Raw genomic sequence first — 55988 nt, forward strand, 5'->3', positions numbered from 1 at the left:
GGTGGCGCGTCGTCTTCATCCAGTTTGTCGGGAATCAACGTCCAGGCGGCAACCGCCAGAAACGACACAGCAAGAATGGCGTGCTGCCAGGTGTCGTTCAGGTAGTCGGCAACCAGTTGGCCGATGGCACCGGCCATCGCGTGATTGGCCACAGTCGCCACCAGAATACCCCAGATGATTGGCCACGGCCGGCGAAAACGCGCCGCCAGCAGCAGTGCCAGCAGTTGGGTCTTGTCGCCGATCTCAGCCAGCGTGACGATCCCGCTCGATACGAAAAAAGCTTCCACGGAGGTTCCAGAAGAGGGCGGGATTACGGTTCCATTGACACACGACTACCCCCGCCCTCGGCTGGTGGTCGCGTGTCAAAGGTCTCGTCAAACCCGATACCGCATTGAGCGGTGGAGGGTCGCAAACGCCATGATCTGCGGATCAACTATGTTGACGTTTGCCGGTGCAAGCAGGCGCTTGCGCAGAGGCTACTCCCCTAAGACGGGCGCAACTATAACGGCAAAGGCCGGCTGAATCAACCCGGCGCGACCGCCGAGTAGACCTTGAACCGGTTGTTCTCACGCAACACCTGACAGGGCCCAATGTGCTCCTCGATCAGCGGCGGGTAACGCAAAAAGCCGTTGGCAACGATGCGCAACTCTCCTCCCGGCTGCAGGTTACGGGTCACCTGCTCGAAGAAGCGTTCGGCGATGCTGGTGTCCTGACGGATACCGGTATGAAACGGCGGGTTGCTGATAACCGCGGCAAAGCGGCCGTGTACGTCACTCAGCCCGTCGGAGGCATGCACCTCGGCCGCAACGCCGTTGAGCGCCAGCGACTGCCGCGCGCAGTAAATGGCTAGCGCATCGATATCGACCAGTTCAAACCGGCAACCCGGGTTACGCCGCGCCATGACCAGCGACAGCACGCCAGAGCCACAGCCAAAATCCAGCACCCGGCCGGCCGGCAGCGCCTGTTGCTCGGCCAGCAACAGCTCGCTGCCCTCGTCCAGTCGGCCATGACTGAACACGCCCGGCAGACTGACCAGTTGCAGCGGCTGATCGTCAAACCTCAACTCGTACTGCTGCCGCCAGTCCTCAAGCCGGAATGGCGCAACCGGCTGATCGACGATCACCCGCCAGAGCTGACAATGCCGCGCCGAATCAAGTTTCTCCGGGTGCGCTCCATAGCGGCCCAGCAGTTTCTCCGCCCGGGTAATGCCGCCCTTCTTTTCGCCAACCAGATAGACCGGCTTGCCCTGCGCCAGCAACGGCAGCATCTGCGCCAGCGCATACTCGGCGCGCTCAATTGCCTTGGGCATGACCAGAATCGCCGCATCAAGCTCATCGACCTGCGGACACAGATGGGAGAACACCAGCCGCTCTTCCGGCAGCGCACCAGCCAGCCCGCGGCTGCTGGCGTAGTCCCAGCACCAGAGCGTCCAGTCGGCCTCAAGGCTGCGGGTCAGCCCATCTGCCGCAGGATTGACCAGCAGCAGGCGCTGACCGCGAAACAGCTCGGCGCTGCGCTCAAGTATCTGGCTGGTGTTGTCCATCGGGCTCTCCGCTGATTGGTGCAAAGGGGCGCATTGTAAGGGATGTACTGATTTAGTGCGCGGCTCAAGTACCACGCGGCTTGGCCCGGCGTGTGGGCTCCGCCTGCAGCGGATCATCCGGCCAATGGTGCTTTGGGTAACGGCCCTTCATGTCTTTTTTAACCTCGGCGTAACTGCCCTTCCAGAAGCCGGCCAGATCCTGAGTGACCTGCACCGGACGCTGGGCCGGTGACAGCAGATGCAGTTTCAGTACCTGCCGGCCGCCAGCAATACGCGGGGTGTCGGCGCTGCCGAACATCTCCTGCAGACGCACCGCCAGCACCGGCGGCGTCTCGCTGTAATCGATGCGAATCCGCGAGCCGGTCGGCACCGTCCAGTGGTTCGGCGCCTGCTCGTCCAGCTCCTTGGGCAGTGGCCAGGGCAGTAATCCGGCGAGAATATTGCCCAGCTCCAGGTTGGCGAAATGCGCCAGCCGGTTGACCTTGTCCAGATAGGGTGCCAACCAGTCTTCCAGAGTGGCGAGCAGGGCCTCGTCCGACAGGTCGGGCCAGCGGCTATCATTGCCCTGCGCCAGATCCAGCTCGCGCAGCAACTGCACCCGCGCCTGCCACTGCCGCTGCTCCGGTGTCCACGGCAGCAAGTTAATGCCTTGCCTGCGCACCACATCGCAGAGCGCGCGCTGGCGTTGTTCGGGCGCCACTTGCGGCAGCGCCTTGCGCTGCCAGATCAGCTCGCCGATGCGCTGCTGCCGTTCGGCCAGCAGGGTTTCACTGCGGCTGTCCCACTCCAGCGTATCGCGTTCGCTCAGCAGCACCGGTTCAACCGCCAGCAGACGCGCCACATTCAGCTCGGCAGCCATAAAAATCCGCGCCTGACGCTGGCCGCCCTGCCCGCCCAGCGCCGCCACCGCCAGCCATTCGGATTGCTGAAGGCGGTCAACCTCGGCAAACCCGGCTGAACGACCATTGGCCAGACGGTAGTCGGCGCCGGCTGCACCGCGGCGCTGCGCGATACGGTCCGGATAGGCCAGCGCCAGCAGCACGCCGTGCCAGTCGTCGTGCTGCGGGTCACTGACCGGATCGGTGGCCGGCAACCGGGCGAGCAGACGCGACCATTGCTCAACCAGACGCTTGGCGCGCTGCAATGCGCCGCGGTCTACATCCGCGCCGCGCGGGTCGTCAAACAGCGCCAGACGTACACTCAGATCGGCATTGTCGGCGCGGCGCAGCAGATCGCGCTCATCGACTATCGCCGCGATGCGGGCGGCCAACTTGGCCAGCCCAAGGCGCTGCCCCTCCACCAGCATATGCGCCAGCCGCGGGTGCATCGGTAAACCGGCCAGCACGCGCCCGTGCTCGGTGAGCTGCCAGTTAGCGCCATCGCGCTGCAAGGCACCGAGCCGTTCCAGCAGCTCACGCCCCTGATCCAGCGCGGCGGTTGGCGGCGGGTCCAGCCATACCAGCTCATCGGGCTGCTGCACGCCCCACTGCGCCAGCTGCAGTGCCAGCGGTGCGAGATCGGCCTGCAGTATTTCAGCATCGCGCTGCGCCGCCAGCTGCTCGTGCTGCTGGGCCGACCACAGCCGGTAACAGACGCCGGGCTCCAGGCGCCCGGCCCGGCCAGCGCGCTGCTCGGCGGCGGCGCGCGACACCCGTCGGGTCTGCAATGCGCTCATGCCCGACAGCGGATCAAACGCCGCCTCACGCGACAGGCCGGCATCCACCACCACGCGAATGCCCTCGATGGTCAGACTGGTCTCGGCAATGGCGGTCGCCAGCACGATTTTGCGCTGACCCGCCGGTGCCGGTTCGATGGCACGGCGCTGAGCAGCGAGATCCAGGTCGCCATACAGCGGCGTGAGCAGCACGTTCTGCTGCTCGCCCAGCGCCTCTTCCAGCCGCGCCAATACCCGGCGGATCTCGGCCATGCCCGGCAGAAACACCAGCACGCTGCCGCTTTCCTCGTCCAGTGCGCGCAGCACGGTGTGCACCACCTCGGCATCATTCGGGCGCCCCAGGGTTGCCGGTGCGCCATAGCGAATATCCACCGGATACTGACGCCCCTGGCTGGTAATAATCGGAGCGTCATCCAGCAGACGGCTGACGCCCTCTGCATCAAGCGTCGCCGACATGACCAGCAGCCGCAGCGGCGGATCATCCCGCAGGTACTGCTGGGTCTGTACGCAGAGCGCCAGACCCAGATCGGCATCCAGGCTGCGCTCCGTGATTTTGCCACTTGCACAATTTTATCATTTTTGCACTAATTCACTAAATAAAGCCATTTCGAGCGTGAAAAGCCATGAAAAGTGATCTGACAATTATCAAAAGCGGCTTTTCTTTGGTGAACTACCCTTTTCTGGTGCTGCCCCCGGATGTCGTAGCCCTCATGGCTCGTTGTGGCACGAAGGTTCCAAAGGGGCTTGCACCCTGCATGCCCCCGGTTACAAAGCTGCTCGAGGCTTACTGTCACCTAACAGGAAGCGAGGTCACATACCTATCCCTCTCGTCCCCTTCTTTTTCAGTCATCGCAAAGGGATTTTTGGGCTCCCTCTTAGATGAATCACTAATTTCGGTGGGCTATCAAACTAGGGCGAAATATCGCAGGACTTTCCTTTTACTCCTTGCAGAAATGCGTCATGAGATACCACTTCTGCCGGAGTTAGTGAGCTCGGAGCAGTCGGATAAAAGCAATCACTCTCAGTGGGAGAAACAGAAAGAAAGCCTGAACCCCAAACTGATTCGCTACTGGAATGGATGGAGTGTAAGGAGCCAAAAAGCGACGGCTTATTTACCGATATGCCTGGTTTGGAACGCGTACGGTGAGGAATTTGCGGAGGTAATCTACACGCGATATTGCCAAGACGCAGCTAAGAGAATAGCACCAGCACATACCGAGTTCAGTTTGTTCCTTGTATTTATTGCTGACAATGCAGACTTGTACTCTGCTTTGAGCTTCCAGAATCCATTAGAGCTGAATGAGATTTTTACCAGATTCATGATATTCAATTTCATGCGAGCACTAGAGAACGGAACAGACATCTCCAGCAAAGCAAGGCATTACTCGAAGTTTATTACCCTGATAACTGAAACATATATTACCCCAGGAGTATGGGCAAGACCTTTTAGTAACGAACTACCGCGCCCAATTGCCCAGTGCCGCCCAGGCACTCATACAAATATCAGAAAGGGCATAGATGGAACGCCAATCAAAAACAAATTAATCACAGAGATCCCAATACACATTACAGATTCAGACGCAATCGAAATCCTATTCAAAAATATAGACCGTGACATAAAGCTATCCACCACCTGGGCCAAGACTAAACTTTCAGAGCTGCGCAAAGACACACTAAAAAAGGAACGACTAGCTTCTACAGGGGAACCTATTCACGGCGGAAATACGCAAAAAAAATCGATCTCCGAATGCGGAGAAGACAATCTTTGTGCGACTTTAAAGTGCTATGACCTAGCGCACATCCGTAAAAACCGAGAAAAAATAATTGGCTCTTCGTCGAGAATAGAACTAGCGAAACTTTTTTCCATCCCCACCATCGAGCATCATTTTGCATTACAAGTATTACTTACGCACGCCTATCCGAAACTGACAGACAGCCTCTTTGAGAATTTTGAACTCTATGATAAAAGAGGTAATTTATTTGGTTTTTTAAAGCTTGATTCTGGATACCAGCTAACTGGATACAAGGATCGCAGAGGCCCCAATCTAAGCGAGATCAAAATTCTTCTGACACCGCGCCAAGCAGCATTGGTTCGGCGCCTGATAGTAGCGACCCAGCCCCTACGCGATGAGCTCCGAAAAGCCGGGGACGATGCATGGCGGTTCCTATTTCTTCACGCAGCCAGGTCAATTAGATACCCATCTCGACCAAAGACATTGACGCTAAATAACGCAACGCTTAAGCAGAAGCAAGAGTTAGTGGCAGAGTTCGCAGAGGCGAATAACATAAATCACGAAGAGAGCCATAGCCTTCTGCTGAGACTGTCATTGACCACTCTCCGGGCCTCCAGCGCCGTCCAGATTTTCTTAAAAACCGGTAGTGCGGAGGATATGTCCCAAGCTTTAGGTCACGCTGCCTACAACTCATCTCTACTAAGCAGATACCTGCCTGAGCCCATCCTTGCATTCATTCAGACTCGCTGGATCAGAGCCTTCCAGAGAGGAATCATTTGCAAGGCTATGGCAGGTAGCCCTCGACTGCTTGAAGCGACTCGCTTCGAGAGCATGGATAAGCTTCATGAGTTTCTTTCGAACCATGCACTACGTGACATTCCACAGCACCTGCAAAATCCCGATTATCCTTACAAGAATCCATCAACAAGCCCAAAAGAACAGGTCGCCAACGAATCCAAAGTACTGATATCAATTGATGTCGGTCTGCTCACCATACTGACCTCTCTAAGCGACGCCGTATTTGCAGCCAAAGACAGATCAACGCTTTGTCCCAAAGCTATTTATTGGTCGCGACTTACGAATTTGATCATTCGCGAAATTGAAGAAGGTTATAACAGCGACCTCCAAGAACAGCTAGATATAGCCCGGCGCAATGCTGATCCTTCACAGATGGAAATTCTAATTCATGCAACTACCACCTGAACTATCGTTCATAGCACCACTCCTAGTTGAGCCAAGCCAACTATATCGCAAGGCGAACTGGCTCCTAAGTGATTTCGATGATACGAACTGGACGTACAGCTTTGATTTTGACGAACCTAAACATCTCGACTGGAACATCCAACTCGACGACGGGAGCACCTTGACGGATCGAAAGAACGAAAAGTTACTACTTGGTTTCAAATACTATCTAACGTCTAGCACTCGCACCACCTCAGGCTATCACAATGAAACCAACTCGCGAGATCAGCAACTTAGAGAATTTCGAGGCGTCTGCCATGTAATTGACTATTTATTGATCCACAGCAAACGCTACCAACTCGGAAAGTATGGGCTGGAAGGTCTCACCGCCGGAAATCTCATCGAAATCCTAGAAGCTATTTCTTCAAACCCATTGATTTCAGAATCCATTTACGAATGGAATAAGCGACTTACAAGGTACTGCCTTGACCTACTATCTAAAACTGAATCACACCGGGTTTCGTGGAGGCCTCAACTCTTGAGAGAATGAGGCATGAAGAAATCCAATAGCTACTCCCCTGAAGTCCGTGAACGTGCTGTGCGCATGGTTCTGGAGAACTTGAAGGACTACCCATCCGAGTGGGCAGCCATCGAATCCATTGCACCCAAGATTGGTTGTGTTCCGCAGACACTGCATGGCTGGGTGCGCAAACACCAGACCGACAACGGCCAGCGACCCGGTCAGACGACTGAGGAACGGGATCGTATCAAGGCCTTGGAGCGCGAGAACCGTGAGCTGCGTAAAGCGAACGAGATCCTCCGCCTGGCCAGTGCTTATTTTGCCCAGGCGGAGCTCGACCGCCGCAACAAACCCTGAACGCCTTCGTTGACGAGTACCGTGACCGTTACGGGGTCGAGTCGATCTGCCGCGTGGTGCAGATCGCTCCGTCCGGTTACTACCTGCATGCAGCACGTGCTCGACAGCCTGAGCGGCGAAGCACTCGCGCCCAACAGGATGATCTGCTGTGTGAGGACATCAAGCGTGTATGGGAGGACAACATGCAGTGCTACGGCGTCGTGAAAGTCTGGAAGCAACTCAGGCGCGACAAGGTGCACGTTGCCCGTTGTACCGTTGCGCGGCTGATGCGCCGCTTGGGATTGCAGGGCGTCCGGCGCGGCCAGGTAGTTCGTACCACGGTGCCTGATGGCAAAGCCGTCTGTCCGCTCGACAAGGTTCAGCGCCAGTTCAATGCTGACCGTCCCAATCAGCTTTGGGTTTCAGACTTTACATACGTATCAACGTGGCAGGGCTGGCTCTATGTAGCTTTTGTTATCGATGTTTTCGCACGACGCATCGTCGGCTGGCGTGTGAGCAACAGCATGAAAACGGAATTCGTGCTCGATGCCCTGGAGCAAGCACTCTACGCCCGGCAGCCAAGCCACACGGACAGTCTGATCCACCATAGCGATAGGGGTAGTCAGTACGTCTCTATTCGTTATACGGAGCGTCTCGCTGAGGCTGGAATAGAGCCCTCTGTTGGTAGCAAAGGAGACAGCTACGACAACGCCTTGGCGGAAACCATCAATGGCTTGTACAAAGCGGAATTGATTTACCGGCAGTCCTGGCGGAGCCGCGAAGCCGTCGAAATCGCCACCTTGAAGTGGGTTCACTGGTACAACCACCAACGGCTACTGAGCTCGATTGGATATATACCGCCGGCAGAAGCTGAGGCAAACTTCTACCAGCAACACACCGGTCAGGCCATGGCCGCCTGACTTAAACGAAATGGTCTCCATGAAACCCGGTGTGATTCAAGATACCGATCTCTACCATCCGAACTTGTGTTCAATTCAATTCGCAACGCAATTGAGTTTCATCTAGATTATGGCACCCCACTAATAGAATCTTTTTGCCGGATTGCCATTGAGTGCAAGAACCGGGGTTTGAGCCCATCATCTCTAACTCAGGATGAAATTAAAGACCTTCTGAACCCTGAGATATCGGCCCTCGGCGTCAATCGCCTTTCACTATCAATTCGCCCAAAAGGAACAGGCCACAACAGGCTGGGAGTTAAAGGAATTAAAGAAGAGTACTTTGCCAACCTAAGAAACAACGTGGGCCTTTATGAACTTCTATCCGTGTACATAGGCTGCGCTCAACTAGTTACCGGCGTTTTATCCGCTAGGCGGGTAAGTGAGATGTACAGTCTTCCAGCTGACGACTGCCTAGATAGTACTGAAGAGTGGTTAATATTCAGCCTTGCCAAGAGCACTCGCCATTTATTTGGCATGCGCCGCAAGGAATCTCGCCCAATCGAGCCAATTGCGGTCGATATGATAAAAAATCTAATTAAGATGCAGAAGATACTTAAACGTGCCGGATATTTACACAGGCGGCGGCAAAAACTGAGTGCAACACCTGACCTTTCCGGTACGGTGCAGCCCTATGTCTTATTCCGAACTCAGCGTTGAAGAGCGTGCCACCATTCAAGTTAGTCATGCCCAAGGCCTCAGCTTGCGCAGGATTGCCTGCTTGATCAACCGATCCCCTTCGACGGTCAGCCGAGAGATGCGCCGCAATCGAGATGCAGCTGGCAGCTACTCGGCCCGCGTGGCTCAGCAGCGGATGAAGGTCCGCCGCCAGGCTTGTCGACCCATGCGAAAGCTGCTGCCAGGTAGTGAGCGCTTTGAACTGGTGATCCATATGCTGCGCCAGCGTTTGTCTCCCGAGCAGATTGCCGGCAAGCTGCGCAGTATGAACATACCCAGTCTTAGAGATGCCTACGTCTGTCGCGAGACGATCTACAACGCGATTTATGCCCTGCCCGTCGGTGAGCTGCGCAAGGAGTTGATCCTTCGTTTGCGCCAAGGCAAGACGACACGTAGACCACGCCTTGGCGGTGTGGATCGGCGCGGGCAGATTCCAGAGATGGTCAGCATTCACTTGCGCCCGCCGGAAGTTGAAGACCGACTGATGCCGGGGCATTGGGAAGGCGACCTTATTAAGGGTAAGGCTAACGCCTCGTCTGTAGGTACGCTGGTGGAGCGCACTAGTGGCTACCTGATGCTGGTGAAGATGAACGACGCGACGGCGACCTCGGCAATGGAGGGCTTCAGCGCCGCCCTCAATAACATGCCGCTGGCGATGCGCAAGAGCATGACCTACGACCAGGGCAGGGAAATGGCACAGCACGCCGAGATCACCCAGAGAACCGGTGTGGCGATCTACTTCTGTGACCCGCACAGCCCTTGGCAGCGCGGCAGCAACGAAAACATTAATGGCCTGATCCGCCAGTACCTGCCCAAGGGCACTGACTTGTCGGTACATAGCCAAGAAGAACTGGATGCCATTGCGTTTCAACTGAACATGCGTCCACGTAAGCGCTTCGATTTCAAATGTCCTATCGAAGTCATGAGCGAAGTGATGCAGAAAGCCTTGGCTATGCAATATGATGCTCCTGCGTCAATTCAATAACCGTGTTGCACTCAGCTCCTGCAACCGCCACAGAATTCATCGTCTTTTCTCAGTACCACACCTCAAGGGCGCAGCCACTTTAACTGATTGCAGTGTGCATGTTTACAATAGAAACCTTGATCTCTTCTGCGATTACTTTGAGATCCCATTGGATTCAGCAGGCAGGCGGCCATATTTCCGACAGCACCAATTGCGCCGTTTTTTCGCCATGCTCTTCTTTTATTGTGGTAGCTTCGCCAAAATTGACACGCTACGCTGGATGCTTGGCCAGACCGATCCACAGCATGTGTACCGATATATCAAGGAGTCTATAGATGGCTCAGTCTTGGCAGGCTCTAAAGCCCATTATGTAGCTGAGCAACTACACCAAGGCTGTATCGAGAATTTTATCGAGCTTGCTGGTCTTCTTAAAGATAAATATGGCACAGATGACTTCAGCCTTATTGACACAAATGAGCTGGAAGATCAAATTTTTGATCTAATTAAAGAAGGCTGGATCGAGATTGAACCTGAGTTCTTCACCGACAATATTGGCAAACAGTTTAAAGTGATTGCTCGACTCATCCGCACAAAGGAAGCAGAATGAGAAAATCAAACTCGAAGAGCGCTCTAATACTGGAGGGCCTAAAGGCCCTTCAAGCGTTATTGGTGCAAATTAATCAGATGCCTGAAAAATTTAGCTCAGATACGGAGCTGCGCGCTGCGCTGAAAACACAGGGAGGCCTCGCCAACCTTGCGCGATCAGTTGATATGGGGCAAGGCGAATTCAAATCCACATCCCCTGTCAGCCTGAATACCTTGAAGACACATGCTAATGAAAACCTAGTCGGCGGATTCCGATCTCTCGACAATCTCCGCACCAAAGCTATCGACGCTCTACATCGTTCAGATAAACAAGAGCAGCGCGCTAACAAAAGAAGCAAATCTGGTCTCACACTAAAAGTCCACCAGCTAGAGCAAGAGCTCGAAATGCAGCGGCAGACTAATGTGATTCTTCTACAAGCGCTTAGCGAAAGCATGCACCAGTTTACAAGTATCAGGGATGCTTCTAGCGACAGTATCCGAGCTAAACGAACCGATGATGCACTTCAAATACTCCGCGCCATAACAAGCATGGCCATTCCTCCCTTCAACATCCTACCGACCCCTACCGAAACATCTAACCCATCGACGGTAGTTACAAATATAGATCACTATCGAAAAAGGTGAACCGTGCCCATACCTGAAAAGCGAAAGCTCTATTATTTACTGGGGGAGTTTCAAGCTTTTAGTCACTTCTCGGTTGGTCGATTGAGCACCCGCGACGCAACCAACATGCCATTTATTATTTGGCCTAACGGTTCACCTTGTTTAATTGGCAACCTGTATATGCACTCACTTTTGCTTAGAAAAGGACGCGGAAGGCAAGGGTTATCTCGTAAAGGGCAGAAAGGCGGATCGATGGGTGATTACGCAGCCAAGGTTAGCCAATTAGTCCGACTACTCTATAGAGACAAGCTTGACCCCATCAATTTGAACGACGGTCGATTTTCGGATTACATTGCTGAAATTCGTAAAGAAACTTCTTCCTACAATCCATCACAGCCTAAAAAGTCCCAGAACTCTGTTATATCCACAGGTCGTATATGGTTAGATTTTTTATCATTCGTAGGCAGATTCCATGGCGAAAATCAATTTGTGTCGGAAACCGGCTCCATTAGAGCACACCAGGAATGCCACAAGACCACATCAAAGACCGGAAAGTTAATAGTTAAATATTATCTACATCATCACTCTTTTGGTAGTAGGCGCAGACCCCACAGAAGAGATCCAGTTTCGCAAGAACAGATTGGGCTCCTAAAAGCCGCTATTCGAAAATGCAAATCACCTTCTTTCGTTAAAGTCAGAATGGGATGCCTTATTGATTTACTTAACGACACCGGGGCCCGGCGGGAGGAGATTGCTAATTTACGGGTTGAGGATGTTCTTAGAGCTATGCAAATGGAGCATCCACTTTTGAGACTTGACACGCTAAAGCGTGAAGAAGGAGCAGAACGCTTCGTACCAGTTTTTATCACCGCACTTAAGAAGCTGCGACAATACATTGACGTTGAACGTCGAAAAATAATGCGCAGTGTCTACAAGGATGGCCAAGATCACGGGTACTTCTTCGTGTCTGAAACGACCGGGCGGCGACTCACAAGCGCGGCGATCTCAAATGAGATATTAACGCTCCGAAAGCTCGCCGGCATCAAGGCCCAAGTGACAGCTCACATGTTCCGTCACGCCTTCATCACTAACCTATTCAAACTGTTCATTCAGCGGCATCAACTCACAAACGTTGACGAGTTTCGGCGAGCGCTACTGGATAGTCAGACATTCATCGCAGAGATCACAAGCTGGACGGGTCACCTAGATAATAAGTCTGTCGAGCACTACATTCACGTCGCGTTCGGTGACCTATCGAACTACAAAGAAACAGTCAGTTCAGTACACCTAGTCATGGCCATACATAAGTACATGGCCGAGCAAAAGGAACTGCGCGCCATGCTGGAAGAGGGTATGCCAGTCGACGAGTATGCAAGGAAATCTCGGGCCCTTGAAGACATGGCAGAGAAGGACTTTTTGATTGCTGAGCAGCGTGAATCCGCGTTATTCAGACAGAAGAAAGGGGGCTCTTGATAGCCCCCACCTTGATCAACTCCCCCTCGGTTTCGCCCTTGCAGTTGGCTCTGCTTCCATTGGATCATCTGGCCACCAGTGCTTCGGATATCGGCCCTTCAGATCCTTCTTCACTTCCAGGTAGGTGCTGCGCCAGAAGTTCGCGAGATCCTGTGTCACCTGCACCGGTCGCCGTGCCGGCGATAGCAGGTGCAGTTTGATCGGCAGCTTTCCGGCAGCAATACGGGGCGTATCCGCTAGCCCAAACATCTCCTGGAGCCGTACAGCCAGCACTGGCGGTGACTCGCTGTAGTCCAGCCTTATCGACGACCCTGACGGCGCCTTAATATGCGTAGGAGCCAGTTCATCTAACTCCTTCGACAGCTGCCAGGGAAGTGCACCGCGCAGAATGGAGCCGAGGTCTAACAGTCCGAAATGGCTCAGCCGGCTGACGTTACTAAGGTAGGGAAGGAGCCACTGTTCAAGTGTCGCCATCAACGCTGCATCCGACAAATCAATCCATTTGCTCTGCCCTTGCTGTGCCATATCCAGATCACGCAAAAGCGCCACACGTGCCTGCCACTGGCGTAGCTCAGGCGTCCAAGGCAGCAACTCCAGCCCCTTCTTGCGAACCAACCCCAGAAGCGCGCGACTACGCGCATCAGCATCGAGCTCCTTCAGCGGCACTCGACTCAACACCAGCTCACCCAACTTGCGCTGCCGCTCAGCGACCAACGCCCCTGCACGCTCATCCCAGTCGAGCTCGTCGACAACTGTCACCTGCTCTGCGAGCACGCTTTCAAACAACGCAGGATCGAGGTCGGTCGCGAGGTAGATGCGCTCTTCACGCTGGCCCTGCCGGCTACCCAGTTCCGCCACTACCAACCAGGAGCGCTTCATCAGCGCATCAGGCTCAGTGAACATGGCCGCGCGCCCATTGGCGAGCCGGTACTCTCCTCCTCCCGCACGGCGCTGCTGAGCCACACGGTCGGGATAAGCCAGCGCCAATAGACAGCCAAGCCAGCGAGGATGCGCAGGATCAGCTACAGCCTCGGTAACGCTTCCGCGTTGGTAACTCCGATACTGACGAGCCAACTGCTTAATTCTTTGTGCCGCCCCCTGCGCATAACGCGGCAAACGCTGACTCCCTTCCAGTATTGCGAGCCTGCTGTGCAGATCAGCCCCACCACCAGGCAGCACATCACGCTCACCTAGCAGCGCCGCCACATCGCAAGCGAGCGCCCCTAGCCCCAACGCATGCCCGCGCAGCAGCAAGTGAGCAATACGGGGATGTGCAGGCACCTCTGCCATCGCCTGGCCATGAGAACTCAAACGACCATTCACCTCAAAAGCCCCGAGCCGACCCAGCAGATCTCGCGCCTGAGCGAAGGCCGACGCAGGCGGCACATCGAGCCATTTCAATTGATCCGGCGTAACACCCCAGCGAGCCAGTTGCAACGCAAGGCTAGCAAGATCGGCCTGATGGATCTCAGGCGCCCCGTAAGCAGCAGCCTGCTCGTGCTGGGCTTGAGAACAAAGGCGATAACACACACCCGGCTCCAAGCGCCCAGCACGCCCAGCACGCTGAATAGCACTCGCTTGCGAAATACGCTGTGTCGCAAGGCGGGTCATGCCGCTAACTGGATCAAACCGTGGCACCCGCTCAAGGCCCGAGTCGATCACCACCCGCACACCCTCAATGGTCAGACTCGTCTCGGCGATGTTGGTCGCGAGGACAACCTTACGCTTACCTGTCGGCGCCGGCTCGATAGCCGCGCGCTGGGCATTCAGGTCAAGTTCGCCATGAAGCGCGCACAACAGAAGGTCATCACGTCCAGCGAGCTTTTCGCTGAGCTCCTGATGCACGCGGCGAATTTCAGCCTGACCTGGTAGGAAGACCAAGATGCTGCCCTGCTGATCATGAACAGCATCGAGGCACGCTCGAATGACCTTAGGCTCGATGTAATCACCCGCCTGGTAGGGTTGCCCCCAAACCGTCTCAACGGGGAACATGCGTCCTTCACTGGTCACGACCGGTGCGTCGGCCAGGAGATTCGAAAGCCGCGCCCCTTCAAGGGTGGCCGACATCACCAGAAGCTTGAGCGGCTGCTCGTCACGGAAAAGCTCCCGGCCACTTAAGCACAGGGCGAGAGCTAGATCAGAGTCCAAGCTCCGAAGATGGAACTCATCGAAGATGACGAGACCGACCCCCTCCAGCGAAGGGTCATCCTGGAGCCTACGGGAAAGGATCCCTTCGGTGACCACCTCGATCCGCGTGCGCGGGCCGACGCGACTCTCCAGACGGATGCGATAGCCAACCGTCTCACCGACCTTCTCGCCCAACTCATCGGCCATGCGTTCAGCAGCGGCCCGTGCAGCTACTCGACGGGGCTGAAGCATCAGGATGCTCAGCCCGCCTAACCACCCTTCGTTGAGCAGTGCAAGGGGAACGCGTGTGGTCTTACCGGCACCAGGCGGCGCCTGCAATACGACGGAGTCGTGGCCGGTCAGGGCCTGGCGCAGTGAGGGGATTGCGGCATCGATGGGCAGCTGGATCATGTTGGCTCCAAATCAAGCTGCCCAGTATAAAGAAGCGCGCAAGGCCAAGCATAGCGGCGCTCCTATCATCTTGGGCAACGCGGCGGTGCAAGCCTTTTCAACGCAGCCGCGCTTTAATGATGCGGAGCTGGCAGCGCTGAAAGCGGCGATTGATCCAACATCACTCAGTCTTGTGGGGGTATCAATTGGCAGCTCTGGCGAACTGGTAGATGCTAAAGGCCGAAACATACATAAGCCAGGCTTCTGCGACGCCATCGAAAAGGTGCTGTCTGTGCAGGCAAAATGAACTGGTCTTCGGACAGCAGACGGCGGAACAAACCCTCAAGGCATTCACCACTTGCTGGGCATTGAAGCTGGGCGACGAATTTCAAGAAGCTATAAGGCGCAAGCACTTGGCTTGCTTAAACTTGGTGATCTTCGTCGAGAGCAAAGTATTGAAAGGGCTAACTATTCTGAGAGGGAACGCCGTATCGCGCCCGCGCTGCAGCCACAAGCTCCTCAGAAGATATGCGGCCTTGTACGTAATCATCAATTTTTGATGCTAAGTATTTGCTGATGCAAACGCCGGACAAGTCGTTTGTCGCTTGGACGTGGGCTGCTTGCGAACGTCGTCTATCCAACTGTTGGTTTTGCGACATCTCGGATCCCCGCTGTAATAACTGGCGCAAGGATCATAACAACTCAACGCCTCATAATGGTCAAGACAAGGCGAGTGTGTTGTGTGCACTCGGCGCGCGGGTAACTCAAGGTCGTGATTTTGACGTCGGACATCTCTGGTTCAGATCAAAAGTAGACGGGCACAGTCGTCCGTAATTTTGGAGCTCAAAGGTGTGTACAGCGGACGCTTATGAATAACCGGCATACCAAGGCGCAAGAATCGTAAGTACGACCGCTTAAATTACAAGTCTGCCCAATGTCGCCAGTTCTCATCTGGGCAGGATGCTGGAAGCCATTCCGTCTAACCGCTCCTTGGTCTTCTCCCAACCCGGCATCACCTGGTTCATCAACCGATAGAACCGTTCACCATGGTTATGCTCAGCGATATGGCAAAGCTCGTGCAGGATCACGTAGTCAATACAGTCGCGGGGAGCTTTGATTAGATGCGGGTTCAAAGTGATGCGGCCATTGGGCGAGCAACTGCCCCATTGCGTCTTCATGCTCAGAATCCTTAACGGCGGCTTTTCTGTGACCCACAACGCCTGTTCCAGAACGGCGTCTAACCGCCTGGCAAAGTTTTCCTTGGCACGCGCCTTGTACCAGCTCGTCAGAAGGTCGCGCACGTTGTCTGCTTCTCGGGTACGTACACTGACTTCCAGCTTGCCACGCAACAGTTTCACGCCTTGTACCTGTTTAGGAGTCTCTAGGACCTTTAGCAGGTACTGTTTACCCAGGTAGTAATGGGTTTCGCCACTGACGAAGCGGCGAGGGGTTATATGCTCAAGCTGTTGGCGGAACTCTCGTAGTTGCTGGTAGATCCAGCGGCCACGTTTTTTTACCGCGCACAGCACGGCCTCATTACTGGCATCCTCCGGGGCGGACACCACAATCCGACAATCTGGGTAAACCTTGATCAATACTCTGTCGGTTGCCTGTGGGCGCTCGATGCGCTCGAAGACAAGCTGTTCGTCCCCGTAGCGAAAGTTGATGGACTGGTTTTGGGGTTTGATCGGGACGTTCATACTTACTGCACACCGTTCAAGCCGACACGGGTGATCTGGACCACCATTTCCACAATTTTCTTCGCCTGATCCATGCCACCGCCAATGGCTTTACACTCTTGGAACATGCGTGGCAGCAGCTTCTTACGGATGTCTGCTTCGATGTTCTGTGGATTGATGGAGTTCTCGGTGACGGCAATCTCGACTGCCTGATCAATTTCAAATGCGAGCTTTATCCACTTGTCCTGAACCTGATGATCCATCACGGCCAGCGCTTCAGACAGTACCTTTTTGAATACCCCAAAATAGGCCTGTGCGTGGCGGTTGCCAGTGATAGCGTCGGGCATGTCGTCCAGGCGGCGCTCGCGTACCTGCTCTTCGAACTCATGGAACAGCAGGTACTGCTTGAGCGGATGGTCGAAGAGTTTCTCCGCCTCTTCAATTGCCTGGCGCAGGAGCTTAGAGAAGGACTCCTGTGCATAGGGATCATCGCGCAGTTCCTGCTCAATCATGCGTGTGACGCGCGTCTTGATGATGTCGGTTTCGTTGCGCGTCTTGTCTTCGTTCCAGTCTTCCGGCTTCTGCGACTGGCCCATCTTTCCAACCTCATACACACCCTGCGGATCTTTTACGCCAACACCGACAACATGCTTATCCAAAAGCTTCTTCACCTGATCGGCATACTCGTCGTAGTCGACTTTCTCTCCGGCATCCTGTTGCACCAGTTGGCGCAGGCTGGATAGCTGTTTGACCGTCTCCTTGTAGTGGCGACGGTCGGCATCGGTGAAGCTTTTATCATCAAAGAAAGTAGCAGACTGCAAGGCCACCTTCAGGCAGCTGGCAAAGGCCGTCAGCGCTTCGTAGAAGTCCTCGCGCACCTTCTGGTGTACATCCACCAGCTCCCCATCTCTCTCTTCAATGCGGGGCACCAGAACCTGACGCAGCTGCTCAATGTCGCTCTTGTTCCTGACTTGGTCGAAAATGGCCCATAGCTGCTTGTACAGTTGCGGTAGCCGCTTGTACTCGGTACTCATCTGGTTGTACAGGCCGGCAATGTCATTGATGTCGTAGCCGCCCTGGGTGCGGGATGCCAGATCCTGATACTTCTGAATGGTGGTATCCAGTTCGGCCAGAATGCCCCGGTAGTCGATCAGAAGACCAAACTTCTTCTGCGGATGAAGCCGATTGACCCGTGCAATTGCCTGAATCAGGTTGTGTTCCTTGAGGGGCTTGTCGATGTACAACACGGCGTTCTTTGGCTCGTCGAAGCCGGTCAGCAGTTTGTCCACCACAATCAGAATTTTCAGTGGGTCTTGGGCATCGGCAAAGCGCTCAATCAAATGCTTGTTATAGCTTTGCTCATCCTGGCTGCCCACATTTGCTTTCCACCACTGGGATACCTCCGGGCTAGCCGCTTCATCCACTGCGGTATTGCCCTCGCGGGTATCGGGCGAGCTCATTACTACGGCAGCTTCAAACAGGTTGGCCTCGTCCAAATACTTTTTGTACTTGATGGCTGACGCCTTGCTGTCGCAGGCCAGTTGACCCTTCAGTCCATCGTCGATGTTCTTAACAAAGTGGTTGGCGATATCCAGCGCAATTAGACGTATGCGGTCATCTACCCCGTACAGCTCGCCTTTCTTGGCAAACTTGCGCTTTAGATCTGCCTTCTGCTGGCCGGTTAGTCCTTCGGTAATCCGCTCGAACCAGCTGTCGATGGCGCGCTCATTGACTTCCAGATCGGGGATGCGTTCTTCATACAGGAGCGGTGTCACCGCTCGGTCTTCCACAGCACGCTGCATGGTATAGGCGTGCACGATGGGGCCGAATTTGTTGGTGGTTTTATCGTCCTTGAGCAGGGGGGTGCCAGTGAACGCGACAAAGGAGGCATTGGGCAGGGCCTGCTTCATTCGGATATGGTTTTCTCCGCCCTGGCTGCGGTGGCCCTCATCGATCAGCACAATGATGTCGCTGCTGCTGTTCTGGCACTCCGGCAACCGGGTAGCTGAATTGAACTTCTGAATGAGCGAGAAAACTATCCGTTCTGAGCCCTGGCCAATCTGCTCTGCCAGACGTTTGCCTGACGTAGCCATGGCGGCCTCGCGGTCTTTCTTGTCCGCCAACTCACCACCAGAGGCAAAGGTTTTGCTCAGCTGGTTTTCCAGATCAACTCGATCGGTAACTACGACAATACGACACTGCTTGAGGCTGTCGTGAAGAATCAGCGCTTTGCTTAGAAAGACCATGGTGAAAGACTTGCCGGACCCCGTCGTGTGCCAGATCACACCGCCCTCACGCCCGCCATCCGGGCGACGGGTATTGATGCGTTCGATCAGCCGCTTGATGCCGAATACCTGCTGATAGCGGGCAACAATCTTGCCGGCCTTCTTGTCGTACAAGGTGAAGAACCGAATCATTTCAAGCAGGCGGGTAGGGCTCAGAAGGCTGATCAGCAGTCTGTCCTGACCGTTGACCGCCAGATGCCCCGCCGCGATCAGGCTGTCATACCAGCGCCGATCCGCCGCTGGGCGGTAGTCGAACAGGCTGGACAGATCGGCTTCGCTCAGCGAGCGGTTCTTGATCGCATACATTTCGGCGTCAGAAATATCTTCTTCGCGCCAGGTCGCCCAAAACTTGGCCGGTGTGCCGCAGGTGCCGTAGCGCCCGGCCGTTCCGTTCACAGACAGCAGCAGCTGGCTGTAGGCGAATAACAGGGGTATTTCGTCATGGCGCTGGTTGCGCAAGCTCTGCGAGATGCCCTCGTCGATGGTCGGGCCTTTCTTGGCGTTCCCATCCGGGCGTTTGGCCTCAATGACGACCAGGGGAATGCCGTTCACAAAGCACACGATATCCGGGCGGCGATTTTCCACGCCACCGGAACGGGTCACAGTGAATTCTTCGGTAAACACAAAGCTGTTGTTGGCCGGGTTGTGCCAGTCAATCAACGCAATGGTCGGGTTGGCCTTTTTGCCATCCACAAACTCGGTAACGGAAATACCGTAGAGCATGTGGTTGTACAGGCGCTCATTGGCAGCCTGTAGTCCTTCGTTGAGCGGCGGACTGCATACTTCTGCTATCAGGTTGTCGATGGCCTTGTCTGACAGTGAGCAGGTTTTACCAGCCACGCTGTAGGTGCGCTGTTGCAGGGCCTGACGCAGAAAGCCGCTCAGCACTACACCATCGGTTTTACCGTCACGGGCTGCCAGTGCCTGCTCTGGCGACAGGAATGTCCACCCCAGGTTGGTCAGTAACGTCAGCGCCGGTAGCTTGGCACTGTATTCTTCCTGAAATTTTGGGGTGTTGTAGTTCACATTAAATCCCTTTTGTTAGCGAGCTCAATCCAAGCCGCTCAGGCCAGATGCGTTCACATATTGCCTGATACAACGCCTGTCGAGCTTCAATATCCTGCTTTTTGAACTGCAGATGGGCGCTAAATGGTAGGTTGTGCTGGCGAGTGAGTGCCTGGAAATTCGGGTTGTTCTCATAGGCCAGTGGGCTGAGGGACTTCACCAGCAGGTTTTCCTTGATGTAGTGCGGTTGTTTCTCGGCATAGGACAAGTCGCCGTAGGACTGGTTGGTGCCGCGAGGCAGCAGCACCAGATCACCCAGCCGGTTACGGTAGTTCTGGAATTCGTGCTCCTGTTGAAACTCGTCCTTGTGCCGGGAAAACTTGTCGGCCCAGATGTGTTCCACCTCAAAGGGTTTGCCACTGACGGGTTGGTAGTAGGTGACAAAATTGCTGCTCATGCCCGCATGCTGCTCGCACCAGGCCGTCATGCGGGCCAGCAGAAACTTCACAAAACGCTTGTTCTGGCCGTGCATGCGGAACTTGTCCATACCATCAAACGACTCTTTCATGTCCGCCAGTTTCTGCGACAGCAATACCCGCAATGCGGGTAAATCAAGTCCGCGCAGTTCTTTCACCAAGCTGTACATGGTGTAGCGGATGGAACTGGCAGAGTAGTTGCGAAAATTGACGGAGCGGCGCACCACGAAGGTTTCAATGTAAGAAGCCACCGTGCTGATCTTGACAGTCACGGTTTTGTTGTCATCATCGGTATTCAGTGCTGCCAGCATCAGCGGATAACTTAGCGTCGGTGCAATACCCCAGTGGTTAATGTAATACACCGGCTCCAGCCCCTGAGTCAGGCTGCGCTCGGCATCCAGAATGCGCAGGTAGGCTTTCAGGTAGAAGCGCAAATCCTGCTGCACGAATCGCTCGAAGCTGTTGCCATCAGTGGCATCCAGCCCGACTTTATCCAGATTGTCGCGTACCCAGCTGTGAAAACGCGTGCCGATCTTTTCAAAGTCCTCGTTTTTGGAACCGGCCTTACCGGGGCGGATACTGTCGGCATGACGGGCGCGCAACCACGATTGGAAGAAACGCTGGTCTTCATCCTTGTCGTAGGCTTTCAACTGCAGCATGCTCCGCTTCCACTGCTCGTTGGCGGTGTGCCGCTTGGCAGGGTCGTCGAACCGCGAAAGCACATAGCCCTTCAGCATTTCCGAAGGGGTCAGGTTCAGGCCGCGGTCGTTCATGGTTTCAAAAATCGTGTAGGCGTTCTCATCCGAGTAGGCGATGATTTCCACCATGATCACGTTGTACTTCAGCCAGTCGATAAAAAACGGAAAGGCATCCGCTTTCAGTTCTTCCGGAAAGGCCCGCACAATGTCCTGATACCGCTCGGCCATGTTGCGGGTCGACTCGGTGGCGTTGTCATCCGGCTGGTATTCGCCCTGTGTGAACAGGCTTTCCAGACAGGGGATACGCTCATCCACTGTGATGTTGAACGACTTGCTGCCACGCAATTCGGAAAAAATCATCGGCTCGATTTTCTCGTTGTATCCCAGCTCCTTCTGCAAATTGTGCAGGTAGATCAGGAACAGGGTCAGCGAGGTTAAGCGCTGCTGGCCGTCGATAATACTGCGCTTGCCGTCCTTGCTGCTGACCACAAAGGGACCAAGGTAATAGTGGCGGCGGCAAAAACTGAGTGCAACACCTGACCTTTCCGGTACGGTGCTGCCCTATGTCTTATTCCGAACTCAGCGTTGAAGAGCGTGCCACCATTCAAGTTAGTCATGCCCAAGGCCTCAGCTTGCGCAGGATTGCCTGCTTGATCAACCGATCCCCTTCGACGGTCAGCCGAGAGATGCGCCGCAATCGAGATGCAGCTGGCAGCTACTCGGCCCGCGTGGCTCAGCAGCGGATGAAGGTCCGCCGCCAGGCTTGTCGGCCCATGCGAAAGCTGCTGCCAGGTAGTGAGCGCTTTGAACTGGTGATCCATATGCTGCGCCAGCGTTTGTCTCCCGAGCAGATTGCCGGCAAGCTGCGCAGTATGAACATACCCAGTCTTAGAGATGCCTACGTCTGTCGCGAGACGATCTACAACGCGATCTATGCCCTGCCCGTCGGTGAGCTGCGCAAGGAGTTGATCCTTTGTTTGCGCCAAGGCAAGACGACACGTAGACCACGCCTTGGCGGTGTGGATCGGCGCGGGCAGATTCCAGAGATGGTCAGCATTCACTTGCGCCCGCCAGAAGTTGAAGACCGGCTGATGCCGGGGCATTGGGAAGGCGACCTTATTAAGGGTAAGGCTAACGCCTCGTCTGTAGGTACGCTGGTGGAGCGCACTAGTGGCTACCTGATGCTGGTGAAGATGAACGACGCGACGGCGACCTCGGCGATGGAGGGCTTCAGCGCCGCCCTCAATAACATGCCGCTGGCGATGCGCAAGAGCATGACCTACGACCAGGGCCGGGAAATGGCACAGCACGCCGAGATCACCCAGAGAACCGGTGTGGCGATCTACTTCTGTGACCCGCACAGCCCTTGGCAGCGCGGCAGCAACGAAAACATTAATGGCCTGATCCGCCAGTACCTGCCCAAGGGCACTGACTTGTCGGTACATAGCCAAGAAGAACTGGATGCCATTGCGTTTCAACTGAACATGCGTCCACGTAAGCGCTTCGATTTCAAATGTCCTATCGAAGTCATGAGCGAAGTGATGCAGAAAGCCTTGGCTATGCAATATGATGCTCCTGCGTCAATTCAATAACCGTGTTGCACTCAGCTCCTGCAACCGCCAGTTGTTGTACTGCTCACCCTGTTCGCGCTTGTCGCCGGGGCTGTATTCCGCCAGAAAGGCCGAAGTCAAATCGGTAACCAGCTCTTCGATATGCTTTTCACCCCAGCTGTATTCGCGCTGGAAGTAATCGACCGTGTACTTCTGCTCATTCAGAACATCGAACAGATGGCGGTGACGGGCCTCGATCTTGTTTTCCAGCTTGCTCATGCAAACCTCCTTGTTTAATTCAATTCAGTTGACCATAACGCGACGCTTACCCGTCAACAACTGCTGCATAAGGGCTTTTTTCTCTTGCTTCAGGGCATCCAAATTTTGCTGTAGGGTGATAATTTCCTGATCAGCGGCAGAAAGTAAGGCAGCGATTTTTTGTTGTTCTTCCAGTGGCGGTGTTGGAATTAAGAAGTCTTTGACCACATTCCAATCGGCCCTAGGCATATGCGTACCTGAAGACTTATTAGCTACTTCAATAAATGAGTCCAGCTGAACCACTTGGAATATGTAGTCGGCAGCAACCTTGGCCTTTGTCCTAAACACCCAAATTTCTGTCGAACAAACTCCCTGCCGATCTGCTTTCCAGTACTTTCTCAAATATGGTCGGAGCTTTCCAAACAGTACATCATTTTTCTCAAACGCTGTTTTGGTACTTAATACATCAATAGTATTTGTTGAGCCGATCAGAGATGAAGATTCCTGCGCTATGTGCTCAAGCTCGATGCATTCGCGCACATCGTCAGCATTGCTTTTTGGATCGAACTTGGTTTTCACCAAAGACACCAGATCAGAAAATGGCAACTTCCGCCACCTCCCCTCAAACCTAACTCCATTTTTATCCAACAACCGCTTTTTCCCGGTGAGCAGTTGTTGCATTAGGGATTTTTTCTGCTGTTTGCTGTTGGCGAGCAGTTGTGCGGCGGTGGTAATGGCCTTATCCCAGGTGGAGAGGAGTTGAGCGATTTTCTTTTGTTCTTCAAGGTTGGGGATTGTGACTGGAATTCGAGCAAAATCGTTAAAATACAAACGCAGGCGATCTTTCGTCAGGCCATACGAGTAAGCCCAAAATAGGTAAATCATTCGAGGAGTTTTAAACAAATACTCGGCGTAAAGCGAATCTATTTTTGAGTTTGATCTAAGTACGACATAGGCTGGACTGACTAAACCATTAACGCTTGCTCGCCCCAAGGCTCCCTGCCAAACACGCATCATGTTGTAAGCAATGTCGCCGCTTTTAACTAGCAAATGCTCGTTAGCCTCCAGGTTTGTTTCTGTTCTTCTGTCAAGAAGATCTCTTACAATCAATCCATCATTCAAAGTAACTGACAGCAGTGGAAGACCCTCTTCACCTTTTTTTCTGCTGGATCTAAAGAGCTCGCCTAGATAGGTGCTCGAATTACCGGTCATAACCCAGCTCCTCAAGATACTTAGCCATCTCGGTTTCCAGCTCTGTAAGCTTCGCTTTTAACTGCTCACGCTCGGCACGCACGGCCAGCAGGTCGATTTCTTCCTCTTCTTCAAAGGTATCGACGTAGCGCGGAATATTCAGGTTGTAGTCGTTTTCCCTGATCTCATCGAGGCTGGCGAGGTAGGCGTACTTATCCGCGTTGGTTCTGGCTTTGTAGGCGTCGATAATTTTCTGGATGCTGGCCTCATCCAGCAGGTTCTGGTTTTTGCCGGCCTTGAAGTCGCGGCTGGCGTCGATAAACAACACCTTGTCGTCATTCTTGGCTTTTTTGAACAGCAGAATCGCTGCCGGAATACCGGTGCCGTAGAACAGCTTTTCCGGCAGGCCGATCACTGCATCCAGCAGGTTTTCATCGATCAGTTGCTGGCGAATCCTGCCTTCGCTTGAACCCCGGAACAGCACCCCGTGCGGTACCACGACGCCCATACGGCCGGTCTTGGGTTTCAGGGTTTCGACCATGTGCAGGATAAAGGCATAGTCGCCTTTGGTTTTCGGCGGCACGCCGCGGCGGAAGCGGCTGAATTTGTCGTGTTCGGCTTCGTCGTGCCCCCATTTGTCCAGGCTGAACGGCGGGTTGGCGGTGACGATATCGAACAGCATCAGGTCACCGTTTTTATCCAGCAGCTTAGGGTTGCGGATGGTGTCGCCCCATTCGATCTTGTGGTTGTCTTCCCCGTGCAGAAACATGTTCATCTTGGCCAGTGACCAGGTGGAGCCAATGGCCTCCTGACCATAGAGGGCGTAGCTCTTGCTATTGTGATGGGCGCGCACCTTGTTGCCGCATTTCATCAACAATGAGGCCGACCCACAGGCCGGGTCGCAGATGCTGTCTCCAGGTTGCGGGTCAAGCAGCTCGGCAATCAGCTCGGACACTTCAGGCGGGGTATAGAACTCACCAGCCTTCTGTCCACCACTGGCAGCAAAGTTCTTGATCAGGTACTCATAGGCGTTGCCGATTACGTCCAGGGAGCCCACGCGACTGGGTTTGAGGTTCAGTTCGGGCTTGGCAAAGTCTTCCAGCAGGTGGCGCAGAATGGTGTTCTTCTGCTTTTCTTCGCCCAGCCTGTCCGTATTGAAAGAAATATCCTGGAACACGCTTTTGCCAGCGTCCTTGAGCTTGGTGCCGTTGGCCTCCTCGATGGCGTGCAGCGCCTGATCAATACGCTCACCGTTACCGGGCTCGTGGCGTCGTTCATACAGAGCATAAAACGAGGCGCTCTTTGGTAGCACGAAGCGCTCGTTCTTCATCATTTCTTCAAGCAGCTCCGGCTCGTCCCCGTACTGGGCCATGTAGCCGTCGTAGTGGTCCTGCCATACATCCGAGATGTACTTGAGGAACAGCATGGTAAGGATGAAATCTTTATAGGTGTCGGCGCTGATGGTGCCGCGGAAGGTGTCGCAAGCGGCCCAGAGGGCTTTGTTGATGCTATCTTGATTGATCTTGTCGCTCATGAGCTTTTCTCCATAAGTAGTTGCTGAAACATGCCCTGTAGCATGGTTTCACGGTTGCTTAGCAAGGCTTGTGTCAGCTGCTGCTCCTTTTCCCATAGCTCATTCAGATGCACGATTTTCTGTTGAATGGTCATATCAGGCACTGTCAGTTCTAGTGATTTGACCGCTTTGGTATTGAGCATCACCAGGCTTGTGCCTTGACTGCCAGCTCCTTGGGATAGCATGTGTTGCATCTCGGGGCGATTGAGTGACCAGCAAATAAACTCTGGCAGTATGCCTGGCTTGGGTGTGATAACCAGGAATTGGCTGGTAACCACCACGGGTAGTTCTGACTGAGGATCCTGCATTAGGCAGGAGGCACGAAAGTAGCCGCCCTTGGCGCCCCGGGACGGTAACAGTACCGCTCCGGGGTTTACGAAAGCCTTATCTTTTCCCTGCCAATTAATCTGGGGTAGCTGATGGGCTCGCAGCTCTGTCGTATAGGTCGCCTCCAGCGCTCCACGCACGTCCTTTATCTGGGCTACGTGAGCATTACCACCGGTTGAAAGCTCCTCGAGTTTCTCTCGGAATGTAAAGCCGGTGCGGACCTCGGCTATTTCGCCGAGGGCTTGTAGGCTACTGGTTTTATGCACGGAACGCCTCCTTGAAGTTTGTGGCTCTAAGCCTGCACCCATCAATTCGTCCGGTCTGCAGGCTTTCCAGGAACTCAACTTCGTTCCACCCGACCTTCAGGGCAGTCTCCTTGAACCAGTCCTTTACCGTGCAGGTCAATCTTTGCTGATTCTTGGATTCCTGCTTGTTGTATAGAGCCCGGATGCGTTCAGCCGTGCACAGGAAAGCGGTAGCCTCAGTCTTATGCTCAGTAGGCTCAGGAAAAGCAAGATGCTCTTTCCTCGCGCGTAACGGCGCTCTGGATGCAGGGTCTTTGCCTTGCGCCCTAATCTCAATCAGTCGCGTGGCTTGGATTAAGAGAACCCCGTTGATGCCTCTGCTGGCTTGTGGTGCTTCATTTGTTTGATATGCTTGATTCATTCAATGCCTCCATTGGTTTGCCTCATAGTTGGTTTTGAATACGGCGACAGGCTGCCACCTGTCGCCGACCCATTTTTTTCTAAAAAATACAGTTAGCGCCTAACGATTTCCGTGGTGCGAGCATAATGCTCGCTGCCAGGGTTGGCGTCAACAAAATAATGCAGTTAGCAGGCTACTGTATTTCTGTCTCAGGGTTATCTGTGTTGCGCAGTGGTGCCGTAGTTCGAGGGGGTGGGGAGATATTTAAGGGCTTGGTTCTGAGGTTCGGGCCACTAGCAGCCTGTTGAAATTCGCCTACGGTCTGTCTGACTTTGCAGTGTAAGGTTTACGATATCGGCTCCAATCTGCCGGGAACCCCGATTTCCATGCGTGGCGCCGATATCACTCAGGAATCCTTGTTCACTGTCGCCAAGCTCGATGACTTCGTGCCAGCGACTCACCCCCTGCGCGCCATCCGCAAGCTGGCAGACACCGCTCTGCAGCGGATGAGCGCCCTGTTTGACACCTTGTATGCCGACACCGGTCGCGCCTCGATCGCCCCCGAGAAGCTGATGCGGGCACAGTTGCTGCAGTTGTTCTACTCGCTGCGCAGCGAGCGGATGCTCATGGAGCAACTGGGCTACAACCTGCTGTTCCGCTGGTTCGTCGGCTTGGCCATCGATGATCCGGTGTGGGATCACTCGGTCTTCTCGAAGAACCGTGACCGTCTCAATGCCCAGGCCGTGGCCACCGAATTTCTGAGCGAGGTGGTGCGCCTGGCAGAGAAGCAGGGGCTGATCTCGGATGAGCACTTCTCAGTCGACGGCACATTGCTGCAAGCCTGGGCCTCTCAGAAGAGTTTCCGGCCCAAGGACGACTCTCCAGACGATCAAGGCCCCGGACCACGCAATGCCCCGCCGGACTTCAAGGGGCACAAGCGCAGCAACGACACCCACGCCTCGACCAGCGATCCGGATGCCCGGCTGTACCGAAAGAGCCACAACACCGGCGCGCAGCTGAGTTACATGGGGCATGTGCTGATGGAACACCGCAGTGGCCTGGTGCGCAGTGCTCATGTGACTCTGGCCGGTGGCCGTGGCGAACGCGAAGCCGCGCTGGCGATGCTGAGCAAGCTGGGTGGTCGCCGTCGCCGCACCTTGGCTGCGGACAAGGCCTACGATACGGCAGACTTCGTGGCCGCCTGTCGGGCACTCGGCGTGACACCGCATGTGGCACAGAACACCAGTGGCCGGCGTAGCGCCATCGACGGCCGTACCACGCGCCATGCTGGCTATGGACTGAGCCTGAAGATTCGCGCCTGGATCGAAACCCACTTCGGCTGGCTCAAGGCGGCGGCAGGCCTGCGCCAGGTGAAGCAACGCGGACTTGAGCGTGTCGACGCGCTGTTCCAGCTGGCCATGGCGGCAAGCAACCTGGTGCGCCTGCCGAAGCTGCTGGCTACAGGCTCAATGGCATGAGCGCGTTGACGGGGAAGGTGCGCCTGGAGCACGCCAAATCGGGCTATTTCCATCGATTGGCGCCCTAAACGGGAAGTAAACGAGCGCGACCGCTGCTGCCAGAAGCAGTGGACGTAATCATCGCGGCGAATTTCAACAGGCTGCTAGGGCTGGAGCTATTAGGTGTTAAGTTCTGCGATCGGTGGCAATAGCAACGCTGGCTCGCAGTCTAGTGAGGAAGCGATCCGATAAAGCTTTTCTACCGTAATGCTCACCTCTCCGCGCTCAATGCGACCCATATAGCTACGGTCGATGTTACAAATGAGCGCAAGCGCATCCTGAGAAATCTGCCTAGCCATTCTCTGCGTCCGGATCCGTGCTCCCAGCGCTTTTGCCAGTTGCTCCATAGCTGCCTCAATGCAATTTGAGGGAGGACTATCCGGTGTTTGCGGACACATAGGCCACGGACTATAATCCGCATCCCTTTTTTGCCGTTGGTTCCTAGCATGAGATCTGTTTCGTTCATCCTCGATAAGCGGCTTTACGAGCTACTCCAAGAAAGCGGGCGCACGCAATTCACCACTCGTGATTTGAGAGATGCTTATGCCGCGAGGCTGGAAGAGGGGTGTTATAAGCTCAGTGATGTGCGCCTTTTTGTGTATGAGCAGATCAGGCGGATGATTCGCGTCGGCTGGCTCGTGCCGGACGAGCAGCAGCGAAAGCGAGGCCAGATCTATCACGTGCAACCATGTCCGAAGCACTTAAAGCTTGAGTTGGTTGATCGGGCCTTTGAACGAAGCGAGAAAGCATCATCCAAAACTGGGTCGGCCCATTTGGACAGCGAAGCCATCGCAGGGGCGACGTCGCTGCAAGGTACCGAGCAACATGTCAGGGCCTTGCTAAAGGAGGTGCGGCTGGACTTTCTCGCGGCGATGGGGGAAGCGGAGCGTTATAAGCAACTGCTGGATGAGATGCCTCAATTGAGGGGTAGCGTTGAAGAGGACTATCTTGAGGCGCGTGACCGTGGCTCAAGGCTCTTGGGTCATCTCCGTGCTGTGGAGAAGACACTCAAAGCGCTCGAAGCCTCACAATGACGTCTTCATTGCGCCGATGGCAAACCCGTTGCATTGAAAAAGCACTAAGACAATTCACTTCTTCTCGGCATTTTTTCTGCCAAGCCACGCCCGGCGCAGGCAAGACTCGCATGGCGGCAGAGCTAGCCCGATGCCTGTTGGAGCAAAACAAAATTGATCTGGTACTCTGCTTTGCCCCATCGTGCCAGGTTGTTGAAGGCTTTCGCTCTACCTTTGCCCAGGTATTAGGCAAGCGGCTAGATGGTCACCTAGGTGCTGTAGGTGCTGCGCACACATAGGGGTTTGGGGAGCAATGGAACCAAAAACCAACGTAAGCCCTACCAACGCTTTTCGGTGTCTTCTTCCCAGGCGCCCATCTCGACAAAACAGTTGCGCATGTCGGCCTCCTGGCTGATCTCGGTCAGCAGGTCATGCACGCTCTTGTCCAGCTCATCGTCGCTCCGATACGGAATGGTCAACTCATAGTGGCCGGCATCCAGCCGCTTCATGCCATAGGGCTCCAGGCAGTAGCGCTCAATGTTCTCCGTGGCCCGCTTCCGGCCGCGCACGAACTTGCTGTTATTCACCACCGCGAGGCGCAGGGTGACGGTGGCCACCCGCTCGGCGGCGGGCGGCTCTGCCGGCGACGCGGCCGAAGGCTGCTGGTCGCGTGACCTGGCGCTCTTCTGGTACGCGCCGATCTCGACACCACGGTGGCGCAGGTAGCTGTACAGCGTGCTCTTGGAGATGTGCAGCTTCTCGCCGATCGCGCTGACGCTCAGGCGACCTTCGCGGTAGAGGGTTTCGGCCGCCATGGCGGTGGCCTCAGCCTTGGCTGGCAGGCCCTTGGGACGGCCACCGATCCGGCCACGCGCCCGTGCGGCCGACAGACCCGCCTGAGTCCGCTCGCGGATCAGCTCGCGCTCGAACTCCGCCAGCGAGGCGAACAGGTTGAACACCAGGCGGCCTTGGGCGTGGGTGGTGTCGATGGGGTCATTCAGGCTCTGTAAGCCGACCTTGCGCTCTGCCAGCTCGCCGACCAACTCGACCAGGTGCTTGAGGGAACGCCCAAGGCGATCCAGCTTCCAGATCACCACGGCATCACCCGGCCGCACGTTGGCCAGCAGTTTGTCCAACTCCGGCCGGGCGCTTTTCGCGCCGCTGGCGATGTCTTGGTAGATGCGTTCGCACCCGGCCTGTTTCAGGGCATCGACTTGTAGGTCGGCTTTCTGATCCCGAGTGCTCACTCGCGCATAACCGATCTTCATCAAAAGTACTGTTTACTCGACTACGTTAGTAATAGTTGAACTTTGATTAAGCGTACCAGTTATTTGAACCGTAGCGCGGGGAGCTTAACGAACCGAGCCATTCCTCGATAGAGTTCGGCAAAACCTTCGTTTTGTCGAACCATTGCATCGCCCTTTGTGATTGGCGTATAAACACACAAACACCTATTAGCGGAGAACGCTATGAATACCATTCGCTGGAATGTCGCCGTCTCGGCCGACACCGACCAGTCGCTTCGGATGTTTCTGGCCAGCCAGGGCGGCGGCCGTAAGGGCGACCTGTCGCGCTTCATCGAAGAAGCGGTACGGGCACACATCCTGGAGCTGAGCGCTGAGCAGGCCAAGGCCGCTAACGCCCATCTGAGTGAGGCAGAATTGACCAACGCGGTTGACGAAGCGCTCGACTGGGCACGTAAGCGCTGATGCGGGTCGTGTTGGATACCAACATCCTGTTCAGCGCCCTGATCTCGCCACATGGCGCGCCCGATGCGATCTACCGTGCCTGGCGGGCGGCGCGTTTCGAGGTGGTGACCTCGCGGATGCAACTCGATGAAATTCGTCGAGCCAGCCGCTATCCCAAGCTTCAGGCCATCCTACAGCCCGCCAAGGTGGGCGCCATGATCAATAACCTGCAACGGGCTGTGGTACTGGAGCGCCTGACCATCGAGGTCGAAGCCGATGATCCGGATGACTCGTTTTTGCTGGCCATGGCCTTGGCGGGCGATGCGGACTACCTGGTAACCGGTGATCGCCGCGCCGGCCTGCTGCAACGCGGGCACATCGAACGCACGCGGATCGTCACGCCCGCCGTGTTCTGCGTCGAGGTGCTGTGATCAATGCCGGTCGGTTTTCTGACTCAAGAGCAACGCGACGGTTTTGGCCGCTATGTTGATTCGCCCAGCCGTGAAGAGCTGGAACGTTACTTCCACCTGAGCGATGAAGACCGTGAAGCCATCCAGGTGCTGCGGGGTAACCATAACCGTCTGGGTTATGCCGTTCTGCTGACCACCGTCCGCTTCGTTGGCGTTCTGCCGGACAAGCCCGCCGCCGTGCCGGTGGAAGTCCTGCAGGTGCTTTGCCGACAACTGGCGATTCCAGACCCCGACTGCCTCCAGCGCTATAGCGATCATCGCCGCTGGATACATGCCACCGATATTCAGAACCGCTTTGGCTATCGTCATTTCACCGATCCGGGCATCGGCTTTCGCTTGAGCCGCTGGCTGTATGCCCTCTGCTGGACGGGCACCGACCGGCCGGGAGTGCTGTTTGAGCGAGCCACCTCGTGGCTGTTCACACAGAAAGTCCTCCTGCCTGGTGTGTCTCAACTAGAGCGCTTTATCGCCCAGTTGCGCAGTCGGGTCGAAGAACGCCTCTGGTTTACGCTGGGCCGCAGCGTGACTGAGGAACAGCGATTGCAACTGCAAGACTTGCTGACGGTGGCCGAAGGCAACCGCAGCTCCCGGCTGGATCAATTGCGCTCCGGCCCGGTCATGGTCAGTGGCCCCGCGTTGATTCGGGCACTGCGCCGGCTCGATGACGTGCGCGGCATCGGCATCACCTTGCCGGCGGCGGCGCACATCCCTCCCAGCCGTATCGCCGCCCTGGCCCGCTTCGCCAACACGGCCAAGGTCACCGCGATTAATCGGCTGCCGGCGTCGCGGCGGATGGCGACACTGGTGGCCTTCGCACTCTGCCTGGAGGCGACTGCGCACGACGACGCACTGGAAGTCCTGGAGGCCTTGCTGCGCGACCTGTTCAGCAACGCGGAGAAGGCCGACAAGAAAGCCCGCATGCGCAGCCTGAAAGACCTGGATCGGTCGGCCGCGACGCTCGCCGCCGCGTGCAAGGTCGTGCTGGACAGCTCGATCAGCGATGACAACGTGCGCGCCCGGCTGTTCAACGACCTGCCGAGGACCACCCTGGAAAAGGCCCTGGAAGAGGTCAACGCGCTGATCCGCCCGGTAGATGACGTCTATTTTCTTGCATTGGAAGCGCGCTACCGCAGCGTGCGCCGCTTCCTGCCCGACCTGCTCAAGCACATCCGCTTCGGCTTCAGCCCGGCCGGCAAGGGCGTGGCGGCTAGGGCCTGTTAACACAACCTCAGTCCGTCAACGATCAGGGCAAAATTAACGAAGCCGATGAACATGACATCGAGCTTTTCAAAGCGGGAGAAAATTCTGCGAAATCCTTTCAAGCGCCGAAACAGACGCTCTACCTCATTTCGGCGCTTATAGATTTCTCGGTCATATTCCCAGGGATTGATGCGAGTCCTCAGCGGAGGAACCACTGGGATAAAGCCCAGGTCCAGCGCAAGCTGACGGGTTTCGTTGCCCTCGTAAGCGCGATCCATCAGCAGATGCAGCGGTCTTCCTTGCTCGCCCAGCTTGCGAAGCAGGTCGCGACCTGCCGGTGCGTCGTGTGCCTGCCCGGGTGACAGGGAGAACGCTATGGCTGTTCGATCATTCGCGGCAACCAGATGAATCTTGGTGTTCCAACCGCCTCGGGATTTTCCAATAGCTTGAGGGCCGTTTTTTTTCGAGCGCCAGTGCCATCGGGATGCACCTTGATGCTGGTGCTATCCAGGGACACCGCCTCGATCTTGATCCGGACAATTTGGGATTGCTGCAACTGGGCGAACACCCGATCCAACACACCCGACCTCGACCAGCGGCTCATGCGGGTGTAGATGGTGTGCCAATTGCCAAAGCGCTTCGGCAAGCCGCGCCACTTGCAGCCATGCTCAGCGACATAGAGGATCGCGTTCAACACGTTCAGGTTGGACAGACTTACGTTGCCCCGCTGTCGCGGGAAGCAATGCTCAATGATCGAGAATTGTTCGGGGGTAATTTCCATGCGCGAAGTATCACACATGGAGAGACTTGAAGCTAATTAGCGTTAACAGGCCCTAGTCTGGAGTGGCTGCAACTGAACCTGCCGCGCCGGAAGCCAGAGGATGACGCGCCGCAGGAGATCGTGGCCAAGGCTTGGCAGAAGCACATCACCCGCGAAGATGGCTCCCTCGACATGGGTGCCTATGTGTTCTGCACGCTCGATGCGCTGCGCACGGCCCTGCGCCGCCGCGATGTCTTCGTCTCGCCCAGTTGGCGCTATGCCGACCCGCGCCTTGGCCTGCTCGACGGTGCCGAATGGCTGGCGGCGCGACCGATCATCTGCCGGTCACTGGGCCTGACCATCGACGCCAAAACCACCCTGGACGCCTTGTCCGTCGAGCTGGATGCAACCTGGCTGGCAGTAGCCGCGCGCCTGCCCGACAACCCGGCGATTCAACTGAGCGAGAACACCGAGGGCAAGACCGAACTGTCGCTCGGGGCGCTGGACAAGCTGGACGAGCCCTGCTCGTTGCTGCAACTGCGGGCGGCCGTGTCTGACCTGATGCCGCGTGTCGATCTGCCGGAAATCCTCTTGGAAATCGCCGCCCGCACTGGCTTTTCCGAGGCCTTCACCCATGTCTCCGAACGCAATGCACGCGCCGACAACCTGGTCACCAGCCTCTGCGCGGTGCTGTTGGGCGGGGCCTGCAACACCGGCCTGGAGCCCTTGATCCGCACCGACAACCCGGCGCTGCGCCGTGACCGGCTGTCCTGGGTCAGCCAGAATTATATCCGCGACGACACCCTGTCAGCGGCTAACGCCATCCTGGTCGGAGCGCAAAGCCAACTGGAACTGGCCCAAGTCTGGGGTGGCGGCGAGGTCGCCTCCGCCGATGGCATGCGCTTCGTCGTACCGGTGCGCACCGTGCATGCCGGCCCCAATCCGAAGTATTTCGGCACCGGCCGGGGTGTCACCTGGTACAACCTGATTTCCGACCAATTCTCCGGCCTCAACGCCATCACCGTGCCCGGCACGCTGCGCGACAGCCTGGTGTTGCTGGCGGTCGTGCTGGAACAGCAGACCGAGTTGCAGCCGACGCAAATCATGACCGACACCGGGGCCTACAGCGATGTGGTGTTCGGGCTCTTCCGCCTACTTGGCTACCACTTCAGTCCGCGGCTGGCCGATGTCGGCGGTACCCGCTTCTGGCGCACGCGCCCGGACGCGGACTACGGCAAGCTCAACGGGCTGGCCCGCCAGTCGGTCAAACTCGACCTGATCGCCGAGCACTGGGACGACCTGCTGCGCCTGGCCGGCTCGCTCAAACTCGGCCGGGTGCCGGCGACTGGCATCATGCGCACGCTGCAAACGGGAGATAGACCCACCCGGCTGGCCCAGGCGCTGGCCGAATTCGGGCGGATCGAAAAGACTCTGCACACGTTGACCTATATCGACGACGAGTCCAAGCGCCGCGCCACCCTGACCCAGTTGAACCGAGGCGAAGGCCGGCACAGCCTGGCCCGCGCCGTGTTCCACGGCAAACGCGGCGAGCTCCGCCAGCGCTACCGCGAAGGCCAGGAAGACCAGCTCGGTGCTCTGGGCCTGGTGGTGAACATCATCGTGCTGTGGAACACCCTCTACATGACGGCGGCCGTGGAACGGCTCAAGCAGCACGGCTATCCAGTGCTGGAAGAGGATTTGGCCCGGCTATCGCCGCTGATCTACGAGCACATCAACATGCTCGGGCGGTATTCCTTTGCGGTACCGGAAGAAGTTGCGCGCGGCGAGCTGCGGCCACTGCGTAATCCAGACGACGACCTGTGATCCCCCTAAACGCTATGAGCAACACCCAAGCTGCTGCTGGATCGGCGGGCACTTCACCGAGCCGAACGAACAGAAAACGCAGCAATCCCCTGGGTTGGGGCGCAGCAGCGCCTTGCAGTTGCTGCACTCGTAATAGAACTGGCAGGCGTCCGTGGGCATGGTTTCCGGCTTGGCGAAGCCGCAGCGCGGGCAAGTCAGCACGGACTCAAGGACAATGGCGCTCATCGTGACCTCACTTCTGCACTGTGGAGGGGTATCCCGCGTTCGCGGTCGCCTCAGTCAGTGCCTCGGGCTGGGCCTTATCGGGATCGTAGGTGACGGTCGCCGTCTTCTGGTCGAAATTGACCTGGACGTCACTCACGCCGGACACCTTCTCCAGCGACTTCTTGACCGTGATCGGACAGAGTCCGCACGTCATGTTCTGCACGTCGAGCGTGACGGTTTTCGGGGGAGCCGCCAGCGCCACGAAGGGCAAGGCGAAAAGCACGGCGATCAGCAGTTTGCGCATGGTTAATCTCCTTCAGTAGAACAGCGGGGCGAGCCACGGCACGGCCAATAGGCCGAGCAGCAGCACGCTGACGATCCAGAACACGAGTCGCTGTCGCACGAGCGTGCGCGGATCGGCGCAGGGTGTACCTGGCGTACAAACCTGTGGCACCAGGTAGAGCTTGCGGAATGCCAATCCCAGGAACAGTAGAGTCAACCCGATGAAGAGGGGGCGTAGTGGCTCCATCATGGTCAGAGCGCCCACCCACGTACCGCCGACACCGAGTGCCAACAGCACCAGTGGCCCGACACAGCACACCGACGCACCGATGGCGGTCAGCGAACTCGCGACCAGCGAGCCTTTCCCGGTGAGTTGCATCCCCATTCCCATCTCCTGAGCCTGATTGCCTAGGTGCTATTCTAAACTCCGTACCAAAGTACGGAATCAAGGAGAAAGTGATGGCCACAGAGCTGACCATTGGCAAGCTGGCAGACGCCGCCGGGGTGAACGTCGAGACGATCCGCTACTACCAGCGACGCGGGCTGCTGGATGAACCAGCCAAACCCTTGGGTGGCCATCGGCGCTATCCGGTGGACATGGTGAAGCGACTGCGTTTCATCAAGCGGGCTCAGGCGCTGGGTTTCACGCTCTCGGAAGTCGGTGGACTGCTGACGCTGGATGAGTCGTGCGCCTGTGCCGAAACGCGAGCACGGGCTGCACGCAAGCTCGCGTTGATCGAGCAGAAGATGGCCGACTTGGTCGTCATGCAGCAACTGTTAGGCGAACTGGTGCAGCAATGTGATGCGGGAGACGGCGGAACGATCTGCCCGATCATCGAGGCACTGATCAGAGAGTAATGCCTGGCGGGTGAGCTGGAGATCGGAAAGCCCCTTTACGGTGGGATTCAGAGCTTACGTTGGTTTTTGGTTCCATTGCTCCCCAAACCCCAGGTACTGTAAAATAGAAGAGTGAGCACTTGATTTGCTGGTGCTTTCAAACAACGGTGTTGTTTTTTTAACAGCCGAACTGGAAAGGGAGGCTGAGCTGCTCAGTGATCACTTTATCCGTTGGCTGATTTACGCCGGCATGTTCGCTACAGGCACTGAACGACAACGCAGATGGTATGGTCTGTGCGTTCTGACTCGTCAAGGATCGGCCAATGGATCGTTTGTCTAATTTGCTCTCGCGGTTCGGCGTGCGGGCCAATCTGTTCTATGACGGCGACCTATGCGGCTCTGCATCTTACGATGGCGCCGAGCGGCGAGGTTATATCCATCTGCTTCAGGCCGGCAGCGTGACGTTGCTTGGTCCCGATCGCAAGGATTTGCAGCTCACTCGCCCTAGCTTGATTTTTATGCCACGCCCCGCCAAGCATCAATTGTTTGCGGGTGAGTCCGATGGCGCAAAGTTGTTGTGTGCTTCCATGGAGTTTGAGGGCGGAATTGATAATCCTTTGTCGGCTTCATTACCGGACTGTTTGGTGCTCGCACTCGATGATCTGCCCATGCTGGCAGACACGTTGGAGTGGATGTTTGCCGAGGCGGCAAATGTGCATTGTGGAAGGGAAGCCGTGCTTGAGCGCTTATTTGAGCTCCTAATCATTCTGTTGCTCCGTTACCTGCTCGATCATCACCAGTTGCGCACCGGAATGATGGCTGGACTGGCCGACATGCGGCTTGCCCGATCGCTTTTACAGATGCACAACTCCCCGGAACATGCCTGGTCAATAGCAGAGCTGGCCAGTGAGTCAAATATGTCACGCGCTGCGTATGCCGTGCATTTCAAGAGTGTCATCGGACAGACGCCTGCTGATTATTTGTTGAGTTGGCGAGTTAGCCTGGCTCAGAAGCTGATGCGAGAAGGGCGCTCGATTACGCTGATTGCAGCTCAAGTCGGCTACGAAAGTCCTTCGGCGCTGTCTCGCGCATTTAGACGCAAGACGGGGTTGAGCCCTCGTGACTGGTTGAAAGATCTGGCGGGGGAAAATGATGGCAAAAAGGCCTAAGGCATTACTGCCTTAAGCCATTGAAAAAATTATGCATTAATTTTACGTTTTTCCAGTTCAACCAGCGAATGGCCTGCCACAAATATCGAAACAGCAAGCAACCCTAAGTCTTTAAGCAGAAACTGACCTGGCGCAACGGAAATCGCCGGAAACCCTAAACTAGGCTCAATGACGCCCGGAGTGGAAAACATAAAGCTAAGGGTTGTGAAGAACAGGCCTGCAGACAGAGCGCCTCCTACCACGGATAGTTTGGGCGACAGCATGCGGCCTGCGATCAGAGTGCCGATCGAAATCTCTAGTATGCCGAGCAGGCTGGAGAACATGTCGACCGAAAAAATGCTATACACCCATCCCAAAAGCGGGCTGTTGCTCACCAGTGGAACCAGGCCCTCGGCCTCGTAGTGGGTAAATTTCATGCCGCCGAACCAGAAGTAAATAATAGCGAGAGCCAAGTACGCGCCATAGATACCTAGCCCCATAGTTTTGGTTCCAAGCGTTAAGTGGGCCTGTACGCTGGACTTCGAGTTTTCAATGCCTATGGTTTTCATGTCTGAGCTTCCAGTAGTGAGTGAGAGTGTGTTGGCTGCCGAACGCCGTATGCGTTGGCGATGAGATGATTATGGCTGGCATCTCTAATCAAGAGGCATCAGAAAGTATTGATTTCAGTGCAGATCGTCTTGGGCGGTGCAATTCGCGATGAAGGGATCGCCGTGGAGAGCGATGAGTGTTGGCGCTGATGGAAAATTGACCCACCCTGCCGATTGAAATTTGACCCAGGGCGGATTGCTGATTTTGTTACCAGCAACTGTGGATAAGTCTACCAGCGCAGCTGCTGTTGCCCCCACTCCTTCGCTAGCCCAGTTCAGTTGTTTAAGACCTGCCACACGCAGCCATGTAGCAGGCCGTCGTCGCCATGAAATCAGAACGGCTCATCGTCCTCCGGTTCCTGGCCGCCCTTACGCTTTCGCTCCCGTGATTTGATCTTGGCCTGGGCCGCCAAGCTACTGTGTTGCAGGCGATAGGACTCGTTACCGGTTTCGACGATGTGGCAGTGGTGGGTCAGCCGATCCAGCAGGGCGGTGGTCATCTTGGCGTCGCCGAACACGCTCGACCATTCGGCGAAGCTCAGGTTGGTGGTGATCACCACGCTGGTGTGTTCGTACAGCTTGGACAGCAGGTGAAACAGCAACGCACCGCCAGCCTGGCTGAACGGCAGATAACCCAGTTCGTCGAGGATGACCAGATCCATGCGCAGCAGTGCCTGGGCGATCCGCCCGGCTTTGCCGTCGTGTTTTTCGCGCTCCAGCAGATTGACCAGATCGACCGTGGAGTAGAAGCGCACGCGCTTACCGTGCCGGGTGATGCCGGACACGGCCAGCGCGGTGGCTAGGTGGGTTTTACCGGTGCCTGGCCCACCGATCAGCACCACGTTCTGCGCGGTGTCGGTAAAGGCCAGGCTGGCCAGCTCGCTGATCAGGCGTGCGTCGGCGCTAGAGGCGTTGAAATCGAAGCTGGCCAGATCGCGGTGCATCGGCAGCTTGGCCATGTTCATCTGGTGGCTCACCGAGCGCATGGCGCGATCTGTGTGCTCTTGTTCCAGCAGGTGTTCGAGCAGCCACTTGGATGAGGCTGTGTTCGACTCACCCTGTGCAGTTAACTCCGCCCAGGCCGTGGCCATGCCGTGCAGGCGCAGTTCCTTGAGTTCCGCCATCAAATCACGCATGACCGATCTCCTTGGTCTGGCCACGCAGGCGGTCGTAGCGCGCCGTGTTGGCGACGGGGGCTTCCTTGAGCGACAAGTGGGTTTCGACGCTGGGCGGCGGTTCGGATGCTGTCAGCCGTGCCACGACATTGAGGATGTGTTCGGCGCTCAGGCTGCCGCTCTCCAGTACCAGCTCAACGGCTACCAGCACGGCATCGAGTCCGGCGACCGGTACGGCAGCCAGGACTTGCGCCATGATCCGGTCACCGCCGGCATGACGCCCCAGACCGTGCTTAAGCTGACGCAGCGGCGCTGGCAGATCAGTAAAGGGCGCTCCGTTGCGCAGCGCGCCGGGCTTGCGCTCAATCAGCGGGATGTAGTGCTGCCAGTCGTAGCTGACCTGTTCGCGATCCAGCAAGCGCGCATGGCTGGCAATCAGCGCATCATCGGCCACCACCTCGATGCGGGTCGGATACAAACGGCTGCTGACCCACTTACCCGCGTACTCACACGGCACCGAGTAACGGTTGCGCCCGACACTGACCAGGCAGGTGCTGGAGACCCGCGCAGGCCGCTCGACGTAACCGTCGAAGGCCGCGGGCATAGGCATCAGTTCGGCGCGCTCCAACTCCAGTACCTCGGCCACACTGAGCCCGCTGTATTGAGGGTGCGTCAGCTCGTTCCAAAGCGCGCGGCAGCGCTGGCCCAGCCAGGCATTGAGTTCCTCGAAGGAGTGAAACTGGCAGTCCTGGGCGTCTAGCCAGATACGCCTGCGGCTGTCTTGCACGTTCTTTTCAACGATGCCCTTTTCCCAACCAGCGGCGACGTTGCAGAAGTCCGGATCGAACAGGTAATGCGCGCACATCACCGCAAAGCGCGCATTCACCGCCCGGCCTTTGCCCTTATTGACCTTGTCGACGGCGGTCTTCATGTTGTCGTAGATGCCCCGGCGCGGCACGCCGCCCAAGGAGCCGAACGAGCGTGTATGGGCGTCAAATAACATCTCATGGCCCTGGCTCGGATACGCCACAAGCCAGAACGCACGGCTGGCACACAGCTTCAGATGTGCCACCTGCATACGCCGGTAAATGCCGCCGACCAGCAAGCCTTCCTCGCTCCAGTCAAACTGAAACGCCTCGCCAAGAGCAAAGGTCAGCGGCACAAAGGCCTGCGACGCCTTGCCCTGTCCCCCTCGCCAGGCACGGATAAACGCGGTGAGCTGGCTGTAGCCACCGTCATAACCATCGGCTTTGATTTGCGCCAACAGCGCCTTGGCACTGCGCCGCTGTTGCTTGGGCCGCAGCGAATCGGCTTTTAGCGCCTGCTCCAGCGTGGCGTGAAAAGGGCTGAGTTTGTTGAAGATCGCGCGGCGTTGGTAGACCGGCGGCTTGGCCTCAGGTGCTCTGACCCACTTGCGAATCGTGTTGCGCGCCAACCCGGTGCGCTTGGCTATCTCATGCAGCGACAGCTTGTCGCGGAAATACATCCGGCGAATTTTGCCCATCATTTCCATACTGATCACCCTGTGTTCTCCTGCTCAAAAATTGAGCAGAAGCAGTTGAACACCTGGGTCAGTTTTCAGTCGGCAGAACAGCCTCTACTGGGTCAGTTTTCGGTCAGCGGCAACAATCCGCTACTACCAGCGACGCGGGCTGCTGGATGAACCAGCCAAACCCTTGGGTGGCCATCGGCGCTATCCGGTGGACATGGTGAAGCGACTGCGTTTCATCAAGCGGGCTCAGGCGCTGGGTTTCACGCTCTCGGAAGTCGGTGGACTGCTGACGCTGGATGAGTCGTGCGCCTGTGCCGAAACGCGAGCACGGGCTGCACGCAAGCTCGCGTTGATCGAGCAGAAGATGGCCGACTTGGTCGTCATGCAGCAACTGTTAGGCGAACTGGTGCAGCAATGTGATGCGGGAGACGGCGGAACGATCTGCCCGATCATCGAGGCACTGATCAGAGAGTAATGCCTGGCGGGTGAGCTGGAGATCGGAAAGCCCCTTTACGGTGGGATTCAGAGCTTACGTTGGTTTTTGGTTCCATTGCTCCCCAAACCCCACATACCAAGCTATGGATTATCTGGATGAGTCGTTCTGGCGGCTCCTGCATGATTATCGAGTCTTCGCAGTATTCGATGAAATCCACCACTGTGCAGGCCATGACCCTCTGCTCAGCAATGCTTGGGGGCAGCAGATTCTTCAGAGGGTTCAGGATCGAGCCGCTTTCACCCTCGCGCTCTCAGGTACACCATGGCGCTCTGATGACCGGGCAATAGCTCTGGCCCGTTACTCCTCGCCAGAAGGAAAGCTGATTTGCGACTATCGCTATGGCTTGAGTGAAGTGTAGTGGTCAACTGATCCCGGACACTGTTTTAAGTTTTTCTTCTGCCACTACCGGTGCGATCCCCCCATTGAAGGCATGGGGCCGCTCCTGATTGTAATATCCCATCAGGTAGCTGCTGATATCCTTCCGGGCAGCGGCCAGGCTGTGGTAGCCCATCGGCGGTATCCATTCCGTTTTCAGGCTGCGGAACAGACGCTCCATGGGGGCGTTGTCCCAGCAATTTCCACGACGGCTCATGCTCTGTACCAGGCGGTAACGCCAGAGCCTTTGCCGGAACTTGCGACTCGCATACTGCGACCCTTGATCCGAATGGAACATAACCCCGTGGGGGCGCCCACGCTGTTCCCAGGCATGATCCAGAGCCTGAACAACCAGATCTGCATCGGCGGTATCAGACATAGCCCAGCCGACCACCCGACGGGCATACAGATCCAGTACTACCGCCAGATAGCTCCAGCGCTGCCCCGTCCAGATGTAAGTGATATCACCACACCAAACCTGATCAGGCTGTGCCACATCAAACTCCCGATCCAGTCGGTTAGGGATATCCAGCCGCTCCACTGTTGCTCGTTTGTACGCGTGAGGCCCCGGCTGCTTGCAGACCAAGCCCAGCTCGCTCATCAGCCGGCGCACCTTGAAGCGACCGATGCCGACTCCCTGGTCGTTCAGTAAACCCTGTATGGTACGGCTACCTGCGGAGCTGCGGCTTTTGTTGAACAGCTCGTTAACCTGGGCCCTCAGGGCTACACGCTCAGCATCCACACGCTGGACCTTCTGGCGGTGTTCGTAATAACAGGAACGATTGATATCAAAGGCTGCGCACACCATGTCAACCGGGGCTTGCTCTCTCAACTGGTCAATCAGCGTGTACGTTTCCAGTCGTCCGACATCAAGAGAGCGGTAGCCTTTTTTAGGATGGTCTTCTCCATCTCCAACCGCCGGCAACGCTCTTCCAACTCCTGAATTCGCTGCTGCTCTGGCGTCATGGCTTTGCCTTTAGGGGTTACACCCTGCCGCTCCTCAGTGAGCTGTTTGACCCATTTGCGCAGGACACTTTCAACCACACCCAACGATAGGCTGGCTTGAGTAATGCTGTAGCCTTGGTCCAGCACCAGGCTGGCTGCTTCCTGTTTGAATTCAGGGGTAAAAGTACGTCGCTTTCTTGTCATCGAACACCTCTCAATGGCGAGTATTGTCGCCTAGTTGGTGTCCGGTTTCATTAGACCACTACAAAGCCATCGCTGAAGGCGTGTGTCGATCGCCTCGTATTGTTCTTTTGGACAATCAAAAAGTCACTGTTGTAGAGGAGCCTGTGGTTGGGCCTGCTGCAAGGCTATTTCCTAGTATTGCCGCGCTGCTTACGGAGTCCCCGGTTACTTACGAGAGCCTTCTGCGCCATGATGAGGTAGTTGATCAGCTACTCAGGCTCGGGCGTGCAAAGTTGAGTGAGGTCCGCCGATCTAAGCCAGATGCCGCTGGGCTGGTGGTTTGCACCGATATAGAACACGCGCAGCGAACAGCAAATGCTTTGGCAGCTGAGGGTGAGACCTGTCTGGTCGTTACCAATAAAACGCCGGACGCTCAGCAGGTGATCAGCTCTTTCAGGCATAACGATTGCCGCTGGATCGTAGCGGTAGGGATGATTAGTGAAGGGACAGACATCCCGCGTCTGCAGGTGTGTTGCTATTTGAGCCGAGTCCGCACAGAGCTTTATTTTCGTCAGGTGTTGGGAAGGGTGCTGCGTAGAACGTCGGGCACTGATGAGCAAGCTTGGCTGTTCATGCTGGCAGAGCCGACTTTGAAGGGCTTTGCCGAGCGAATTGCTGAGGATCTGCCGGAGGACCTAGCGGTTCTGAGCCAGTTTGATTTAACAGCTGCTTCTTCCGAGTCCTACCTGTCAGAGACCGATGCCGGCGGTCTTGCAATGATCGGCCAAGGTGACCAGGAACTTGACTCCCCGAACTGCGGGCATGATGGTGAAATTGTCCCGGCTCTGGATAGCCCACGCTACCAAGTCAGTTTTTCTCCGCACTATCGGGAGCTGTTGTTTGAACCGCCCCGGGTTTCGCGGAGGCTTCAACTCCTGAGAAGATGAAGCCATGAACAAGACAAACAAGTTTTCCCCTGAAGTCCGTGAACGAGCCGTGCGGATGGTGCAAGAGCATCGCGGCGACTATCCCTCGCTGTGGTCGGCGGTCGAGTCGATTGCACCCAAGATCGGCTGCGTACCCCAAACGTTGCTGGAATGGGTCAAGCGTGCAGACGTCGATGCCGGCGTACGGCCGGGCGTCAGCACAGCCGACGCGCAACGCGTCAAAGAGCTCGAGCGCGAGGTCAAGGAGTTGCGCCGGGCCAACGAAATACTCAAGGTGGCCAGTGCGTTTTTCGCCCAGGCGGAGCTCGACCGCCGGCTGAAGTGATCTACGCTCTGGTGGATGGACACCGGGATGCTTTTGGGGTCGAGCCAATCTGCACGGTGCTGCAGATTGCCCCGTCAGCCTATCGCCGGTATGCCGCCCGCCGTCGAAATCCGGATTTGCAAAGCCACCGAGCCCGGCGCGACAGCAAGTTGATGCCAAAGATCGAAGCTGTGTGGAACGCGAACCTGCAAGTTTACGGTGCTGACAAGGTTTGGAAGCAGATGAACCGTGAAGGAGACGCCGTGGCCCGCTGCACGGTCGAGCGGTTGATGCGACGACTTGGCCTGCGCGGAGTCCGGCGTGGCAAGATCGTCCGCACCACAGTCAGCGACCACAAGGCTCCGTGCCCGCTGGACAAGGTGAACCGGCAGTTCCGAGCCGACCGACCGAATCAGTTGTGGGTGTCCGACTTCACCTATGTTTCCACTTGGCAAGGCTGGCTGTACGTGGCCTTCGTTGTGGACGTCTTTGCCCGGCGCATTGTCGGCTGGCGGGTGAGCCCATCGATGACAACCGACTTCGTGCTGGATGCGCTGGAACAGGCCTTATACGCACGTCAGCCTGAACGCGGTAGCCATCTGATCCACCATAGCGATCGCGGGTCGCAATACGTCAGTATCCGCTACAGCGAACGGTTGGCCGAGGCTGGCGTGGAGCCGTCGGTAGGCAGCAAAGGGGACAGCTACGACAATGCCCTGGCTGAGACGATTAACGGCCTGTACAAGGCCGAAGTGATCCACAGACGCTCGTGGCGCAATCGTGAGCAGGTGGAACTGGCCACGCTCCAATGGGTGCATTGGTTCAATCACCAGCGACTGCTCGAACCCATCGGATATATACCGCCGGCAGAGGCTGAGGCAAACTACTATCGGCAACTAGCCAGTCAGGCTTCCAAGGTGGCGGCTTGACTTAAACCAAACAGCCTCCGCGAAACCCGGGGCGGTTCAATATGATGCTCCTGCGTCAATTCAATAACCGTGTTGCACTCAGCTCCTGCAACCGCCTGGTTTATTTTCCATCTCACGTGCGTCCCTCTCAAACCGCACTGGAGATCAGTGATCGCGGGGGCGATTCAGGAGATTGCGAGCTAAGAGGCGGTGCTTAAGAGTTAGCTATATCTGGAGTTTGCAATGAGTGAATCGCACCCGATCTCGTAGTAACCACTATGCATTTCTGCTCGACGGCTGATATTGGCTGTTAACGATGGCGATGTCGACAAGCTGCTTCTGGTCGACACCTGATTGCTCGGAAGCTCGGGGTGGGGCGTTCAACGGTTTACCGGTATTGGGTCAAGGGTAATTAAGGAGCACCCTGCTCTTCTGCTTCCTGGTGGCGGCTAAAGGTCGGGTGACGAACCTAGTAGAAAGCCACCTCTGGATTGACAAGATTTGATGAATTTCGGTGCAAATGGCAAAACGTGAAATTCGTCGAAGATCACCACGCCGACACCCGGCAGCTCCGGGTCATCCTGTAGCAGGCGCTGGAGAATCCCTTCGGTGACCACCTCGATACGGGTGGCGGCGCTGACCTTGCTGTCCAGACGGATGCGGTAACCGACCGTCTGCCCGACCGGCTCACCCAGCAGCTCAGCCAGTCGCTCGGCGGCCGCTCTGGCCGCCAGTCGACGCGGCTCAAGCATGATGATCTTCTGCCCGGCCAGCCAATCGCATTCAAGCAGCGCCAGCGGCACCAGTGTTGTTTTCCCCGCGCCGGGCGGCGCTTGCAAAACCAGCGAATGCTGTTCAGCAAATGTTTGTTTGAGCTCGGGCAGAATCAGCGAAACGGGAAGGTTGTTCATGAGGCCGGGACTGACAAAAATGAGCCCGCATTATAGCGGCCGCAGACTTTCCGTCACTCGGGTCGCCCGCTATGCTAGGACGGTTTTTCGGTCCAACCTCCTGCCGTGAGTCCTTCTCCGTGAATAGCCGTCTCAAATCGCTGGCCGCCGTCGTACTCTGCACTGCTCTGACCACCCAACTCAGCGCCTGCGGCACCATCTTCTACCCCGAACGCCGTGGTCAGATCAGTGGCCAGATCGATCCGGGGGTGGCCATTCTCAACGGTATCGGCCTGCTGATTTTTATCATCCCGGGGCTGATCGCCTTCGGCATCGACTTCACCACCGGCGCCATTTATCTGCCGGGCGGCAAATACAGCGTGGCACCAGAAACATTGCAGCAGGCAGTCGATGCTGATGGCCGGGTCGATACCGCCGCGCTGCAGCACATTCTCAAGCAAGAGCTGGGGAAGGACTTGCCGTTGGCACAGGCGCGCCAGATCAGGGCCGACTCAACCACTCAGTTGGCAATGTTGCAACTGACGGGGCGTGGCTGATGAGCAAACCGCACGCAATGGGAGAAGAGCGCGCCCGGCTGCTGCGGCTGGCTACCCGCGCCTCGGTCGGCGTGGCACTGGTGCTGATCGCGCTGAAGGCTACCGTTTGGCTGACCACCGGCTCAGTCAGCCTGCTGGCCGGCCTGATCGACTCGCTGATGGACGCCGCCGCCTCGATCATCAACCTGTTCGCAGTTGGCTATGCACTCAAACCCGCCGACAAGGAACACCGCTTCGGCCACGGCAAGGCCGAGGCGCTGGCTGGCCTGGCACAGTCGGCCTTCATCACCGGCTCGGCCGTACTGGTGTTGCTGCAGGGCATCAACCGCCTGCTCCACCCCGAACCGCTGGAAGCCGCCTGGGCCGGCATCGCCGTCATGGTCTTTTCGATCATCGCAACCCTTGCACTACTCGCGATCCAGAAGCACGTTATCGCCCGCACCAACTCCACCGCGGTTGGTGCCGACTCACTGCACTACAAGTCTGACCTGCTGCTGAATCTGAGCATCATCGTTGCGCTGCTGCTGGCCCAGTTCGGCATTCAGCGGGCCGACGCGCTATTTGGTCTGGGCATTGCGCTCTTCATTGGCTACGGCGCGGTACGTATCGGACTGGATGCGATTCAGATTCTGATGGACCACGAACTGCCGGACGAGGTTCGCGCCGAAGCCCTGCGCATTGCCCGCGCGGTGCCGGACGTCATCGACGTACACGAGCTGCGCACCCGCGAGTCCGGCCAGCACTGGTTCATGCAGCTGCACCTTGAGTTACCCGCTACCCTGACTCTGGCCGACGCCCACGCGCGTGGCGAGCAGGTTCGGCTGGCAATTGTCGAGCGCTTCCCGCAGGCCGACGTGCTGGTTCACAAGGACCCGGCATAGACCATCAGCTGGAAGCCATGAGTTTGAGCAAGTGGCTGATCTATGGGCAAGCCCGCAGCCTTCAGACTGCAAATAAAAAAAGGCGAGCTGCCTGCAGGGCAGCTCGCCTTTTTACGTCCTCCTCCACCCTCTTGGGATGATGCCTTTGCTCCCGTGCCTCGTGGGCTGGGTAACCGACTGGCCTCACACCTTCTGGATGCTGTGGCCCCGTTTCGCCTTGTGGACGAAGCGGTCTGGACGATCGGCTTCGGCTGAATCTGGTGAAAATAATATCCCTATCTGCGGGAAATAAATTACCTGTTTTTGCACATAATCTTGCGATATGAGCAACAAGTAACTAAAAATACATAAAAACGCGCAACTGAGAAAAGCACCATGAATAATCTCGACCTGGATCGCTACGATCTGAAGATTCTCGCCGCCTTGCAGCACGACGCCCGCATCAGCAACCAGGAGCTGGCAGAGCGGATTGGCCTGTCGCCTTCGCCCTGTTCGCGCCGGGTGAAAGCGCTGGAAGAAAGCGGACTGATTCGGCGCCAGGTAGCGCTGCTGGATCCGGCCAAGCTCGGCCTCAAGCTGACAGCCTTCGTGATGATAGGAATGGACCGCCACACCCCGGAACGCTTCGCCGGTTTCGAGAAAGTCATCAGCCAGTGCCCTGAAGTGCTGGACTGTTGTCTGGTGACCGGAATGGACGCCGACTACCACCTGCGCGTCGTCGTCCCGGACATGGAACACTACCAGCAACTGCTGCTGGGTACGCTGACCCGTATCGAGGGGGTTTCCAGCGTCCGCTCCAGCTTTGTACTGAATCAGATCATCGCCAGCACCGAACTGCCGCTGAAACATCTGGGTCTGAACTAGCCAGAACCCGACGGGCAGGCAGATCGACTAGCCGGTATACTGCTGCCCCACCTTTTTCTCAACGGAGCCGCTCGTGACCTACGAACAGTTCGAAACCATTGCCATGCCGCTGATGATCTTTGGCCTGGTTGCCTTCATGGGCTTTATCGTCTGGGATCTGGCCAAGGAGTCCAAAGCCGGACGCTACGGCACCGCAGTGCTGTTCTTCGCTCTCGGCCTGGGCGTGTTTGCCTTTATCGTCAAGGAAGTCATGATCATGGTGCTGGAGCACTGACCGATTCAGCCGCTCATCTGACCATTATCCCCGCTGCCCCAACATCTGAATCCTGATTCACTAGACCAACAAGAAGTGAATAAGGATTCAGAGCATGGCCTACCGCACCACCGCCAGCCGCATCGAGCGCGATCAGGTACTGCGCGAACATATTCTTGATTGCGCCGTACAGCAGGTCGCCGATGGAGGCTTCTCGTCACTGACAATGAGTACGCTGGCACGCAGCGCAGGCGTCGCCACCGGCAGCCTGTACCGCCACTTCGCCGGCAAAGGCGATCTGGCCGCCAGCGTCTTTGTCAAGGCAACTCGCCTGGAACTCGATACACTCAAGCAACAATTCCAGGCCCCCGGGCGCGCCGTTGATCGCCTGCGCAATGGCCTGACCCAGTTCGCCGCACGCGCCTGGCACAGCCGCCAACTCGCCTACGCACTGATCGCCGAACCTGCCGAAGAGGAAGTCGAAACCCAGAGACTGTACTTTCGTCAGGCCTACGCCACCCTGTACGGCGAACTGATTGCCGAAGGTATCGCCGATGGCAGTTTTCAAGTCGAAAACATCCCCCTCACATCCGCCTGCGTGGTTGGCGCGGTCGCCGAATCACTGGTCGGCCCGTTGTCGCCCCAGGCCCGAGCAGACCGCGAAAGCGGCCTGCCCAGCGAGACGCTGGAAGCCGTCACCCTCGCCATTGTTCGTTTCTGTCTGCGCGCCATCAACGCCAAGGAGGTCCCATGAGTCAGTTGCATCAGTATGCCGAAACCCATGAAGTCACCAATCAGGTGCCACCGCTGGAAGGCCTCAACCTGTACCGCAGCGACCTGCCGCTGCAGGAATGGGTTCGCCGCTACGACGGCGGCTGGGCCGACGGGCAGCTCAGCGCCTACGGCCAACTGGCCGGTGGCGCCTTGATGGAAGCGGGCTTCCTTGCCAACGAGAACAAGCCGGTATTCAGGAGCCACGACCGCTACGGCCACCGCGTGGACATGGTCGACTTTCATCCTGCCTATCACGAACTGATGGCCGCCGGCATCAAGGCGGGGATTACCAGCGCCCCCTGGAATGACCCGCGCCCCGGTGCCCAGGTCGCCCGCGCCGCGACCATGTACCTGCACAACCAGGCAGAGGCCGGTACCAGCTGCCCAATGACCATGAGCTATGCCTGTGTGCCTGCGCTGCGTCTGCAGCCGGACCTCGCCGAGATCTGGCTGCCGAAGATCCTGTCCGGCCAGTACGACCCGCGCAACCTGCCGATTGCGCAGAAGACCGGCGCCACCATCGGCATGGCCATGACCGAGAAACAGGGCGGCACCGATGTGCGCGCCAACACCACCCGCGCCTACCCGGTCGGCGTCGGCGGCCCGGGCCAGGCCTACGAACTGGTAGGCCACAAGTGGTTCTGCTCGGCGCCGATGTGCGACGCCTTCCTCACTCTGGCCTATACCGACAAGGGCCTGAGCTGCTTCCTGCTGCCGCGCCACCGCCCGGACGGCAGTCGCAACGAATTTTACGTGCAGCGCCTGAAGAACAAGCTCGGCAACTGGGCCAACGCCTCCAGTGAAGTCGAATATCGCGGTGCATTGGCCTGGATGATTGGCCCGGAAGGCCGCGGCGTGCCGACCATCATCGAGATGGTCTCGCTGACCCGCTTCGACTGCATGATCGGCTCCAGCTCGCTGATGCGTCAGGCGCTGACCCAGGCCGCGCACCACTGTGCCCATCGCACGGTAGGCACCCGGGTACTGAATGAGCAGCCGCTGATGCAGAACGTGCTGGCCGATCTGGCGCTGGAAAGCGAGGCCGCGCTGGCCCTCACCATGCGCATGGGCAAAGCCATCGACAACGCCCATGATGCGCAGGAAGACAAGTTCGCCCGCCTGGTCACCGCCATCGGCAAATACTGGATCTGCAAACGTGCGCCGGGAATGATCAACGAAGCGCAGGAATGCCTGGGCGGCGCCGGTTACGTTGAAGAAACCATTCTGCCGCGCCTGTACCGCGAAGCGCCGGTCAACTCGATCTGGGAGGGTTCGGGCAACGTGCAGTGTCTGGACGTACTGCGCGCGCTGTCGAAGGAGCCGGGGGTCCTCGATGCGCTGTTCGCCGAACTGGGTGACGGTCATGGCTCCAGTGCGCTCAAGCAGCGCATCGAGCGGATCAAGCAGCAGTTCGCCGACACCGACGACATTCAATACCGCGCCCGCCAGCTGACCGAAGACGTGGCCGTCGCACTGCAAGCCAAACTGCTGCTGGAAGCCGGTAACAGCACCGTCTCCGACGCCTTTATCGCCAGTCGGCTCGGCGAACACGGCCAAGCCTACGGCACCCTGCCGCGCGGTCTGGATGTCGAAGCTTTGGTCGCCCGCTCGACGCCGGCCAGCCTGTAAGGAAACGCACATGGCACTCGACCAAAGCACCATCGAAGCCCGGGTAGATGCCGGCTTCAAACGGGCCAACTTCATTGCCGATCTCGGTATCCGTCCAACCGCCTGTGGCTCTGGCTGGGTAGAGGCAGAGCTGCCAATTCTGCCCCGGCACTTCCAGCAGGGCGGCTTTGTGCACGCCGGGGTGCAAAGCACTCTGGCCGATCATACAGCTGGCGCTGCCGCTGCCACCTTGCTGGACGACGGCTACAGCCTGCTGACCGTCGAGTTCAAGGTCAACCTCCTGCGTCCGGCGCAATGCGAAACGCTGCTGTGCCGCGCCGAGATACTGAAACCGGGCAAGCAGATCTGCGTCGCAGAGGCCGAGGTTTTTGCCTTGCAAAACGGCGAAAAGCGGCTGTTCAGCAAAACGACTGTCACCCTTGCGGTGCTGCCGCTTGCCGCTACACTGCCGCGCTGACCCAGCCCAGGATAGCCGCAGATGAACCAACGCCCACGCCCGTCGAACCGCCCGCGACCAGCCGGAAAGCCGCGCCGCACGCCAGCGGCGCCGCCGGCCAACCCAAAACTGATCGCGTTGAACAAGCCGTTCGATGTGCTGACCCAGTTCACCGACGGTGACGGTCGGTCGACACTGGCCGACTTCATCAAAACCCCCGGCGTCTACCCAGCCGGGCGACTGGATCGCGACAGCGAAGGCCTGCTGCTGCTGACCAACGACGGCCGCCTGCAGGCACGCATCACCGATCCGAAGCACAAGCTGCCGAAGACCTACTGGGTACAGGTGGAAGGCGAACCCAGCGAGGAGCAGTTGGCGCAGCTGCGCGCCGGCCCTGAGCTGAACGACGGCCCCACTCGTCCGGCCGAGGTAGAGCAGATTGATGAACCCGCCCTGTGGCCGCGCAATCCTCCGGTACGCTTTCGCAAGAGCGTGCCAACCAGCTGGTTGGCGATCACCATCCGCGAAGGCCGCAACCGCCAGGTCCGGCGCATGACCGCAGCGGTCGGGCTACCCACGCTGCGCCTGGTGCGCGTGCGCATCGGTGACTGGACCCTCGGCGATCTGCAGCCGGGGCAGTGGCGTGAACTGCCAAGCACCGGCTGAAACCCGAACAGCAAGACCCCATCACCTAACGACAACAACAGGATGGATACCCCATGAACATTCCCAAACTGCTCGCGGTCAACGCCCGCAAGTTTCCCGAGGGCGAAGCCCTGATCAGCGCAAACTGCCGCCTGAGCTGGTCCGAACTGCATGACCAGAGCCTGCGTCTGGCTGCCCATCTGCACGAGCAGTACCAGATCGGCAGCGGCGACCGCGTCGCCCTGTACATGCCCAACAGCTACAGCTGGGTGCTGGGCTACTTTGCCGTTATCAACCTCGGTGCGATTGTCGTTCCGGTCAATGCGCGCCTGACTGCCGCCGAGCTGGAATACATCCTCGGCGACTGCGACGCACGTCTGGTCATCGCTCAGGGCGACCACGCCGAGCGCGCCAGCACTCTGGCTCCCTGCCTGCGTCTGGATCAGCCGGGCGCCCGGGTACTGGACATGCAGAGCCGCTGGGACGTCGCCGAGATTCCGGCCGAACAGCCTTGCACCCTGCTCTACACCTCCGGTACCACGGGCAAGCCCAAGGGCGTGCTGTTCCACCACCACGCGCTGCTGACCGTCGCCAACGCCTCGGCGCAGGAAATGAACATGCGCCCGCACAGCCGCATGCTGCACATGATGCCGCTGACCCATTCGGCGCCGCTTAACGTCTTCCTGCTCGGCGGCACCTACGTCGGCGCAGCCCACGTGGTACTGCCCGAATTCCACCCCACGCTGCTGCTGGACACCGTCGAGAAGGAACGCACCACGCACTTCTTCGGCGCTCCGGTCGCCTTCATGATGACCGCGCAGCAGCCCGACATTAGCGAGCGTGACATCAGCTCCATGCAGTACTGGATCTATGGCGGCGGGCCACTGTCAACCGAGCAGCTGCAACTGATCGCCCAACGCATGAACACCGACCGTCTGTACTGCGTCTACGGCCTCACGGAGGCCGGGCCGAGCGGCACCATCATGCTGCCGGAGGAGCACCCCGGCAAAGCCGGCTCGATCGGCCGCCGTGGCGCCCTGCATACCGAGCTGCGTCTGGTTGACGAGCATGGCAACGAGGTTGAAGGCGAAGGCACCGGCCAGATCCAGATTCGCACCGAAGGCATGATGCTCGGCTACTGGAACAAGCCCGAGGCCACCGCCGAGTGCCTGCATAGCGACGGCTGGCTGGACTCAGGCGATCTCGCCCGCCGTGACGCCGAGGGCTACTACTGGGTACTTGGCCGCGCCAAGGAACTGATCATTTCCGGCGGTGTGAACGTCTACCCACGGGAGATTGAAGTAGCGCTGGAAGGCCACCCGAACATCGTCGAAGTTGCGGTATTTGGCGTACCGCATCCGCAGTGGGGCGAAACCGTCAAGGCGGTCGTCGTGCTGCGTGAGCCGGTCGCCGACCTGCACGCCGAGCTGAGCGCCTATCTGGAACCGCTGCTGGCCGACTACAAGCGCCCACGCCTGTACGGCCAGGCTTCAGCGCTGCCGCGCAATGCCAACGGCAAGGTGATGAAACACCAGCTGTCGTAAACCAAAAAGGGCGCCAATGGTGTCCTTTTTAATGGTTCTTCGTGAACGTCCGGGATAACGCGCCCGGCTTCTATACCAAGACCATCGGCCAAATACTCAGATGATGAAGCGTGCACATTCGGTCCGCCCCGTTTACGCGGGCGAGTAGCGCAGGATTGGCAGGAAACAGGACGGCAGCCTGTCTGAGGCTCGCAGAGCCGAGTTCTGCCGGCCCCTGCCAAACCGAGCAACGCAGCGAACCCGAAGGGCCGCGTAGCCGGGTGCCCGGGGGGGATCGCCAAGGGGGGCCGGGCAAGCGGTCCCCCTTGGCTCGCCGTGAAGGCGAAAGGCGGAACCATCACCAGCACAGACATAAACAGGAAAACCGAAGAAGGCAACTCGCCCCAACAATTCAAGCTGAAGCCGTTTAATCGGCAGCAACAATTAATACCGCAACCCGAACAGCCTGAACACGAAACCCAGCAACCAGGCCGGGCCGATCAGCAGAAACTGCACATCCTTGAAGAACGACGGTTTCTTGCCCTCCACATGATGCCCTATGAACTGACCGATCCAGGCCAGTACAAAGATCCCCAACGACCACCAGAACACATGAGTCATCAGGCTTAGTCCCAGCAGCATCAGTAAGCTGACCACCAGCATCGCCAGTGCAATCTGCCAGGACAGCAGCACATAGAACACCAATGCTGCAGCTACGGCCCCCATCGCTACCCATGGGTGAATAGCCCACAGCATACCGAGCACACTGAACGTAATCAGCGGCACACAGATCCAGTGCGCCAGCTTGTTGAACGGGTTGCGGTGGCTTTCACCGTACTCGTCAAACCATTGGTCAATGGCTTTCATAGGTCACCTTCATTATTGTGCGGTTTTCACTTATCAAGGCTGCTTTCAAGTGTAGCTGTCCATGCTCTCAGCGGCAGTGTCAAAGCGCGCCAGAGTAGCCTTGGCTGGTAAAGGAGCGCGGCCACCGGTCGAAGATCTGGTCTCGGCTGCGCGCCTGCAGTGCGAACACCCGCCTAGAGGCGAGACGCCTGCTCACCCCGCCACGCGGGCAAGATGGTATGCTAGCGCGCTGTCATGCCAGCTCGGGGCGCACACCGCGCTGGTCAAACGCCTGTCAGCACGCGGAACAACTTGCCATGACCCAACCCAACCCGTTCAAGCCCGTCGTTCTATGCCTTTCCGGCCATGATCCGAGCGGCGGTGCCGGCCTGCAGGCCGACATCGAGGCACTGATTGCGCAGGGCTGCCACGCGGCGCCAACAGTGACCGCGCTTACCGTGCAGGACACGGTTGATGTCAGCGACTTTCGCGTGCTCGACCGCGAGTGGGTGCTGGCCCAGGCCAACAAGATCATCAGCGACATGCCGGTTTCGGCGGTGAAACTGGGCATGCTCGGCTCGGTCGAAATGGTCGACACCGTACTGGAATTGATGTTGCGTCTGCCCAATGTGCCGCTGGTCTGCGACCCGGTGCTGCGTGCCGGAGGTGGCGGTTCGCTGGGCAAGGATGATGTTGGGTTTGCCATTCGCGAGCGCCTGTTCCCGGTCGCCGCCATTGCTACCCCGAACCTGCCCGAGGCGCGCATTCTGGCCGAACTGCCGGACGGCAGCGCCGATGAGTGCGCGGCCAAGCTGCTGCCCCATATTCGCCACCTGCTGATCACCGGCGGTCATGGCGACGAGGCCGAAATCCACAATCGCCTGTACTGCGCCGATGGCAGCCAGCACGACTTCACCTGCCCGCGTCTGCCCGGCAGTTATCACGGTTCCGGCTGCACGCTGGCAAGTACGCTGGCAGGCCGTCTGGCGCTCGGCGAAGAGCTGGTCAGCGCGGTGCGCTCGTCACTCGACTATACTTGGCGCACACTGCGCGACGCCGAGCAGCCCGGCCATGGCCAGTACGTACCGCGCCGCCTGCCGCTGGACTTCTGCTCGTGAGCGAGCGCGGCCTGTACGCCATCACTGACAGCGCCCTGCTGGCAGACGGCAAGCTGCTGCCCTATGTCGAAGCCGCGCTGATCGGCGGCGCCCGTTGGCTGCAGTACCGCGACAAGTCCGGCGATACCGGCAAGCGACTGGCCGAAGCAAGCCAGCTTGCCGCGCTGTGTCGCCAGCATGGCTGCGAGCTGCTGATCAATGACGATCTGGCGCTGGCCGACCAGTTGGGCGTGGGCCTGCATCTGGGCCAGGACGACGGCTCCCTGCGCGAGGCACGCCAGCAGCTCGGCCCGAAGGCGCTGATCGGCGGCACCTGCCACGCCAGCCTGCAGCTGGCTGAACGCGCGCTGATTGACGGCGCCAGCTATATCGCCTTTGGCCGCTTCTTCAATTCCATGACCAAACCGGGCGCACCGGCAGCAACGCCCGCGCTACTGCGCGAGGCGCGCCAGCAATTTTCCGTACCCATTGTCGCGATTGGCGGCATCACCCTGGACAACGCGTCGACCCTGCTTGACGCCGGCGCCGATTATCTGGCCGTGATCAACGGCCTGTTCGGCGCTCCCGACGCTGAGACGGTGCAGCAACGCGCCCGTCAGTTCAGCCAACTCATTCACGCATCCTGAGAGACTTGCCATGTCCCGTTCCGAATCCCTGTTTGCCAGCGCCCAGAAACACATCCCGGGCGGCGTCAATTCACCGGTCCGCGCCTTCAAGAGCGTCGGCGGCACACCGCTGTTCTTCAAGCACGCCGAAGGTGCTTACGTCATTGATGAAGACGAC

The 55988-nt window shown here is 57.5% G+C and carries 54 protein-coding genes, 5 pseudogenes, 1 riboswitch and 2 other annotated features (2 of these 62 cut by a window edge); of the genes and pseudogenes, 35 read left to right on the forward strand and 24 right to left on the reverse strand.

Translation table 11 applies throughout. The annotated features are described in order from the left end of the window. From ACZ5WQ_RS08735 to hrpB (ACZ5WQ_RS08745), 3 genes and pseudogenes are all read right to left on the reverse strand, one after another. Positions 1-287: the 5' end (the start) of a TMEM165/GDT1 family protein gene (locus ACZ5WQ_RS08735; RefSeq protein ID WP_088273512.1), read on the reverse strand. It extends 301 nt beyond the left edge of the window; the window shows 287 of its 588 coding nt (coding positions 1-287); its start codon is at positions 285-287; its stop codon lies off the left edge, out of view. A 25-nt stretch (positions 288-312) separates the two neighbouring features. Further along, a riboswitch (yybP-ykoY riboswitch) is annotated at positions 313-497 on the reverse strand. Positions 498-523: 26 nt separating this feature from the next. Further along, positions 524-1543, reverse strand: coding sequence for a class I SAM-dependent methyltransferase (locus ACZ5WQ_RS08740; RefSeq protein WP_233048298.1), 1020 nt, complete (start codon positions 1541-1543; stop codon positions 524-526). Positions 1544-1607: 64 nt separating this feature from the next. Continuing rightward, positions 1608-3764: pseudogene (gene hrpB / locus ACZ5WQ_RS08745) on the reverse strand (ATP-dependent helicase HrpB); the annotation flags it as partial. A gap of 77 nt (positions 3765-3841) precedes the next feature. On the opposite strand from hrpB (ACZ5WQ_RS08745), the gene ACZ5WQ_RS08750 reads away from it, so the two are divergent. From ACZ5WQ_RS08750 to ACZ5WQ_RS08780, 7 genes are all read left to right on the forward strand, one after another. Next, positions 3842-6154, forward strand: coding sequence for a hypothetical protein (locus ACZ5WQ_RS08750; protein ID WP_464383582.1), 2313 nt, complete (start codon positions 3842-3844; stop codon positions 6152-6154). Positions 6155-6686: 532 nt separating this feature from the next. Next, positions 6687-7909, forward strand: a protein-coding gene (locus ACZ5WQ_RS08755) for an IS3 family transposase (protein WP_228246832.1) whose coding sequence is annotated in 2 segments (ribosomal slippage) — positions 6687-6972 and positions 6972-7909 — 1224 coding nt in all. Because the reading frame shifts where the segments join, the coding sequence is not laid out codon by codon here. Beyond that, positions 6965-7081, forward strand: a sequence feature (AL1L pseudoknot). Its footprint overlaps the gene before it by 117 nt. Positions 7910-8077: 168 nt before the next feature. Continuing rightward, positions 8078-8605, forward strand: a complete 528-nt coding sequence (locus ACZ5WQ_RS08760) for a hypothetical protein (protein ID WP_464383583.1) — start codon at positions 8078-8080, stop codon at positions 8603-8605. Continuing rightward, positions 8580-9608, forward strand: a complete 1029-nt coding sequence (locus ACZ5WQ_RS08765; RefSeq protein ID WP_464382270.1) for an IS30-like element ISPsp4 family transposase — start codon at positions 8580-8582, stop codon at positions 9606-9608. Before ACZ5WQ_RS08760 ends, ACZ5WQ_RS08765 begins: the two co-directional genes overlap by 26 nt. After that, entirely contained in the window at positions 9583-10194 is a 612-nt protein-coding gene (locus tag ACZ5WQ_RS08770) for a hypothetical protein (protein WP_464383584.1), read from the forward strand. The genes ACZ5WQ_RS08765 and ACZ5WQ_RS08770 overlap by 26 nt, the downstream gene beginning before the upstream one ends. Next, the gene (locus ACZ5WQ_RS08775) at positions 10191-10817 is read left to right on the forward strand and encodes a hypothetical protein (RefSeq protein ID WP_464383585.1); all 627 of its coding nucleotides are present in this window, start codon (positions 10191-10193) and stop codon (positions 10815-10817) included. The genes ACZ5WQ_RS08770 and ACZ5WQ_RS08775 overlap by 4 nt, the downstream gene beginning before the upstream one ends. Positions 10818-10820: 3 nt before the next feature. Further along, positions 10821-12269, forward strand: a complete 1449-nt coding sequence (locus ACZ5WQ_RS08780) for a tyrosine-type recombinase/integrase (RefSeq protein WP_464383586.1) — start codon at positions 10821-10823, stop codon at positions 12267-12269. 15 nt (positions 12270-12284) lie between these two features. Here the strand turns inward: ACZ5WQ_RS08780 and hrpB (ACZ5WQ_RS08785) are convergent, their stop codons facing one another. Beyond that, positions 12285-14807 (reverse strand): ATP-dependent helicase HrpB, encoded by a 2523-nt coding sequence (gene hrpB / locus ACZ5WQ_RS08785; RefSeq protein WP_464383587.1) that lies wholly within the window; start codon positions 14805-14807, stop codon positions 12285-12287. Between hrpB (ACZ5WQ_RS08785) and gmtX the strand changes: the two genes are divergently transcribed. After that, on the forward strand, positions 14791-15093 hold the full coding sequence (gene gmtX, locus ACZ5WQ_RS08790; RefSeq protein WP_464383588.1) for a gamma-mobile-trio protein GmtX: 303 nt from the start codon (positions 14791-14793) through the stop codon (positions 15091-15093). The two genes, hrpB (ACZ5WQ_RS08785) and gmtX, sit on opposite strands and share 17 nt — an antisense overlap. Positions 15094-15733: 640 nt before the next feature. On the opposite strand, the gene ACZ5WQ_RS08795 is transcribed toward gmtX, so the two are convergent. The 3 genes from ACZ5WQ_RS08795 to ACZ5WQ_RS08805 are packed head-to-tail and all read right to left on the reverse strand — an operon-like array spanning position 15734 to position 21418. Continuing rightward, the gene (locus ACZ5WQ_RS08795) at positions 15734-16486 is read right to left on the reverse strand and encodes a M48 family metallopeptidase (RefSeq protein ID WP_464383589.1); all 753 of its coding nucleotides are present in this window, start codon (positions 16484-16486) and stop codon (positions 15734-15736) included. Positions 16487-16488: 2 nt separating this feature from the next. Further along, complete coding sequence (locus ACZ5WQ_RS08800) at positions 16489-19776, reverse strand: type I restriction endonuclease subunit R (protein WP_464383590.1); 3288 nt, start codon at positions 19774-19776, stop codon at positions 16489-16491. A 1-nt stretch (position 19777) separates the two neighbouring features. Further along, a complete protein-coding gene (locus ACZ5WQ_RS08805; RefSeq protein ID WP_464383591.1) occupies positions 19778-21418 on the reverse strand; it encodes a DUF262 domain-containing protein in 1641 nt (546 codons plus the stop codon). A gap of 74 nt (positions 21419-21492) precedes the next feature. Between ACZ5WQ_RS08805 and ACZ5WQ_RS08810 the strand changes: the two genes are divergently transcribed. Further along, a complete protein-coding gene (locus ACZ5WQ_RS08810; RefSeq protein WP_057392730.1) occupies positions 21493-22521 on the forward strand; it encodes an IS30-like element ISPsp4 family transposase in 1029 nt (342 codons plus the stop codon). Here the strand turns inward: ACZ5WQ_RS08810 and ACZ5WQ_RS08815 are convergent. From ACZ5WQ_RS08815 to ACZ5WQ_RS08835, 5 genes are read right to left on the reverse strand one after another with little or no spacing between them, the layout of a single operon-like run. Then, positions 22510-22758 (reverse strand): hypothetical protein, encoded by a 249-nt coding sequence (locus ACZ5WQ_RS08815; RefSeq protein WP_464383592.1) that lies wholly within the window; start codon positions 22756-22758, stop codon positions 22510-22512. The two genes, ACZ5WQ_RS08810 and ACZ5WQ_RS08815, sit on opposite strands and share 12 nt — an antisense overlap. A 24-nt stretch (positions 22759-22782) precedes the next feature. Next, entirely contained in the window at positions 22783-23949 is a 1167-nt protein-coding gene (locus ACZ5WQ_RS08820) for a restriction endonuclease subunit S (RefSeq protein WP_464383593.1), read from the reverse strand. Further along, entirely contained in the window at positions 23939-25462 is a 1524-nt protein-coding gene (locus ACZ5WQ_RS08825) for a type I restriction-modification system subunit M (protein ID WP_464383594.1), read from the reverse strand. Before ACZ5WQ_RS08825 ends, ACZ5WQ_RS08820 begins: the two co-directional genes overlap by 11 nt. Beyond that, positions 25459-26094, reverse strand: a complete 636-nt coding sequence (locus ACZ5WQ_RS08830; protein ID WP_464383595.1) for a restriction endonuclease subunit S — start codon at positions 26092-26094, stop codon at positions 25459-25461. The genes ACZ5WQ_RS08825 and ACZ5WQ_RS08830 overlap by 4 nt, the downstream gene beginning before the upstream one ends. Beyond that, entirely contained in the window at positions 26087-26494 is a 408-nt protein-coding gene (locus ACZ5WQ_RS08835; protein ID WP_464383596.1) for a hypothetical protein, read from the reverse strand. Before ACZ5WQ_RS08835 ends, ACZ5WQ_RS08830 begins: the two co-directional genes overlap by 8 nt. 365 nt (positions 26495-26859) lie before the next feature. Here ACZ5WQ_RS08835 and ACZ5WQ_RS08840 point away from each other — a divergent pair, with 365 nt between their 5' ends. Beyond that, positions 26860-27951, forward strand: coding sequence for an IS5 family transposase (locus ACZ5WQ_RS08840; RefSeq protein WP_464383627.1), 1092 nt, complete (start codon positions 26860-26862; stop codon positions 27949-27951). 158 nt (positions 27952-28109) lie between these two features. Here the strand turns inward: ACZ5WQ_RS08840 and ACZ5WQ_RS08845 are convergent, their stop codons facing one another. Next, a complete protein-coding gene (locus ACZ5WQ_RS08845; protein WP_464383597.1) occupies positions 28110-28337 on the reverse strand; it encodes a helix-turn-helix domain-containing protein in 228 nt (75 codons plus the stop codon). Between the two features lie 99 nt (positions 28338-28436). Between ACZ5WQ_RS08845 and ACZ5WQ_RS08850 the strand changes: the two genes are divergently transcribed. Beyond that, positions 28437-29024: a hypothetical protein gene (locus ACZ5WQ_RS08850; protein ID WP_464383598.1), complete on the forward strand. Its 588-nt coding sequence runs from the start codon at positions 28437-28439 to the stop codon at positions 29022-29024. Beyond that, positions 29021-29299, forward strand: a pseudogene (locus ACZ5WQ_RS08855) (DEAD/DEAH box helicase family protein); the annotation flags it as partial. The gene ACZ5WQ_RS08850 and the pseudogene ACZ5WQ_RS08855, both read left to right, overlap by 4 nt. A 42-nt stretch (positions 29300-29341) precedes the next feature. Here the strand turns inward: ACZ5WQ_RS08855 and ACZ5WQ_RS08860 are convergent. Then, positions 29342-30271 (reverse strand): recombinase family protein, encoded by a 930-nt coding sequence (locus ACZ5WQ_RS08860; protein WP_003150544.1) that lies wholly within the window; start codon positions 30269-30271, stop codon positions 29342-29344. A 201-nt stretch (positions 30272-30472) separates the two neighbouring features. Between ACZ5WQ_RS08860 and ACZ5WQ_RS08865 the strand changes: the two genes are divergently transcribed. The 3 genes from ACZ5WQ_RS08865 to ACZ5WQ_RS08875 are packed head-to-tail and all read left to right on the forward strand — an operon-like array spanning position 30473 to position 32382. Next, entirely contained in the window at positions 30473-30712 is a 240-nt protein-coding gene (locus tag ACZ5WQ_RS08865) for a ribbon-helix-helix domain-containing protein (RefSeq protein WP_003089107.1), read from the forward strand. Next, complete coding sequence (locus ACZ5WQ_RS08870; protein WP_003150546.1) at positions 30712-31122, forward strand: putative toxin-antitoxin system toxin component, PIN family; 411 nt, start codon at positions 30712-30714, stop codon at positions 31120-31122. Before ACZ5WQ_RS08865 ends, ACZ5WQ_RS08870 begins: the two co-directional genes overlap by 1 nt. A 3-nt stretch (positions 31123-31125) precedes the next feature. Next, positions 31126-32382: a DUF4158 domain-containing protein gene (locus ACZ5WQ_RS08875; RefSeq protein WP_464383599.1), complete on the forward strand. Its 1257-nt coding sequence runs from the start codon at positions 31126-31128 to the stop codon at positions 32380-32382. Here the strand turns inward: ACZ5WQ_RS08875 and ACZ5WQ_RS08880 are convergent. After that, positions 32379-33142 (reverse strand): IS5 family transposase gene (locus tag ACZ5WQ_RS08880; protein ID WP_106735623.1). Its coding sequence is split into 2 segments (ribosomal slippage): positions 32379-32827 and positions 32827-33142, totalling 765 coding nucleotides; the frame shifts between segments, so codons are not numbered across the junction. The genes ACZ5WQ_RS08875 and ACZ5WQ_RS08880 overlap by 4 nt on opposite strands. Before the next feature lie 54 nt (positions 33143-33196). On the opposite strand from ACZ5WQ_RS08880, the pseudogene ACZ5WQ_RS08885 reads away from it, so the two are divergent. Continuing rightward, positions 33197-34945 (forward strand): annotated as a pseudogene (locus ACZ5WQ_RS08885) (Tn3 family transposase); the annotation flags it as partial. A gap of 12 nt (positions 34946-34957) precedes the next feature. On the opposite strand, the gene ACZ5WQ_RS08890 reads toward ACZ5WQ_RS08885, so the two are convergent. From ACZ5WQ_RS08890 to ACZ5WQ_RS08900, 3 genes are read right to left on the reverse strand one after another with little or no spacing between them, the layout of a single operon-like run. Beyond that, positions 34958-35170 carry a GDCCVxC domain-containing (seleno)protein gene (locus ACZ5WQ_RS08890; RefSeq protein WP_003089113.1) on the reverse strand — a complete coding sequence of 71 codons (213 nt, stop codon included), beginning with the start codon at positions 35168-35170 and terminating at the stop codon, positions 34958-34960. A 7-nt stretch (positions 35171-35177) separates the two neighbouring features. Next, positions 35178-35453, reverse strand: a complete 276-nt coding sequence (merP, locus tag ACZ5WQ_RS08895; RefSeq protein ID WP_003150552.1) for a mercury resistance system periplasmic binding protein MerP — start codon at positions 35451-35453, stop codon at positions 35178-35180. Positions 35454-35465: 12 nt separating this feature from the next. Next, positions 35466-35816: a mercuric transporter MerT family protein gene (locus ACZ5WQ_RS08900; protein WP_003089115.1), complete on the reverse strand. Its 351-nt coding sequence runs from the start codon at positions 35814-35816 to the stop codon at positions 35466-35468. Between the two features lie 74 nt (positions 35817-35890). On the opposite strand from ACZ5WQ_RS08900, the gene merR reads away from it, so the two are divergent. Together merR and ACZ5WQ_RS08910 are read left to right on the forward strand one after the other, a co-directional pair. Continuing rightward, positions 35891-36289, forward strand: a complete 399-nt coding sequence (gene merR / locus ACZ5WQ_RS08905) for an Hg(II)-responsive transcriptional regulator (RefSeq protein ID WP_003089120.1) — start codon at positions 35891-35893, stop codon at positions 36287-36289. 302 nt (positions 36290-36591) lie between these two features. Then, positions 36592-37437 carry a cupin domain-containing protein gene (locus tag ACZ5WQ_RS08910; RefSeq protein ID WP_464383600.1) on the forward strand — a complete coding sequence of 282 codons (846 nt, stop codon included), beginning with the start codon at positions 36592-36594 and terminating at the stop codon, positions 37435-37437. 29 nt (positions 37438-37466) lie between these two features. On the opposite strand, the gene ACZ5WQ_RS08915 is transcribed toward ACZ5WQ_RS08910, so the two are convergent. The 3 genes from ACZ5WQ_RS08915 to istA all read right to left on the reverse strand — a co-directional run bounded on the left by ACZ5WQ_RS08915 (position 37467) and on the right by istA (position 40652). Next, positions 37467-37985: a YkgB family protein gene (locus ACZ5WQ_RS08915; protein WP_003464991.1), complete on the reverse strand. Its 519-nt coding sequence runs from the start codon at positions 37983-37985 to the stop codon at positions 37467-37469. A gap of 371 nt (positions 37986-38356) precedes the next feature. After that, a complete protein-coding gene (istB, locus tag ACZ5WQ_RS08920; protein WP_011911830.1) occupies positions 38357-39160 on the reverse strand; it encodes an IS21-like element ISPst3 family helper ATPase IstB in 804 nt (267 codons plus the stop codon). Then, positions 39153-40652: an IS21 family transposase gene (gene istA / locus ACZ5WQ_RS08925; RefSeq protein WP_407093075.1), complete on the reverse strand. Its 1500-nt coding sequence runs from the start codon at positions 40650-40652 to the stop codon at positions 39153-39155. Before istA ends, istB begins: the two co-directional genes overlap by 8 nt. Positions 40653-40767: 115 nt before the next feature. Here istA and ACZ5WQ_RS08930 point away from each other — a divergent pair, with 115 nt between their 5' ends. Together ACZ5WQ_RS08930 and ACZ5WQ_RS08935 are read left to right on the forward strand one after the other, a co-directional pair. Further along, on the forward strand, positions 40768-41106 hold the full coding sequence (locus ACZ5WQ_RS08930; protein WP_085057491.1) for a MerR family DNA-binding protein: 339 nt from the start codon (positions 40768-40770) through the stop codon (positions 41104-41106). 91 nt (positions 41107-41197) lie between these two features. Further along, a pseudogene (locus ACZ5WQ_RS08935) lies at positions 41198-41479 on the forward strand (diguanylate cyclase); the annotation flags it as partial. A gap of 9 nt (positions 41480-41488) precedes the next feature. Here ACZ5WQ_RS08935 and ACZ5WQ_RS08940 read toward each other — a convergent pair. Then, positions 41489-42651 (reverse strand): IS3 family transposase gene (locus ACZ5WQ_RS08940; RefSeq protein WP_464383047.1). Its coding sequence is split into 2 segments (ribosomal slippage): positions 41489-42396 and positions 42396-42651, totalling 1164 coding nucleotides; the frame shifts between segments, so codons are not numbered across the junction. 65 nt (positions 42652-42716) lie between these two features. Between ACZ5WQ_RS08940 and ACZ5WQ_RS08945 the strand changes: the two are divergent. The 3 genes and pseudogenes from ACZ5WQ_RS08945 to ACZ5WQ_RS08955 form a co-directional block, all read left to right on the forward strand. Next, positions 42717-43577 (forward strand): annotated as a pseudogene (locus ACZ5WQ_RS08945) (DEAD/DEAH box helicase); the annotation flags it as partial. A 4-nt stretch (positions 43578-43581) separates the two neighbouring features. Further along, a protein-coding gene (locus tag ACZ5WQ_RS08950; RefSeq protein ID WP_123891115.1) for an IS3 family transposase occupies positions 43582-44810 on the forward strand; the annotation gives its coding sequence in 2 pieces (ribosomal slippage) (positions 43582-43870 and positions 43870-44810; 1230 coding nt in all). Then, positions 43860-43976, forward strand: a sequence feature (AL1L pseudoknot). Its footprint overlaps the gene before it by 117 nt. Before the next feature lie 350 nt (positions 44811-45160). Then, entirely contained in the window at positions 45161-45205 is a 45-nt protein-coding gene (locus tag ACZ5WQ_RS08955) for a hypothetical protein (protein ID WP_464383639.1), read from the forward strand. Positions 45206-45238: 33 nt separating this feature from the next. On the opposite strand, the gene ACZ5WQ_RS08960 is transcribed toward ACZ5WQ_RS08955, so the two are convergent. Further along, positions 45239-45700: a DEAD/DEAH box helicase gene (locus ACZ5WQ_RS08960; protein WP_464383601.1), complete on the reverse strand. Its 462-nt coding sequence runs from the start codon at positions 45698-45700 to the stop codon at positions 45239-45241. 119 nt (positions 45701-45819) lie between these two features. On the opposite strand from ACZ5WQ_RS08960, the gene ACZ5WQ_RS08965 reads away from it, so the two are divergent. The 9 genes from ACZ5WQ_RS08965 (at position 45820) to ACZ5WQ_RS09005 (ending at position 53262) form a co-directional block, all read left to right on the forward strand. Beyond that, complete coding sequence (locus tag ACZ5WQ_RS08965) at positions 45820-46236, forward strand: polyribonucleotide nucleotidyltransferase (RefSeq protein ID WP_233048300.1); 417 nt, start codon at positions 45820-45822, stop codon at positions 46234-46236. After that, entirely contained in the window at positions 46236-47117 is an 882-nt protein-coding gene (locus ACZ5WQ_RS08970; RefSeq protein WP_228245285.1) for a cation diffusion facilitator family transporter, read from the forward strand. The genes ACZ5WQ_RS08965 and ACZ5WQ_RS08970 overlap by 1 nt, the downstream gene beginning before the upstream one ends. Positions 47118-47492: 375 nt before the next feature. Beyond that, positions 47493-47981: an Lrp/AsnC family transcriptional regulator gene (locus ACZ5WQ_RS08975; RefSeq protein ID WP_233048302.1), complete on the forward strand. Its 489-nt coding sequence runs from the start codon at positions 47493-47495 to the stop codon at positions 47979-47981. Between the two features lie 103 nt (positions 47982-48084). Beyond that, positions 48085-48255 (forward strand): DUF2788 domain-containing protein, encoded by a 171-nt coding sequence (locus ACZ5WQ_RS08980; protein ID WP_088273917.1) that lies wholly within the window; start codon positions 48085-48087, stop codon positions 48253-48255. Between the two features lie 94 nt (positions 48256-48349). After that, a complete protein-coding gene (locus ACZ5WQ_RS08985; protein WP_228245282.1) occupies positions 48350-48988 on the forward strand; it encodes a TetR/AcrR family transcriptional regulator in 639 nt (212 codons plus the stop codon). Then, a complete protein-coding gene (locus ACZ5WQ_RS08990) occupies positions 48985-50637 on the forward strand; it encodes an acyl-CoA dehydrogenase family protein (protein WP_269686924.1) in 1653 nt (550 codons plus the stop codon). The genes ACZ5WQ_RS08985 and ACZ5WQ_RS08990 overlap by 4 nt, the downstream gene beginning before the upstream one ends. A 10-nt stretch (positions 50638-50647) precedes the next feature. After that, the gene (locus ACZ5WQ_RS08995; protein WP_228245279.1) at positions 50648-51094 is read left to right on the forward strand and encodes a PaaI family thioesterase; all 447 of its coding nucleotides are present in this window, start codon (positions 50648-50650) and stop codon (positions 51092-51094) included. Between the two features lie 21 nt (positions 51095-51115). Next, positions 51116-51739: a pseudouridine synthase gene (locus ACZ5WQ_RS09000; protein ID WP_228245278.1), complete on the forward strand. Its 624-nt coding sequence runs from the start codon at positions 51116-51118 to the stop codon at positions 51737-51739. Positions 51740-51792: 53 nt separating this feature from the next. Then, positions 51793-53262 carry a class I adenylate-forming enzyme family protein gene (locus ACZ5WQ_RS09005; protein ID WP_464383602.1) on the forward strand — a complete coding sequence of 490 codons (1470 nt, stop codon included), beginning with the start codon at positions 51793-51795 and terminating at the stop codon, positions 53260-53262. Positions 53263-53685: 423 nt separating this feature from the next. Here the strand turns inward: ACZ5WQ_RS09005 and ACZ5WQ_RS09010 are convergent, their stop codons facing one another. Next, a complete protein-coding gene (locus tag ACZ5WQ_RS09010) occupies positions 53686-54108 on the reverse strand; it encodes an Mpo1 family 2-hydroxy fatty acid dioxygenase (protein ID WP_464383603.1) in 423 nt (140 codons plus the stop codon). Between the two features lie 296 nt (positions 54109-54404). Here ACZ5WQ_RS09010 and ACZ5WQ_RS09015 point away from each other — a divergent pair, with 296 nt between their 5' ends. The 3 genes in view from ACZ5WQ_RS09015 to hemL are tightly spaced (at most 10 nt apart) and all read left to right on the forward strand, a layout consistent with a single transcriptional unit that may run on beyond the window. Then, positions 54405-55205 (forward strand): hydroxymethylpyrimidine/phosphomethylpyrimidine kinase, encoded by an 801-nt coding sequence (locus ACZ5WQ_RS09015; protein ID WP_228245273.1) that lies wholly within the window; start codon positions 54405-54407, stop codon positions 55203-55205. Beyond that, positions 55202-55831 carry a thiamine phosphate synthase gene (gene thiE / locus ACZ5WQ_RS09020; protein WP_464383604.1) on the forward strand — a complete coding sequence of 210 codons (630 nt, stop codon included), beginning with the start codon at positions 55202-55204 and terminating at the stop codon, positions 55829-55831. The genes ACZ5WQ_RS09015 and thiE overlap by 4 nt, the downstream gene beginning before the upstream one ends. Before the next feature lie 10 nt (positions 55832-55841). Continuing rightward, positions 55842-55988: the beginning of a glutamate-1-semialdehyde 2,1-aminomutase gene (gene hemL, locus ACZ5WQ_RS09025; RefSeq protein WP_269686918.1), read on the forward strand. It continues 1134 nt past the right edge of the window; the window shows 147 of its 1281 coding nt (coding positions 1-147); it begins with the start codon at positions 55842-55844; the stop codon falls past the right edge of the window.

This window comes from Halopseudomonas sp. T1L2 (assembly GCF_055397385.1).

Coding starts and splice junctions, on each gene's coding strand:
- ACZ5WQ_RS08960 (WP_464383601.1), bottom strand. CDS start 45,700: ATGAACAACCTTCCCGTTTCGCTGATTCTGCCCGAGCTCAAACAAACA.
- ACZ5WQ_RS08860 (WP_003150544.1), bottom strand. CDS start 30,271: ATGAAGATCGGTTATGCGCGAGTGAGCACTCGGGATCAGAAAGCCGAC.
- ACZ5WQ_RS08990 (WP_269686924.1), top strand. CDS start 48,985: ATGAGTCAGTTGCATCAGTATGCCGAAACCCATGAAGTCACCAATCAG.
- ACZ5WQ_RS08910 (WP_464383600.1), top strand. CDS start 36,592: ATGGATCGTTTGTCTAATTTGCTCTCGCGGTTCGGCGTGCGGGCCAAT.
- ACZ5WQ_RS08915 (WP_003464991.1), bottom strand. CDS start 37,985: ATGAAAACCATAGGCATTGAAAACTCGAAGTCCAGCGTACAGGCCCAC.
- ACZ5WQ_RS08825 (WP_464383594.1), bottom strand. CDS start 25,462: ATGAGCGACAAGATCAATCAAGATAGCATCAACAAAGCCCTCTGGGCC.
- ACZ5WQ_RS08770 (WP_464383584.1), top strand. CDS start 9,583: ATGATGCTCCTGCGTCAATTCAATAACCGTGTTGCACTCAGCTCCTGC.
- ACZ5WQ_RS08995 (WP_228245279.1), top strand. CDS start 50,648: ATGGCACTCGACCAAAGCACCATCGAAGCCCGGGTAGATGCCGGCTTC.
- ACZ5WQ_RS09005 (WP_464383602.1), top strand. CDS start 51,793: ATGAACATTCCCAAACTGCTCGCGGTCAACGCCCGCAAGTTTCCCGAG.
- ACZ5WQ_RS08870 (WP_003150546.1), top strand. CDS start 30,712: ATGCGGGTCGTGTTGGATACCAACATCCTGTTCAGCGCCCTGATCTCG.
- ACZ5WQ_RS08810 (WP_057392730.1), top strand. CDS start 21,493: ATGTCTTATTCCGAACTCAGCGTTGAAGAGCGTGCCACCATTCAAGTT.
- ACZ5WQ_RS08740 (WP_233048298.1), bottom strand. CDS start 1,543: ATGGACAACACCAGCCAGATACTTGAGCGCAGCGCCGAGCTGTTTCGC.
- ACZ5WQ_RS08890 (WP_003089113.1), bottom strand. CDS start 35,170: ATGAGCGCCATTGTCCTTGAGTCCGTGCTGACTTGCCCGCGCTGCGGC.
- ACZ5WQ_RS08850 (WP_464383598.1), top strand. CDS start 28,437: ATGAGATCTGTTTCGTTCATCCTCGATAAGCGGCTTTACGAGCTACTC.
- ACZ5WQ_RS08865 (WP_003089107.1), top strand. CDS start 30,473: ATGAATACCATTCGCTGGAATGTCGCCGTCTCGGCCGACACCGACCAG.
- ACZ5WQ_RS08815 (WP_464383592.1), bottom strand. CDS start 22,758: ATGAGCAAGCTGGAAAACAAGATCGAGGCCCGTCACCGCCATCTGTTC.
- ACZ5WQ_RS08970 (WP_228245285.1), top strand. CDS start 46,236: ATGAGCAAACCGCACGCAATGGGAGAAGAGCGCGCCCGGCTGCTGCGG.
- ACZ5WQ_RS08775 (WP_464383585.1), top strand. CDS start 10,191: ATGAGAAAATCAAACTCGAAGAGCGCTCTAATACTGGAGGGCCTAAAG.
- ACZ5WQ_RS09010 (WP_464383603.1), bottom strand. CDS start 54,108: ATGAAAGCCATTGACCAATGGTTTGACGAGTACGGTGAAAGCCACCGC.
- ACZ5WQ_RS08875 (WP_464383599.1), top strand. CDS start 31,126: ATGCCGGTCGGTTTTCTGACTCAAGAGCAACGCGACGGTTTTGGCCGC.
- merP (WP_003150552.1), bottom strand. CDS start 35,453: ATGCGCAAACTGCTGATCGCCGTGCTTTTCGCCTTGCCCTTCGTGGCG.
- ACZ5WQ_RS08765 (WP_464382270.1), top strand. CDS start 8,580: ATGTCTTATTCCGAACTCAGCGTTGAAGAGCGTGCCACCATTCAAGTT.
- ACZ5WQ_RS09000 (WP_228245278.1), top strand. CDS start 51,116: ATGAACCAACGCCCACGCCCGTCGAACCGCCCGCGACCAGCCGGAAAG.
- ACZ5WQ_RS08820 (WP_464383593.1), bottom strand. CDS start 23,949: ATGACCGGTAATTCGAGCACCTATCTAGGCGAGCTCTTTAGATCCAGC.
- ACZ5WQ_RS08845 (WP_464383597.1), bottom strand. CDS start 28,337: ATGGAGCAACTGGCAAAAGCGCTGGGAGCACGGATCCGGACGCAGAGA.
- ACZ5WQ_RS08840 (WP_464383627.1), top strand. CDS start 26,860: ATGCGTGGCGCCGATATCACTCAGGAATCCTTGTTCACTGTCGCCAAG.
- ACZ5WQ_RS08795 (WP_464383589.1), bottom strand. CDS start 16,486: ATGAACGTCCCGATCAAACCCCAAAACCAGTCCATCAACTTTCGCTAC.
- gmtX (WP_464383588.1), top strand. CDS start 14,791: ATGGGCAGCTGGATCATGTTGGCTCCAAATCAAGCTGCCCAGTATAAA.
- merR (WP_003089120.1), top strand. CDS start 35,891: ATGGCCACAGAGCTGACCATTGGCAAGCTGGCAGACGCCGCCGGGGTG.
- ACZ5WQ_RS08975 (WP_233048302.1), top strand. CDS start 47,493: ATGAATAATCTCGACCTGGATCGCTACGATCTGAAGATTCTCGCCGCC.
- ACZ5WQ_RS08980 (WP_088273917.1), top strand. CDS start 48,085: ATGCCGCTGATGATCTTTGGCCTGGTTGCCTTCATGGGCTTTATCGTC.
- ACZ5WQ_RS08985 (WP_228245282.1), top strand. CDS start 48,350: ATGGCCTACCGCACCACCGCCAGCCGCATCGAGCGCGATCAGGTACTG.
- istA (WP_407093075.1), bottom strand. CDS start 40,652: ATGGAAATGATGGGCAAAATTCGCCGGATGTATTTCCGCGACAAGCTG.
- hrpB (WP_464383587.1), bottom strand. CDS start 14,807: ATGATCCAGCTGCCCATCGATGCCGCAATCCCCTCACTGCGCCAGGCC.
- ACZ5WQ_RS08835 (WP_464383596.1), bottom strand. CDS start 26,494: ATGAATCAAGCATATCAAACAAATGAAGCACCACAAGCCAGCAGAGGC.
- istB (WP_011911830.1), bottom strand. CDS start 39,160: ATGCGTGATTTGATGGCGGAACTCAAGGAACTGCGCCTGCACGGCATG.
- ACZ5WQ_RS08900 (WP_003089115.1), bottom strand. CDS start 35,816: ATGGGGATGCAACTCACCGGGAAAGGCTCGCTGGTCGCGAGTTCGCTG.
- ACZ5WQ_RS08750 (WP_464383582.1), top strand. CDS start 3,842: ATGAAAAGTGATCTGACAATTATCAAAAGCGGCTTTTCTTTGGTGAAC.
- ACZ5WQ_RS09015 (WP_228245273.1), top strand. CDS start 54,405: ATGACCCAACCCAACCCGTTCAAGCCCGTCGTTCTATGCCTTTCCGGC.